The sequence below is a fragment of the Paenibacillus sp. MZ04-78.2 genome, assembly GCF_024213375.1.
GTDB lineage: Bacteria > Bacillota > Bacilli > Paenibacillales > NBRC-103111 > Paenibacillus_G.
This window is the reverse complement of sequence record NZ_JANAVJ010000002.1, coordinates 114862-170542: the sequence shown is the minus strand read 5'-3', so window position 1 is coordinate 170542 and position 55681 is coordinate 114862. Positions and strand designations below refer to the sequence as shown.

The following is a 55681-nucleotide window of genomic DNA, read 5'->3' as shown; positions in this document are numbered from 1 at the left end:
TGCTTGCGGTATGTGTATTGTTGGGAACACTTGCGTTCAAGCCGATTCCCGAAGTGGGAGAGCAAATGAAGCATGAGGCAGCTGCACTAACCGGGCATCCTACGAAAACGATATAACAGCAGCTCAATGATCCGATTCCCTGGCGCAGTGAACCAGGCTCGGATCATTTTGTTATGCAGCGCGCCCAGAGAAGCTCATTTTGCGGATTGACACTGGCGGGTATGGGAATTATAATGGTCATAGCAACTATAATCATATCAACTATAATGGAGGCTGTCATTGGAGTTAGAAAAGTATATCGGCGTCGTCGTGCACCGGGCGGATTTGAAGCTTAACAATTATTATCAAAAGGTCGTTAACCCTTTCGATATTACCGTGGACCAATGGGAGATATTGGTCATTCTCTGGGAAAAGGAGGGGATCACCCAGAAAGAGCTTGCGGAACGGCTGTATAAAGATCAGACGAACATCGCCCGGATGCTGTTCAAGCTGGAAAAGAAGGGCTTCGTTCATCGCGTAACCCACGAGACGGACCGCAGATCGCTGCGGGTATATTTAACGCCGAAAGGCAGGGAAATCAAGGAGGACATCCTTGCTCCGTCCATTGAAGCTTATAAGAAAACGATCGAAGGGTTGTCCGAGGAAGAAGTCGAAACCTTTAGAAGAATACTTGCCGTTATGTATAATAACGTGAAGGATTTGTAGAGAGTTGCCCGTGTACCTGTTTTGTTTTTTTTACTCATATAGTTGCTATAGCAACTAATGTTCTAGCAAGTAGATGGAGGGATAAGGGAATGGAACAAGGCGAAAGCAAGGCAAGCATTTTTGACGCACGGTATCGGGCATTGACCATCGGTATCATTTTGACTGTGACTACCGTAGCGTTCGAGGGCTTGGCGATTACGACCATCGCGCCGGATATGGCGCAGCATTTGAACGGCATTTCGTTATACGGCTGGATTTTCAGCGCATTTCTGTTGACGCAAATATTGGGCACGATGGTCATCGGTCAGCAAATCGGCAAAATCGGCGTGTATCGCTCTTTTTCTTTGTCTATCGTTATTTTTGTGGCCGGTATTTTGATCGCGGCCACCTCCGTGAATATGCCGATGTTAATCGCGGGGAGAGCGTTTCAAGGCTTCGGCGCAGGCGCTATTGTCACATGCGTGTACTACTGCATTACCTTAAGCTATCCCGATGCGCTCCGGACGAAAATTTTGGCCGCATTTTCCAGCGCTTATATTTTGCCGGCGTTGATCGGTCCTTATATTGCCGGGCTGCTAGCCGAATATGTCTCGTGGAGATTCGTATTCTGGCTTGTACTGCCCTTGATCGTCTTGGCCGTCTTGCTGACGCTTCCTTCCTTTCGCAAGCTTCAAACGGAAAGCGCTCCAGCCAAGAAAAGCGGCCGCAAGGAAGGATACGCTGTGCTGCTGACGGTAGGGACGGGGCTGCTGCTGAGCGGGTTGGGCTTTGTCTCCGATTGGAAGGGCATTGCGCTTGCGCTTATCGGGTTGATCGTCATGGTCCGGCCTCTGCAGCAACTGCTCCCTGCGGGAACGTTCTCCGTCAAAAAAGGGCTGCCGGCCACCATTGTTTCAAGAGGGCTGTATGTTGCGTGCTATGTTGCAACCGAGAGCTATGTCGTCTTGGCGTTGACGAAGGTCAAAGGCTTGCCCGCAGACCTTGCCGGGCTGATCGTCGCCGCAGGCGCGTTAAGCTGGTCCACCGCGGCTTGGCTGCAATCCAAACTGGACGAAAAGGATAGCGGCCGCGGCAGAAAAAAACGGATCATAACCGGGATCGGTTTCATGATCGTCGGCGTATCGCTGGTCATCGCGGCTGTAGGGCTGGAGAGCGGGGGAATTGGGCTTGCCGTCATCTCACAAATCTTTACGGGCTTCGGCATTGGCTTGGCCAATCCGACGACGGGGGCCATTGCGCTGCAGCATGCCCGCTCGGGCGAGGAAGGCGAAATTTCCGCGTATCTTCAATTCGTCGACGCTTTTTGCCCGGGAGTGAGCATCGGAATCGGAGGAGCTTTAATCGCTGTAAGCGAGCATTTTAGCCAAGGTATCTTTATGGGGATCATGCTGGCCTTATTGACTCAACTGCTCTTCATCGTGCTGAGCTTTTTCGTATCTTTCCGAATTGCCAAGAGAGCGGATTAACTTTTGAATTTTTTCCATCCTTTCGATATACTGAATTCTAGTAAGGGAGAGGAAAGCTTTGGAAAGATGGATTTTTGCGAACGACATGGTGAATTCAATATGATAAATAAAAATCTACCAAGATCCATAGGGAGCGCAATCCTGGCTCTCGTCATCGTTTCGATGATCGGATGCGGCGCTAATACTCCATCTTCAGCATTAAACGATAACGTTCAGCATGTGCCTTTGGTAAATAAGCCGGAAGAAGTGAAAACGGCCATAGCTTCTTCACCATTGGAATCGTGGGTCGGGGAGTATGAATTTTCGGAATACGCCCCTCCGAATCAAAATATGTTTTATCAAATTTCAATATATAAAGAGGGTAAAAGCTACTACGCGAAAATAGATATCGATGGCTTTCAAACGATGGAAAGACTTCAGGCACAAGTGGAGGGGGATGGCAAAGCGATAAAAATAATTTTTGACAAGTATTTGCCGGATAACTTATGGGAGCCTTATCAACCGGGAGATATCTTATTGCGTTTGGAAAAAACAGATTCGGCTTTGAACACATTTTGGGAGAAAATTCAACCCATGCTCAAGGATCAAGGCGAATCCGGCAAGACTTACTTTGAAGCGGCGGCTCGCTCAAGCTGAGCCGTTGCTTTCGGATGCGCGGACATGCACACCGATGCCGCTTCGATGCCGGGAGAGACTTGTCTATTGTGCGGCATCGCCCCCGGATTGACGAATGATCCGTACGAGATTTGCAGCAGCGGCGGACAAAAGATGGGTTCGTCTTAGGAATCGTTAACGGATAATTCGGCGACAGCAAGCGGTGCAGAATAGGTTTGACAAATCGATCCGAGTACCCTATAATGACCAATAATTCCATATTCAAATGTGAGGATTAGAAATAGTAGAAGTGCAATGACTTTTCAGAGAGCCGTTGGTCGGTGCGAAACGGTAACGTCGTTCATTTCGAACTCGTCTATGAACAGCTGCCTGACATGTAGGGTAAGCCGGAGTTCCACCGTTACAGGGATAGATGGTGATGGCCATCGAATTGAGATCATTTCTTCAGGAAATGAATTAGAGTGGTACCGCGGGTTCAACCTCGTCTCTATACATAGAGACGGGGTTTTTTTGATTAAATCCCAGGTTTAATCAGCCCCGCTTCACATATAGATATTGTAGATATCGAAAAATGCGATTTTGGGAGGAATAGAGGATGAAACGCAAAATTATGGTGTTCGATACTACGCTGCGCGACGGCGAGCAAGTTCCGGGGGCGAAGCTGAATCTTCATCAAAAAATAGAGATCGCCCAGCAGTTAAAGAGGCTGAATGTAGATATTATCGAAGCAGGCTTTCCCGCCTCGTCCGCAGGAGATTTCCAAGCGGTCCAAGAAATTGCCCGCAGCGTAGGCAACAGTGTCTCGATTACGGCCTTGGCCCGGGCGGTCAAAAGCGACATCGACGCGGTCTACGAAAGCATCAAGCTGGCGCAGAACCCGCTCATTCATATTGTGCTCGGCACCTCGAACATCCATGTGGAGAAGAAGTTCAACCGTTCCAAGGAATCGGTCCTGCAAATGGGAATAGACGCAGTCAAATATGCCAAGACGCTGCTTCCGCAAGTGCAGTATTCCACGGAAGACGCATCGAGGTCGGATTTTGAATACTTGTGGGAAACGATCGAGGCCGTCGTGAAAGCCGGAGCGACCATTATTAACGTGCCCGATACGGTGGGCTATGCCGTTCCGGAGGAATTCGGCGAGCTGATCCGCAAAATCAACGAACGGCTCAAAAATTTGGACGACCGCGTGATCCTTAGCGTCCATTGCCACAACGACCTCGGGCTGGCAACGGCCAACACGCTGAGCGCGATCAAGAATGGAGCGGAAAAAGTCGAGTGCACCATTAACGGATTAGGCGAGCGGGCGGGCAACGCTTCGCTGGAGGAAGTCGTGATGGGGCTTAAGGTCAGGGAGAACTACTTCAACGGCTACACCAATATCAATACGGCGGAGCTGCACAGGACCTCCAGACTGGTTAGCTATTTGACCGGGCTCGACGTACAGGTCAACAAAGCGATTACCGGCGAGAACGCCTTCGCACACTCCTCCGGTATCCATCAGGACGGCCTGCTGAAAGACAAGCAGGTATATGAAATCATGTCGCCCGAAGAGGTCGGTGCGGACAGCATGGAGCTGATCCTGACCGCCCGTTCCGGACGGCACGCCTTCAAGAACGCCATCGAGAAAATGGGCTTCGATACGAGCGATGCCAAAGATTTCGAGGAGCTGTTCGCGGAGTTCCTTATCTTGGCCGACGCCAAGAAAGAAGTTTACGATCACGACGTATTCTATCTCGTCACGAATCACCGGACCGTCGAGCAGAGCAGCAAGCAATTATATGAGCTGGAATCCTTCCAGGTGGTGAGCAACGATTTGCACCCGACGGCTACTATCAAATTGAATAAGGGCTCCGAGTCGATGAAAGGGAGCGCCGTGGGCGACGGTCCGATCGATGCCTTGTACAGCGCGATCAAAACCTTGGTCGGTCTGGAGATCCAGTTAAAGGATTATAAGATCAACAGCTTGTCCCGAGGCATGGAGGCCGTCGGCCGGGTCAACATCCGTGTCGAGCATCAAGGCAAAATCTACTCCGGACGGGCGATGGACATGGACATTATCAAGGCCAGCGCGAATGCCTTCCTGAACGGGGTTAACGGTATCCTGCTGGACCTTGCCAGAGACTAAAAATAGGCCGGACAGCCAGTATCCAGTCCGGATCTATCGGAGGGAAACGTTTTGAACAGTCAGTTAAAGGAAAGCGCGCAGCGCGTGCAGGATAAATTGTAAAAGGAATTAGTATGCTAGACGCTTGGGCTTCCGAGCGTTTTTTCTTTTGGGTTGACATTAAAATGGAGGAATGTTATAAAAAATAGGGAGTGGCACTCAAAGATATAGAGTGCTAACAACAAGGTCGTTTGCAACCATAGCCACCTCTTATTGTCAAAAAGGAGAGATTTCGAATGGAAAAGAAGCAGTTTCAAGCCGAATCCAAGCGACTATTGGAAATGATGATCAATTCGATTTACACGCAAAAAGAAATCTTCCTTCGAGAATTGATATCGAACGCCAGCGATGCCATCGACAAGATCTACTACAAAGCGTTAACCGACGATAAGCTGGTTTTCGACAAAGACAGCTACTATATTAAAGTGATTCCGGACAAAGACAGCAGAACGCTGACGCTCCTCGATACCGGGATCGGGATGACGAAGGAAGAACTGGAGACGAACCTCGGCGTTATTGCCAAGAGCGGCTCGCTCGCTTTCAAGAAGGAAAATGAACTCAAGGACGGCCACGATATCATCGGCCAATTCGGCGTAGGCTTTTATTCGGCCTTTATGGTCGCCGATGTGGTGACGGTCGTCAGCAAAGCTTTGGGCAGCGACAGCGCGTACAAGTGGGAATCGACAGGCGCGGAAGGCTATACCATTGAACCTTGCGACAAAGAAACGGTCGGCACGGAAATCGTATTGAAGATCAAAGCGAACACCGAGGACGAGAGCTACGACGAGTTTTTGGAAGTATACCGTCTGAAAGCGATCATCAAGAAATATTCCGACTTCATTCGTTATCCGATTAAGATGGACCTTCCCGGCAAACGCTTGAAGGAAGACAGCGACAATGAATTTGAGGACTATGTGGAAGAAGAGCGTATTAACAGCATGGTCCCGATCTGGAGAAAAAACAAAAGTGAGCTGACTGCCGAGGATTACGAGAAGTTCTACGTAGAGAAGCATTACGGCTTCGACAAGCCGATCAAGCATATCCATATCAGCGCCGACGGGGCCGTAGTTTACCAGGCGATCTTGTTTATCCCGGAAAATATTCCTTTCGACTACTACACGAAGGAATACGAGAAGGGGCTGGAGCTGTATTCCAACGGCGTGCTGATCATGAACAAATGCTCCGATCTGCTGCCGGACTATTTCAGCTTCGTCAAAGGGATGGTCGATTCGGAAAGCCTGTCGCTCAACATTTCCAGAGAAATGCTGCAGCACGACCGCCAATTGAAGCTGATCGCCAAAAATATCGAAAGCAAAATCAAAAGCCAACTGCTAAGCTTGCTTAAGGATGAAAGAGAGAAGTACGAGCAGTTCTACAAATCGTTCGGCAGACAGCTGAAATTCGGGGTCTACAGCGATTACGGCAGCCATAAAGAGGTGCTGCAGGATCTGGTCATGTTCTACTCCTCCAAGGAGAAGAAGCTGGTTACGCTGGAGGAGTACGTATCGAGAATGCCGGAGGACCAAAAGTATGTTTACTATGCTTCCGGACCGTCGAACGAACGAATCGAGAAGCTTCCACAGACCGAGCTTGTCGCCGAGAAGGGCTACGAAATCTTGTACTTCACCGACGATATCGACGAGTTCGCTGTCAAGATGCTGATGAACTACAAGGACAAAGCGTTCAAATCCGTCTCCAGCGGCGATCTGGGCTTTGAAGCGGAGGACAATAAGGACAACGACGATGCCGACAAAAACGATCACAAAGAGCTGTTCGACCACATGAAGGGACTGCTGGAAGGCAAAGTAACCAGTGTCAGAGCCTCGAAGCGGTTGAAGTCTCACCCCGTATGTCTGACTACGGAGGGTGATGTCAGTATCGAGATGGAGAAAATATTGAACGCCATGCCGAATAACCCGAGCGTCAAGGCGGAAAAGGTGCTGGAGATCAATATCCATCATGAGGTATTCCAATCGCTGCAGACGGCGTACGAGCAGGATAAAGAAAAGCTGAATCTGTATACGGCACTCTTGTACAACCAAGCGCTGTTGATCGAAGGCCTGCCGATTCAAGATCCGGTCGAATTTACGAACGATATTTGCAAAATTATGGTGTAGTACGAACTGACATACGACCCTGTAAGGGGTCATAAAAACGGCGTAAAGGGCTGTCGGGGAATCATCCCGACAGCCCTTTTTCATCTACGTTTGCAAGCTTGCCGGGAAGCCTTCGCGCCAAGTCGGATAAAGCGGCTTCCAGCCGTAGTCTTTACGCGCCTTGGCATTGGCTGCCCCGCGTTCGCCGCGGCTGCTGCCTTCTTGAACCTCAGGTGCGGGCGCGCCGATTGCTGCGGCATAGAAAGGCAGCCACTCCGTTCCAGGAGCCGGTTCGTCGTCAACGACGTTCACCGGCCCGGTCGGCCATTCCAGCGCAGCAACCGCTGTCTGCGCCGCATCTTCGACATGCAGAAAGGAAGTGACTCCTTCCGTCGCCTTCAGCTCCTTGTGCCGCACCTTCTCGGCCATCAGCCCGTTGCGGTCGAACCAAGTTCCTGGCCCGTAGAGCATACCGTATCGCAGAATGACGTATTCCGGCATTTCGGCGGCCGCTTGCTCCAGAGCAAGCACGCCGTCAACCGTCGTTTTTCGCGGCTGTGGTGCTTCCAGATCCAAAGGTTCCTCTTCCTTGGCAGGATGATCTCCCGGTTCGTAGGTCCACGATATGCTTTGCGCGATCATGCGCCTTACCCCGACCGCTTGCGAGGCGTCAACCAGATTGCGGGTTCCGATGGTTCGGATTCGGTTATTGTCCTCAAAGTTGAAATTGCTTAAAGAAGTGAGTTGATGGATGACAACTTCCGGACGAGCCTCCCGAAGAGCGTGAGTCATGGACTCCCGCTCTAAAGCATCCGCAACCAGAGGGGACGCCCCCAGTTTCGAAATGAGGCTTTTCGAGGCTTCATTACGCGTCATGCCTATTACTTCATGGCCTTCCCGTACCAGAATCGGCAGCAGCGAACGTCCAATGACACCGGTTGCTCCGGCAACCAAAATTTTCATACTCCTTTGCCTCCCATTGAACGGCATTTCAAAGATGCCTTATATTTTTGACTCATTATACAAGACAGAGACGGGGGGGATTTTGTGACACTGAAGGCTTATTGATCCTTTTTATGCTCCATGATATCGTTAGGCTGGACGCCGAAATGCGTACAAATCTTATCGATAACTTCCAGTGAGACATACTCGTTCTTCCCTAATTTTGCAAGAGTTGCGGTAGATAAGCCCAAGCTTTCCCGAAATTCGGTTTTCGTTAAGTCTTGATCAACAAGCAATTTCCATAATGGTTTATAGGAAAAAGGCATATTTGTACCCCTTAAATGGTTTATCTGATATATAAAATTAAATGTTTAATAAAACAAATATAATGTTTGACTTATTGTTCTAAAAGACATATGATATATTTGCGAAGTAAAACAAAAGATGGAGCTGGATAGAACTAAATACAATGTAATTTAGCAGAGAATTTTCCCTAATCTTAACACAAAATGTTTACAAAATCACGAGAGTGCCAATGAGTTAAAGCATAAGGGGGTATGGGTGTTGATCGAAGAATTAAATAAGCTGCTTGAAGATTTTCGGAAGCTCGAACATATTTGGAGTAACGAAGAAAAAAATCGAATAGATGAGTCTGGAAAAAAGTATGCTTTGGGAGTAAGTAACGGATTTAGGCATGCTGCCATAGCTTTAAATTCGATTGTTAAAAGTTACGGTAATATTCAATTAAACAGATGATGATAAGCGGCTTATGTACATGGTCTTGGGATATTATTTAAATGGTCCCCAATTGGATGTACGAAGCGAAAGTAAATCCGTTTGTGGCTGCGGGCCGACTAATCTGATTCGCCGGGAGACGCCTCAAGATGGGACAAATCTCCCGGAGCGACGAGTGCGGGGATGTGGAGAACCGGGATGCCCCCGTCCTTGGGAAACGGCGATCCTGGCTGGTGGGGAAAGTGCTGGTTCTTAAAGGGGGAACATGATTAGCTTGTGGCTTCTTGGGGAGTAAACAACCTCAATCAAATTTCGGAAGACGGGCTCAGTGAAGCTTCAAAATAATCGGCCGTCCCGTTCATGGCTATGCCATGGATTTCTTCGTTCATATGTTTAAGCTGCTCTTTTTTCCACGCTTCGAATTTTTCCAGCGGGATCTCTAATTGTTCGATGAGAAGTTGACAATCTATCGGCTGCTTCATTTAGGATACCCCCTAGTTTAGAAAAGGATTATAAAACAAAAACCACCTTTCCTAGCGATCGCCAGGAAAGATGGTCCGGTTGCACTACTAGCTCCTTCGAATCCAAGTGCCCATATACAGATTCGAATTCATTGCCTACCTGACTATATAATACCAGCAAACAATAGAATATGTCTGTATCGTTTCATACGGAATTTTCTAAAGAAAATTTTAGAATTGCTCGTTCTTTGAAAATAAAAGCAAAAATCGATCCCCAGGCAAGGGGACCGATCCAATATCTGTATGAGAATAGAGGATTAGTTCGCGATAAACTCTTGAACCCATACGCCGTTGTAGTAAGCAACGCCGATTTTTGTAAAGTTCGGGCTAAGAATGTTTTTGCGGTGGCCGTCGCTGTTCATCCACGCATTCATTACCTCTTGCGGCGAACGCTGGCCTTTTGCGATATTTTCACCCGCATACGAATAACGGATGCCGTAAGATCTCATCATATCGAATGGAGACCCGTACGTCGGGGATGTGTGATCGAAGTATCCGTTGTTATACATGTCTTTTGCTTTGTCCAAGGCCATAGCTGACAAGGCGCTGTCGGAAGCAAGCGGCTGCAGGCCGGCTTTCGCACGCTCTTGGTTCACGAGATTCACCACTTGGCTGGCAAAAGCAGACTGGCTGGTCCCTTGCTTGGAACCTGCATCCGGTTGCGCAGGTGTCGTCGGCTGCGGCTTGGCTGGCGTTGTCGGCTGAGCTTTCACCGGTGTCGTTGGTTGTGGTTTAGCAGGAACCGGCTGCGGTTTCACCGGAGTCGTCGGCTGCCATCCGGTATCGCATCCCGGAAGGTTGATGACCATTCCTTTCCAAATGACATTCGGATTGGAAAGCTGCGGGTTCGAATTCAGCAGCGAGGACAGATCAACGCCGTATTTTTGAGAAATCGTCGACAACGTATCGTTATCGGTAACGGGGCATGGTGCAGCGGAAGCAGATGCCATCCCAGCTCCGAACACCGAAGTAAGGGCCAACATACTCACCAAAGCAGTTTTCTTCATGCGATTCAAAAAAGATCCTCTCCTTTTTCGGCCTGCGAGGTTAGCTGACGGGTTCGGGTCAAAGAGCAATCACCCGGCCATAGCATATGGTATGGCTTCACCCCAAAAAATGGGTTCCCCCGCGCTTCCAAAGAAGCTTCGGCCTTGAATGTAGTTGTCCTCTCGACAGAACCGGTGAAGCCGAACTTTTCGTCCCACCCGGTCTCTCAAGGGCCCTTACAGTCTATCACGAGGATCGCTAGATTTCACCCCACAATATCTTCCAGCGCAGCGCTGCTTACCTCCACTTCATCAGTACAAACCCGCCGATGATAATGAGAAGTCCGACCCAAGTTTTCCACGTAGGCATCTCCTGCATGAACATATACCCCATAAGCAGACATACCAGAAGCTCGACGATTTTAGCCGATACGAGAGCCGTTGTCAGCTGACCGAAGCTGTGCTGTACCCAGCGGACGCCGTACCCGATCAGCAGATTCGCGGGAAGAAACAAAGGGAGCATCTTCAATTGAAAAAGAAACGTCGCCCCGAAGGCGGGATCGATGTGCTTGCTTTGATAAGAGTAGACGGCATTGACGATTACCAGACCGATTAAAAGACACGTAAAGCCGAGAACAGCGGACATGTATCGAAGGACCTCCTCCATAGTAAAGGCCGAGTGAAGAGCCATTGGGCTCTCTTGAATGTTTCCCTGAAGTAACAAATTTTATTGACTATAAGAAAATTTCCTTATGTAATAAATATTGCATTAGGTAAAAATATTTTCACTTGGGAAAGTGTTTCTTTTGCATCCCACTGTCAAGCAGCTGAAATTCGTTGACAAACGATAGGCGCCTCCGTACAATAATTAATTAGTAATAATTACGTTTAAGGAAGGTTTGCTGACGATGGAACGCAATACGACGAAAATACCGGTAACGGTGCTGAGCGGTTATTTAGGCGCCGGGAAGACGACTATTTTAACTTCCCTCCGAAAGAAGTCTCAACGGCTCAACAAGAACAACTGCTAGCAAAAACCTTCGGTTGCGTTCGTTTTGTTTACAACAAAACAAATACTGCCCCCGGCTCAAAAAGGTTACCCTGCACCTTGAAACGCGGTAGGACGCGGAAAATATGGGGAGGAACATATTGACAATGCATCCTCCCCTCGGGTATCGTTAGGTTCATAACAACCGAATACTGGGAATTAGGTGCTTCGGGCCTCGTCCGAAGCTTAAAAGGGAAGACGAGTGCAAAGCCGTCGCGGTCCCGCCACTGTGAAGGGCGCTTGAATCAAGCTATCGTTCGGCAGCATGCCACTGGAGACACGTCTTCGGGAAGGCGCCGAGCGGGATGCCCTAAGCCAGGATACCTGCCTGATCCAATAACACGGCTGAGCCCTACGGAGCATAGGGGGTGTTAGGATACGAAGAACGGATATGCCGATGCACGGGCTGCTGTCTTACAGACAGAGCATTCGGGCATGCAGATACGGGTCTACAGGGAGTATTTCTAACCGACAGGGTTGAAATGCTCCTTTTCTTTTTTTTTGAAACGGAGGAGGCGGGAATAATGGCAACATGGAATTTGACCGGCACGCGCCACCATGTGCTTATCTGCAACGGCGGGAGCTGTATGAGGCAGCAAGGCGAGGAGGTAACTCAGGCGATCCGGGAGGAGATTGCCCGGCAGCAGGCCGATGCGATCGTTCACACGACAAGAACGCGGTGCAACGGACGTTGCGAAGACGCCTGTATCGTCATCGTCTATCCGGAGGGCGTCTGGTACAAAGAAATGACCCCCGAGCTGGGCCGGGAGCTGGTGAAGGAGCATTTGCTCGGCGGACGTCCGATACGGGAACAAATTCTCTATACATATCAGGAAGAATTCGGCGGGACAACGCGCGGAGCTGAAGGAACGAACAAACCGCAGCCTTCGGCTGGCAGATAAGCAGCGGCTTTGCAACCTTCCGGATTTCGTGCTATAATGATCGGATGTTATTTTTTTTGAGCGTGGTGATGATTATGATTCTGCACAGGACTGATTTTTATCATGAAAAAAGCTTTTCCAACCCTTGGCCGGACGGTCGGGGTTTTTTTGTTTCCTATGGGAAAAAGTTCTGGCGGGGGTCATAAATGATGAGTAAAGGGAACAATGCTTCCATCGTGGCGGTGTGGATCAGTTTGATCAGCAATATCGTTCTGACGCTGCTCAAGCTGACCGTCGGCTTTCTATCCGGCAGCCAAGTGCTGCTTGCGGACGGCGTACACAATGCTGGCGACGTGATTGCGACGGCCGCGGCATTAAGCTCGATGCGGATTTCCAAACGTCCGGCGGACGAGGACCATCCGTACGGACACGGCAAAGCCGAGGTGCTCGGCTCCGCCTTCGTAGCCGTCGTACTGGCGATCGCCGCCTTGTACATCGGCTATCATGCCGTTGCCGCGCTGTTCCAGGAACCGGCGGAAGCCAGCGTACTGGCGCTGGCCACGGCCTTGGTTTCTTTGGCCTGGAAGCAGGCCTTATATATGTACACGATCCGGATCGGCAGACGGACGAACAGCAAAGGGCTGCTCGCTACGGCTTACGACCATCTGGCTGACGTGTACGCATCGCTCGCGGCCGTCGTAGGCATCGCGCTTGCGATGCTTGGCGAGGCTTGGAGCATCCCGTACTTGGCCTACGGCGACCCGCTCGCGGGTATTATCGTTTCGATTCTCGTGCTGAAGCTGGCTTACTCAATGGGGCAGGAAGCGTTTGACGTGCTGATGGAAAAAGCGGTGAAGCCGGAGAAGCTGGACGAATACGCGGCGCTCATCCAAACGATTCCGCAGGTGAAGCGGATCGACCGGCTTCGGGCGCGGGAGCATGGGCATTACATTTTGGTCGATCTGCGGGTCAGCATTCCGGGCAATCTTACGGTTCAAGAAGGGCACGATATTTCCCGGCAAATCAAGCGGGCGATTATGGAGCGGCATGCCGATGTCGATGAGGTGCTTATCCATTTGAATCCGTGGTACGAATAAGCTTTTTGAAAAAGGGGGCGCTCGGCGATTGGCATCCGTATTATCGATGGAAAAGCTTGCGAAATACCGGCAACGTGGCGGTGAAGGAAGCTTTGCGTTATTCAGCGGCATGACGGCTGAGCTGGAGGAAGGCGGCATGGTCGCTCTGCTGGGCGCTTCCGGCCAGGGCAAGAGCACGCTGCTGCGCATCCTCGCGTGGCTGGACGCCGCAGACGAGGGGGAGCTGCGGCTGGGCGGCAAGCCGGCTTCCGCATGGAAGCCGCAGGAGTGGCGGACGAAGGTCGCTTACGTCGCTCAGCAGGCCGTCATGCTGCCGGGAACCGTGGAGGATAATCTGTGCACGGTCAGCCGCCTGCACCGCCGCCCGTTCGACCGTGCGCTCGCCGCCCGCTGCATGGAAGCGCTCGGCCTAGGCGGAATGGCTTGGAGCAAGCCGGCAGGCGAGCTGTCCGGCGGCGAAAAGCAGCGGCTCGCGCTGGTCCGCTCGCTGCTGCTTCGGCCGGACGTTCTGCTGCTCGACGAAGTTACCGCATCCTTGGACCCGCACAGCCGGACGGCAACCGAGCGGCTGCTGCGGGAATGGAACGAGCGGGAAGGGACCGCGCAGCTGTGGGTCACGCACGATCTGGAGCAGGCGCGCAGCGTCAGCCGGAGCGTATGGTTTATGGCTGAGGGGACGCTGCTGGAGAATCGGGAAACGCAGGACTTCTTTCGTGCTCCGGACACGGAACACGGCCGCCGGTTCATAGCGGGGTTATCCGTTGCGGCCGCTCCGGGGAAGGAGGGTGCGGAATGTCCAACCTGGCGCTAATCAGCACGCTGGTGTTCGTCGTCGTGACCATGCTCGTCTCCGTCTGGCAGAAGTTGGGGCTCGAAAAAGACGTAGCGATCGGCACCATCCGCTCCGCGGTGCAACTGCTGCTCGTCGGATATGTGCTCCAGTTCGTTTTTCGTACGGATAACCCCTGGTTCATAGTGTTGATCATCGGCGTGATGATTGCGGTCGCTTCGTGGAACGCCGGGCAGCGTGCCAAGGGTGTCGCCGGCATCCGGCTGCGCATCGCCGTCGCGATTACGACAACGGAAGTGATCACGATGACGCTGCTGCTCAGCTTCGGTATTATTCAGCCCACGCCGCAGTACATCATCCCGATCAGCGGCATTACGATCGGCAGCGCGATGATTGTCTCGGGCTTGCTGCTGAACCAGATGAAGAGAGAGCTAGAGTCCTCCCGCGGCGAGATCGAAGCCTTGCTGGCGCTCGGCGCGACGCTGCGGCAGGCGATTCAGCAGTCGCTCAAGCGCTCGATCAAGTCCAGCATGATTCCGACGATCGACGGGATGAAGACGGTCGGCCTCGTTCAGCTGCCGGGCATGATGACCGGGATGATCGTGGCGGGAGCCAATCCGGTCGAAGCGGTGCGGTACCAGATTTTGATCATGTTTGTGCTTTCCTCCTCGGCAGCGATTACGGGAATGCTGCTGGGGCTGATCAGCTACAAACTGTGGTTTACCCGTGACGGCCGCTTGCGGCCGGGCGGATAGGATGCGGACTTCCCCAAGAGTGTTCATATGGAAAGAGAGACTCCAAATATTGAAAAAAATGCCCTTCAAATCCACCCGCAAAGGAGGATGAAGGGTATTTTTATGCGTCAAATCGAGAATTTTAGGACAGTTCCTTGGACTTGTCAAGATTCTTGTTTTTGAACTTTAGACGGATTGTTGAGTTTATACGGCACGGGATGTCGTGTAAGCTTCTTGGCTATGATTTTTGCCTCAAAGGTAATCATGTCGCCGATATCGAGTTCCAGCTTCTTCATCGTGGCGCTGTTGCTGGACCAGGCTTCGCCGATTTCGGTCGCCGGCTCGGCGATGGAAACCGCCTCGTAAATAATCACTTCATCGTCATTGTCAGAGAAATTGTTCGGTACGGTTGTAAATTGTTTTACAGTGGCGGTCATTTTAACTTTTTCTCCCGGAAGCTGCAGCTTCGGCGATTTTTCTTTCTTGGTTTTCCCCTTTGTCGGCAGTTCTGCGGTCCCTGGCTCTTCGGCCGGAGGCTTCTTAGCCTCGGGGGCTTCAAGCTCCGGGGTTTCCTTCGCAGGAGTTTCGGTTGCCGTAACCGCTGGAACGGCGCTCGCCGGTTCCGCCGCATCCTCTGCCCCGACGGCAGACTTCTGCCCGTAAGTTGAAGCCTGCATCTCTTTTAGGTAAGACGGGTGGATGCAGTGCAGCTGCTTGTCTTCCAATTCGATGACAGCAGTCATTTTATCGACATAGCCGATCAACCGGCAGGCCAGGATTCGTCCGTTTCTCTTGTAGAAAAAGGTTTTGGATTTGGACGCTTTCTCCGAAAGCAAATTCCATTCTTTGCATTGCTCAATGAGTTCCGCCTCGTCGCTAAAAGCGGTATAAGCCGCAGGCTCGATAAGGATTGGTTGCACCTGATCTTCTCTCCATTTCGTTTATACTGCCGCGTTTATTTTATAGTGCCCCAAAGCATTACTTTCTTTTGTCGTTCCAACTAGAGTATACAGCATCTACAAGGGAATATAAATGTATGTCTAAACTGCTTGTTTTTGAGCGGAGCCGATCAATCGCTTGTTCATTATTACAGGGCTTTGTCGGATCTTGATCTATACATTTAATAAGCGCTGCGTTAGAATGGGAATCAATTTAGCGGATGTTTCGCGACGAATCCCAGAAGCGGAGGTTCGTCAGCCTATGAAAGCGCTGTTGATGGGTTTTGGGAGTCGGCGGGTTCAGCATGTACCAAAAGCTAAGGTAACACAGGGGGATGAAGGTAGCGGTCGTCGAGCCCAATCCGGCGTTGCACCGCATATCAAATGGAGACGAGAATAAGCGCGATGCACTGTAGGTAGATGGCGGCATGCTTAAGGAGGAACTAAGATGAGAATCGATGCGCACCAGCATTACTGGAAGCTGGAACGAGGAGATTATAGCTGGATTACGCCGGAGATGAGCGTGTTATATCAGGATTACGAGCCGCCTGATTTGGAGGCTCATTTGGCAGCGAACGGGATCGACCGGACGATTGTCATTCAAGCGGCGCCTACATTGTCGGACACGGACTATATGCTGGAGCTGGCGGGGCGATCCGAACGCATTGCAGGGGTTGTCGGCTGGATTGATCTGGAGCGCCCGGACTACCGGGAGCAGTACCGGAAGTTTAAGCGGCATCCGGCGTTCGTCGGTTTTCGTATCATGATTCAAGAGACGGAGCGGGCGGAAGACATACTCCGGTCGCATATCGTCGAGGCGATGCGATTTTTTGCTGAGGAAGATTTTCCTGTGGACCTGCTGTTGAAATCGCATCAACTGCCGGCGGTGCTCAAGCTGCTGGAACAGACCCCGAACCTGCGGGCGGTGATCGACCATATCGCGAAGCCGCAAATTGCCGCAGGCGAATGGGAGCCGTGGAGCGCTCAATTGGCGGAGGCTGCGGCGTCCAATCCGCGGCTGTACTGCAAACTGTCGGGGATGGTCACGGAGGCCGACCACCGGAATTGGAAGCAGGAGCAGATCGTCCGGTATGTGAGGCATGTGATGTCGGTTTTTGGCACCGACCGGGTCATGTTCGGCAGCGATTGGCCCGTCTGCCTGCTGGCGGCAAGCTACGATCAGGTTGTGAAGCTGCTGGACAGCGCGCTTCCCGACGGGCTTGGGGAATCGGAGAGGGAAGCCGTCTTTGGCGGCAACGCCCTTCGATTCTACAAGCTGGAGCATTTGTTGTTAAGCGGATCGTAAAAAACGCAAGTATAGCGTAGAAGAGACACGCGTCATGGGGCGCGGTCTCTTTTTTTTTGCAGGCGAGCTTCAGGATTGCGCATTCCAAACGGTTCGTTATTTCCCGGCAGTTCGGGGGATAGCGTTCTTGACGAAAGCTTCGGCAATGGGCTATGCTTCCTCGAAGATATTTTGATGCGGGAGGGACTACCCAGATGGCACAGTCTTTCGAGAACAAGCTGTATGTCGGCACGATTTTGCTGGAACGGAACCGATGGGCGGCGGAGCGCCAGCCGTCCTATGCGGTCAGCGATTGGCAGCGGCGGTTTCGAGAGGACGGCTTCGACGGGATGGAGCTGTGGGAAAATCATGCGCTTCAGGCGGACAAACGGGAGCGGTCGGCGCTGGAGGCTTCGAGTTTCGTAACGATCGTCAATTCGTATATCGGATTCGAGGATGGCGATGAGGCGGAGAGAAAGCGTGAGGAGGCTGCGACTCTGGTGAAACGGCTGCGTGCGCCTGCGGTCAAATTCAATCTCGGGGCCGACCCGGCCCAGCTTCCGGTTTACATAGCCAACGTCAAGCGCTGGGCGGAGATGCTGCCCGCAGACTGCCGAATATTGTGCGAGTGTCATCCGGGCACGGTCGCGGAGCATCCCGATGCCGCGGCGGAAATGCTGCGCCGGGTTCGGGGACGGGCCGTTCCAAGCGATCGTGCATCCGTTCTGCTGCTTGGGAGAACTCGAAGATTGGTTCAAAAGGCTGGGGTCTGCGATTACTCATGCACACGTGCAGCTTCGTGACGGGGATAACCAATTCATCCGGTTAAGCCGGCGGCCAGAGCTTGTTAAGGACCGACTGGCTTTGATGAGACGCATAGGCTTCCGCGGCTCGTTTACACTGGAATTCACTGAGGGAATTCGCGTGAATGAAGACCGGAAAGCATTGTATGAAGCGGCGCTCGAAGATTTGCAAATTTTGCGTAACATTTGGAGTGGAAATCCGTCTTAAAGATTGGAGGGAGGCGACAATCAGACTAATGGTAAAGGGACTGGAGATTTTTAAAGGGAGCATGCAGCTCATAGGGCTCGTTCTTGCCGTATTCTCTCTGTGGGCGCGGATGGTTCTTTTGCAACCAGTATTAGACATGTTGTTTCAATTAATTTCCATGTACATATACTTAAAGTTTGTTTATCGAATTCGTTGGTTCGATGCTTCGATTATGTTATGTTTCGGCTATTCGATGTACTTATTGCTTCAAAATCTAGTTATGCTTTTCTTTAAATTGGGGTATGGTTATTTTTTGGAAGATTATTACGATATAACAGGGGATCGAACGTTCATGCTGCAGATGGTGACGTTCTCTCTTGGACTAGGAATAGCATGGATTATCAAAAAGAAAAATGGAGGCTTCACTTTCATCTCCAGTTATATGCCGAGAAGTATGAAGTGGACTGCGATCAATCGAAATATTCTCGGAAGCCTTATCTGTAGTGGGGCGATTTTAATCATCGGATTTATTTCTACCGGATATGGTTATCAATTTACTTATTTTACATTTTTAACTTTCCTCTTCATTTTTTTTGTTTATTTGGTCTTACTGTTTTATCGGAAAGACTATTTGGAATAAAGCGGGCGCGCTTTGTCGTTGTATGAGAAGGCGCGCTTATCCTTCAATCGATCTCCTCTACATGCAACTGCTCCGACCAAAACTTGACCAATCCGTGCTCTGTATCCTTGGGAATATTCCCGCACCATGCTCCGGCCAAATTCTTTTGCTGAAGGTAATCAATTTTGGCTTACAAAGCTTCCTTATCCTCGTACGAAATGTACTGCATCTCCACTCCCTCTACTTTCTTTTTTATCTATGTTTTGCGGTGAAACGGCTGCCTTGCTTGGTTTAGGATCAGGTTTATCCTTTAAGACTTAGTCCTTTTAGCTATCATAGTGGACGATCCATTTTGCATGCATCTTTGTTTGGCCCACCATGCATAGCCGCCATCCTTCGGACGGATACTTTACCTAGCGCTGCCTGAAGCGAAGGAGGTGTGGCATGAAAAAGTTGTTGCTTTCGTTATGGATCTTACTTCTATGCGCATTGTCCGCTCCGGTGAGCGCGCAGGAGGGGAACCTGCCGATTCCTTATAGCCAGGAAGATATCGATATGCTTGGCGGACCCCAGGGCAGTTACCAGACGGAGGCTTACCGCTCGGGACGAGGGGGAGGGGGTTACTCCAGTGGCCGAAGGGGATATACGCCCGCGCCGGGCACAAGGACGCCCGCGGGCAATGTCCGCACAACCCCCGCGACTCCGGCACCCGGAACGGCTCCGCCTCCCGCCCGGGGCGGATTGGGCGGCTTCTTTGGAGGCTTTGCGGCCGGCGCGCTTCTCAGCAGCATCCTGAACCCGTTCGGCTTGTTTGGAGGAGGGGGTGCGCCAGTGCATGGAGGGTTCTCGATTCTCGGCATCCTTTTTTGGGGCGTGGTCTTGTTCTTGTTGTACCGCTTGTGGATAAGGTTCCGTAAATCCTCATAGCTCGAACGCAAAAGCGAGCTGCGCCAAGCTGCAGCCGTGCTGACAGCCTGCGGTAAGTTGATCGACCATCGAACGGCATGAACGGGGCATTCTCAGGATTCAGCAGTTGCTTGGCGCGGACAGGCTCGCATCGGGTTTGCAGCGGCAAAGGCGAACATTATGATCGTTCCCACAACTGGGAAACAAAGGAGGAATAACGATGGCAAGAAGACGCAGCCGCACGCCGGTCGTGCCCGGAGCGAATCAGGCGCTGGACCGGCTGAAGTCGGAGGTGATGCGCCGGGAAGGCTATACCGTCGATCCGAGCCGCCCGGATTTGGTGAAATATGAGGTGGCCAAGACACTCGGTATTCCGCTGAGCCCGGGAAATAACGGCCAGCTCTCGACCGAGCAGGCAGGCAAGATCGGCGGGCCGATCGGCGGAAGCATGGTGCGCGAGATGGTTCGGCTTGCCCAAGAACAGTTGGCTAAACGCTGACCCGCTAGAACAACCGCATGAAACCAAGTTCTATCCGTAAGGGCCGGTCTACAGACCGAGCTCTTTTTTGCCGTGTTTACCGGATTTCAAAAACGAAATCGCTCCGGGAGAATGTCGATTTTTGTTGTCGGATTATGTCTCTTTTGTGACTAGTGATTTTTTTCACAGTGTATATCTTCCATTGCGGTTACAATGAAGGCAATCCCAATACGAGGAGGATTGTATCAATGAGTACGATAACGGAAGCCAGCGTTCAAAGCGCGCGTCCGACCCGGTTTATGGACGCGGTGGACCGTCTCAAGGAAGAGCACGACGCCTTAAAAATCCGGCTGTCCGCGGTGCAAGCCAAGGCTCAATCCGTCGGAAAGATGAAAACTGTTCCGGAAGCGATGGCGCTTCTCCAGCAGCTGCGGGAGGAAATTGCGGATTTCCGCACCGAATTGGACCGGCATGCGACCTGGGAGGAGCGGGAACTGTTCCCTCTACTTTGCAATTATTTCAATAAATATTCCGGTCCGTCCATGATGCCGTCCTTCTGGGTGATGGAAAAAGATCATGAGCTTGCGGAAACGTTCATCGATTCTTTTATCGAATCGATGGACCGGCTGTCTTTGCCGACCCGGGAAGCCATCCGCGAAACGAGCTCGCATCTGATCCAGGCTTGCCTCATTCTGAATGAGCATCTGAATCTGGAGGAAGACATCGTCTATCCGATGGCTGAACAGATTCTTGACGATATCGATAGTTTATTTTCTTAACATATAGCATAGATTCAGGACAGAGGAAGGGGGATGCCGATGAATCTTATCACCTGTGAGCAATGCGGCAAGACGAAGGGCGAAGGCCCGAAAGGCACTTCATGGATTTGCATCGATTGCCGCGTTGTTCCGCAACCAAATTCTGGACGAATAAGCCCGAAATTGCCTATAATATTACCAAACGACACGACTGGAGGAAACATCGATGGCCGCTAAAGAAGTGAAAACGGACGCAAAAGCAGCCGCGCTCGAGGAAGTGAACAAGCTCGTAGCCCGGGCAAGAAAGGCGCAGGAAGCGTATCTGAAGCTGGATCAATCTCAAGTGGACAACATTGTGCAGCACATGGCACTTGCCGGGCTCGATCGGCATATGGTACTCGCGAAGATGGCGGTGGAAGAAACCGGACGCGGGGTATATGAGGACAAAATTACCAAAAACATTTTCGCTACCGAATATATCTACCACAGCATCAAGCATAACAAGACGGTTGGCGTGATTGATAGCAATCCTTACGAGAGTTACAAGACGGTAGCTGAGCCGGTCGGAATCATCGCCGGGGTCACGCCGGTCACGAACCCGACGTCCACGACGATGTTCAAGTCGCTGATCGCCGCCAAAACGCGGAACCCGATCATCTTCGCGTTCCATCCGTCGGCGCAGCGTTCCAGTGTCGCGGCTGCCTCTACGCTGCTGGAAGCGGCCGTGAAGCACGGAGCGCCGGAGCACGCGATTCAGTGGATCGAGAATCCGTCCGTTGAGGCGACCCAGCTTCTGATGAATCATCCGAATGTAGCGCTGGTGCTCGCGACAGGCGGCTCCTCCATGGTAAAAGCGGCATACAGCACAGGCAAGCCGGCGCTTGGCGTAGGGCCGGGCAACGTTCCTTGCTTTATCGAGAAGACGGCCGATCTGCCGCAGGCGGTAACGGACCTGATTCTGTCCAAGACGTTCGACAACGGGATGATTTGCGCCTCCGAGCAAACGGTCATTCTGGAAGAGCCGATTTACGAGCAGGCCAAAAAGCTGATGAAGGAACTCGGCTGCTACTTCCTGAACGCCGAGGAAACCGAAGCGGTATCGAAGCTGGTCATCAACTCCGACAAGTGCGCGGTCAATGCGGTTATCGTCGGCCAACCGGCCGTTAAGATCGCAGCCATGGCGGGGATCACGGTTCCAAGCGATACGAAGGTGCTCGTAGCCGAGCTGAAGGGCGTAGGCGAGGCTTACCCGCTGTCTGCGGAGAAGCTGAGCCCGGTGCTCGCTTGCTACAAAGTGAAGAACGCGGCGCAAGGCGTCGAGCGCGCGGCAGAAGTCGTCGCCTTCGGCGGCATGGGGCATTCCTCGGTCATCCATTCCAAGAACGAGGACGTCATTCAGGCTTTTGCGGCGAGACTGCAAACCGGACGCGTTATCGTCAATGCGCCGTCGACTCACGGGGCGATCGGAGACTTGTACAACACGAACCTGCCTTCGCTGACGCTCGGCTGCGGCTCCTACGGACATAACTCGACGACCGCCAATGTTTCGGCCGTCAACCTGCTCAACCTGAAGCGTGTCGCCGAAAGGACGGTCAATATGCAGTGGTTTAAGGTGCCGCCGAAAGTATATTTCGAGAAAGGCTCGACGCAATATCTGGAGAAAATGCCTGACATTTCACGAGTGATGATCGTTACCGACGCGATGATGGTGAAGCTCGGCTATGTGGAGCGCTTGGAGTACTATCTGCGCAAGCGGAAGCAGCCCGTAGCGATCGAGGTGTTCTCCGAGGTCGAGCCGGACCCTTCCGTCGATACGGTAGATCGCGGTACGGACCGCATGGCTGCATTCAAGCCGGACTGCATTATCGCGCTGGGCGGCGGATCGCCGATGGACGCGGCCAAAGCGATGTGGCTGTTCTACGAATATCCGGACACGAGCTTCGATTCGCTCAAGCAAAAGTTTCTCGACATCCGCAAGCGGGTGTACAAATATCCGCGCCTCGGTCAGAAGGCGAAGTTCGTTGCGATTCCGACGACTTCGGGCACCGGGTCGGAAGTAACATCCTTTGCAGTCATTACCGATAATCATAAAGGCAATACGAAGTACCCGCTCGCCGATTACGAGCTGACGCCGGACGTGGCGATTATCGATCCGGAATTCGTCTACAGCCTGCCGAAAACGGCAGTTGCGGATACGGGCATGGACGTGCTGACGCATGCGATTGAAGCGTACGTCTCGGTGATGGCGAACGATTATACGGACGGACTGGCGATGAAAGCCATTCAGCTCGTGTTCGAGCATTTGGAAAATTCGTTCCACACCGGCGACCCGCTGGCACGGGAAAAAATGCACAACGCTTCGACGATTGCCGGTATGGCCTTCGCCAATGCCTTCTTGGGCATCAACCACAGCTTGGCGCACAAATGGGGCGGCGAATACCATACGGCGCACGGCCGCACGAATGCGATTCTGATGCCGCACGTCATCCGGTACAATGCGCAGAAACCGACCAAGTTCGCATCGTTCCCGAAATACAATCATTTCATCGCGGACAAACGGTACGCTGAGATTGCCCGGGTGCTGGGCCTGCCGGCGAAGACGACGGAAGAAGGCGTGAACAGCCTGATCGCCGCGGTGCGCAAGCTGAATCAATCGCTTGGCATTCCGGAGAGATTCCAGGATCTCGGCTTCGATCCGGCAGACTTCGAAGCGAAGGTCGATGTGCTGGCGGACCGCGCGTTCGAGGACCAATGCACGACAGCCAATCCGCGGATGCCGCTCGTGACGGAGCTGGCGGACGTTTACCGCAATGCGTTCTACGGGAAATTCGAATAAAAAGAGACGACTTCTTGGAGAGGAGACCCAACTATGAGCATGAAAGAACCGGAAGTGAAACGGAATCCTGAACCATCGGAGGCATGGCGTCAGTTCGTGTCGGGCAAGTGGCAGCATCGGATCGACGTGAAGGATTTTATCGACAGAAATATTTCACCCTATACGGGAAACTCAGAGTTTCTGGCCGGACCGACGGAAGCGACGACGGATCTTTGGCAGCAACTGAGCGTATTGGTGCGCAAGGAACGGGAAAACGGAGGGGTGCTGGACATTGACCTCCACACCGTCTCGACCATTACTTCCCATGCGCCGGGGTATATTGATAAAGAGAAAGAGCGGATCGTCGGTCTCCAGACCGACGCCCCACTCAAGCGTTCCGTCCAGCCGTTCGGCGGCATCCGCATGGTGGTTGACGCTTGCAAAGCTTACGGCTTCGAGCTACCGCAAGAGCTGGTGCAGGTATTCACCGACATCCGGAAAACGCACAATCAGGGCGTATTCGACGCTTACACGACCGAGATGAAGACCGCTCGAAAGGCCGGGATCATCACGGGACTGCCGGACGCTTACGGCCGCGGCCGCATCATCGGCGACTACCGCCGTGTTGCGCTCTACGGCACGGACCGGTTGATCGCGGACAAGAAGAACGATCTGCTTCAGTTCGAAACCGATGCGATTACCGAAGACATCATCCGCGCCCGGGAAGAGCTGTCCGAGCAAATCCGCAGCTTGGACGAACTGAAACGAATGGCGCAATCGTACGGCTTCGACATTTCGTCCCCGGCATTGAATGCGCGGGAAGCGGTACAGTGGCTGTATTTTGCTTACCTCGGCGCGATTAAGGAACAGAACGGCGCCGCGATGAGCTTGGGTCGCGTCTCCAGCTTCCTTGACATCTACATCGAACGGGATTTGCAAAACGGCACGCTGACGGAAGAAGAAGCACAGGAGCTGATCGATCAGTTCGTCATGAAGCTGCGAATCGTGAAGTTTTTGCGCACACCGGACTACAACGAACTGTTCAGCGGCGACCCGACCTGGGTGACGGAATCGGTCGGCGGCATGGGAATGAACGGCGTGACGCGGGTAACGAAGAACTCCTTCCGCTTCCTGCACACGCTCTATAACCTCGGCCCGGCGCCCGAGCCGAACTTGACCGTGCTGTGGTCGGCCGATCTGCCGGACGGCTTTAAACAATATTGCGCCAAAGTATCGATCGAGACAAGCTCGATTCAATACGAGAACGATGACTTGATGCGGCTGCAGTTCGGCGACGACTACGGGATTGCCTGCTGCGTATCCGCCATGCGGATCGGCAAGCAGATGCAGTTCTTCGGAGCGCGCGCGAACCTCGCGAAGGCATTGCTGTACGCGGTCAACGGAGGCGTTGACGAGAAGCTCGGCATTCAGGTCGGGCCGGAGACGGTGCCGGTTACGTCGGATGAGCTTTCGTACGACGAAGTCATGAGCAAATACGATAAAGTGCTGGATTGGCTCGCGAAGCTCTATATGAACACGCTGAACGTCATTCATTACATGCACGACAAGTACAGCTACGAACGGCTGGAGATGGCGCTGCACGATCGGGAAATTTTGCGGACGATGGCTTGCGGCATCGCGGGCTTGTCCGTCGTGGCGGACAGCTTGAGCGCCATCCGTTACGCCAAGGTACGGCCGATTCGCAACGAGAAAGGGATCGCCGTCGATTTCGAGATTACGGGCGAATATCCGCAGTATGGCAACAACGACGAACGGGTCGACCGGATCGCCGTCGAGCTGACCGAGTCCTTTATGAACAAGCTGCGCAAGCACCAAACGTACCGCGGCGCACTGCCTACGATGTCCGTGCTGACGATCACCTCGAACGTCGTCTACGGCAAGAAGACCGGCAGCACGCCGGACGGCCGCAAAGCCGGCGAACCGTTCGCACCTGGTGCGAACCCGATGCACGGCCGCGACCGCAAAGGCGCGCTCGCTTCGCTGGCATCGGTAGCCAAGCTGCCTTACGAGCACTGCCTCGATGGCATCTCGAACACGTTCTCCATCGTGCCGAAGGCGCTCGGCCGGGAAACCGACGTGAGAGCGCAAAATCTCGTCGCGATGCTGGACGGCTATGCGACAAGCGGTGGGCACCATTTGAACGTGAACGTGTTCAACCGCGAGCAGTTGCTCGATGCGATGGAGCATCCTGAGGAATATCCGCAGCTGACGATTCGCGTATCGGGCTATGCCGTCAACTTCATCAAGCTGACCCGGGAGCAGCAGCTTGACGTCATCAACCGGACGTTCCACGGGTCGATTGGATGAAAGGACGCATCCATTCGCTTGATACGTTCGGCACGGTAGACGGGCCGGGCATCCGCTTCGTGCTCTTTATGCAGGGCTGCGCCCTGCAGTGCGGCTTCTGCCATAATCCCGATACGTGGGAGACGGCCACAGGCCGTCAGGTAGAGGTCGCGTCTGTGCTGGACGAGATCGAGCCGTTTCTTCCGTATTACCGCAGCTCGAACGGCGGATTGACCGTAACCGGCGGCGAACCAACGCTTCAGGCTCCCTTTGTGGCCGCGCTGTTTCGGGAAGCGAAGAAACGATGGAATTTGCATACCGCATTGGACTCGTCGGGCTTTTGCGAGCCGGAGCATGCTGGAGAACTAATGGACGTAACGGATCTGGTCCTGCTCGACCTGAAGCATATCCGCAGCGACAAGCATCGGGCGTTGACAAGCCAGCCGAATGAACGAATTCTCCGGTTCGCCCGCTGGTTGTCGGACCGCGGACAGCCGGTCTGGGTCCGTCATGTGCTTATCCCGGGCATCACCGATGATGCCGCGGACCTGCTGGAGCTTGGACGTTTCATCGGTTCGCTGGGCAACGTGCAGAAAGTGGAGTTGCTGCCTTACCACCGGATGGGTGTCTACAAATGGGAGCAGCTCGGAAAAGCCTATCCGCTGGAGCACGTGCCTACGCCAAGCGACCGGGAGCAGGAGCGGGCGAAACGTTTGATTGATCAGGGAAGAGAGCAAGCTTAGAAGGAAGACCCCACGGACATGCTGTCCGCGGGGTTTTTCCTGTGTTTAGCGGCCTGACTGCTGCGCGTCGTACTCGTCCGAATACGCAGCCAAGGACTTGATTTTACCGTGCGGCTGCTGGGTTTGCTTGCGGATTTTCCATTGGTTTTCCTTGCGGCGTTTCGAATGGCTCATCGCAATTCAGCTCCTTCGGGCATGGTAAAAACCGGCCTTGCCTCCTTAGGATGCCGGCAGAAAGGTTGTTTCATGTGTTGGGGTAATATGGTATATGCTTATGAGACTTTCGTCGTGTAACACTTTCGTTGACAAGGCCCATGCCGGGGTGTACGCTAAGGGTAATATAGGCCAAATTACCCTGTTTTGCCGATCCATACGACGGGAGGGAAGCGATAGTGAAGATGGAATGGATCAAATCCGAATCTGTGGCGGGTGCCATGGAGTCCGAAGAGCTCTGGCATACAAAGATTCGGTTCGGCGGCAACACGTATTTTTGTCCGGTATCACTGGGGAGGAGAATCAGCTACGGGCTGTGGCTGGTCATGTTCGTCAGCCTGCTCGCCGCGGTCTGGATCAATACGAATGTCCAGTCGCCGGCGCTGCTCGGGTTATATGCGGTTCCCGTGCTCATATTTGCTTTATTCGTAATTAATGTTTATTTGGTCGGCGCATTTTCGGCGGGGGTTACGGCACTGTGGGTGTATTTTACCGGGGCCGGATGGCCCGGTCTCGCCGGAGCGGGGGGATTGCTGCTGCTCGCTTTGCTCGTGCAGCGGGTCGTAATCGTGTCCCGGCGCAACTTCCGGCAGCGCGAAGAGTATGAGGAGCTGTTCATGAACACGATTCTCTCGTTCTCCAAGAGCATCGACGCGCGCGACCCATATACCGCGTTCCATTCGAAGAATGTGGCCGATTACGCCCGGGAAATCGCCGTAGAGCTAGGCTTGTCCAAGCGGGAGACGGAGGCCGTCCATTTGGCCGGACTCATTCATGATATCGGCAAAATCGGCACGCCGGAGTCGATCCTCAAGAAGGAAAGCCGGCTCACCGAAGAGGAATACAACATCATGAAGCGGCATGCGGAAGACGGCTACCAAATCATCAAAGGCATTAAACGGCTTCATCAGCTCGGCGTCACCGCGATGGTCCGGCACCACCACGAACGGATGGACGGCAAGGGTTATCCGATGGGTTTAAAAGGCGAGGATATCCCGCTCGGCGCACGCATACTTGCGGTCAGCGACGCCTTCGACGCGATGACGACGAACCGGTCCTACCGGGCGAAGCTGTCGACGGAGACGGCGGCCGAAGAGCTGCGGCGGCACAGCGGAACGCAGTTCGACCCGAACGTCGCCAATGCGCTGCTCAGGGTGCTTATCCGTCAAGGCAAGCTGCCGGCGGCGGAGCCGCAAACCGCAGGGCAAGTGCAGTCAACTTGGCTGAAATGAATATAGGGCGCTGTCGCCCGATACCGATCGTTCCCGGTCGTATCGGGCTTTTTAGCGCTCGCACACCGAGCGAATAACATGAAAAAACGCGAGAAGCCCTCCCCGGACTTCCGCGTTTTTGACGTACCTGCTCAGCGATTTCCCTTGGCAGCTTCGACTTCCTTGTCGGCTGCTGCCGTCACGTACCCGTATTTCCCGGCCTTTAGACCGACAAACAGCAGCCCGCTTCCGGCGACGAGAAGCAGGATCAGGGGAACGGTCCAGCCGCCTGTGGCGTCGTGAATGAAGCCGAAGAGCGTCGGGCCGACCGCAGCCAACAAATACCCGAACGATTGAGCCATGCCGGACAATTCTGCCGATTGTTGAACCGACTTCGTGCGCAGGGCGAAGAACATAATGGACAACCCGAAGCTGGACCCTGAGCCGATGCCGACGAGAATGACCCAGAGCGGAACCAGCCAGGGCACATCGGTTAACAGCAGTCCGAGGTACCCGGCTATAAATAAGGAGGCGACAGCGACGGCCAAGCCGCGCTGATCGGAACGCCGTCCGGCGAGGATTGGTATAAAGAAATTCGCCGGCAAGCTGGCGAACTGCATGATCGAAATCATCCAGCCGGCGGACACCGCGCTCATGCCGCGTTCCTGAAATATCGCAGGGAGCCAGGAAATATTGACATAGAAGAACAGTGATTGCAGTCCCATAAACAGCGTAATTTGCCAAGCCAGCGGAGAGCGCCAGAGCGAATCGCTTTTGGCGGCCGCATATGTCTGTGCCGCTTGCGGTCGTTGGCGCGAACGAAGCAGTGGCAGCCAAACAGCGAGGGAGACGATGGCCAGAAGCGCCCAACTGCCGAGCGCTCCCCGCCATCCCAAGCCCAGCCCCTGCGAAATCGGGATGCTGACCCCCGAAGCGACGGCGGCGCACAGATTCATGGATACGGAATAAATACCGGTCATCGTTCCGACGTTGTTCGGGAAATCCCGCTTGATCAAGGCCGGCACCAGCACGTTGCTGAGGGCAATGGCGATACCGATGAGCGCCGTGCCTGCAAACAGCGTCGCGATCGAAGGCAGCGAGCGCATTAAAATGCCTGCCAGCAGGACGATCAGACCGGCGAACAGCGTATGCTCCATACCCATCCGACGGGCGATCCGCGGCGAGAGCGGCGAGAGGAGCGCGAAAGCAAGCAGCGGGAGCGTGGTCATCATACCCGCCCACGTATTGGATATCCCCGTTTCCCCGCGAATTTCTCCGACAATTGGCCCGACGGCCGTTAACGGAGCGCGCAGGTTGCCGGCGATCAAGATGATGCCGATAATAAGCAGGCTTAGACCGGTACGGGTCTGTGCTCGGGAGTTGACGGCATCTTGAGCCGGAATCATAGGGAACCCTCCTTGTGCACATCTTCTTGCAGAAGGTTCAGCGATTCCCGGATATAGCGGCGTACAGCTTCGGCGGCCGCAACGGGGTCTTGAGCGGCGATGGCGTCGACCATTTGGCAGTGCGAGCGAAAGGCTCCGTCAATGATGACCGACAGGTCCAGAGTCTGGTCGATGGACGATTCCAAGGCATCGGTCATATGCTCGTACAGGTCGATCAATACGCTGTTGCGGGTTGCCCGGACGATCGCGAGATGCAGCTTCAGGTCGGCCTCGATATAGCCTTCGAAGTCATGCGCCGCCGCGGCGGCATCGCATGCCGACAGCAGGGAGCGGAACGTCTCGATCTCTTCCGGTGTACGGCGCAGGGCAGCCAGCCTTGCCGCCTCCTGTTCGAGCGCGCAGCGCACCTCCAGCGTCTCCGTAGCGTTCGAGCGGCGAAGGCGGCGCACGAGCGCGGGGCCAAGGCTGCTCGAAGAGCGCACGTAAGTGCCGTCGCCTTGGCGTGCCGTCAGAAGTCCGGCGTGAATGAGAGCCCTGACTCCTTCGCGTACGGTGTTCCGGCTGACGCCCAACTGTTTGACCAGTTCGGGCTCGACCGGGATGCGAGATCCGACCGGCCATTGGCCGGATTCGATAAGCGACTCCATCTGGGAAACGACCTGCTCCACCAGCGTGGAGCGCGTGGTTTGTTTCAGTTCCATCTTGTAAACCTCCAAACATCCGATGATTGGGATATTGGATAATATAGCACGTATTTGTTCCTGGAGCAAGTAATAAAACAAGAGCTCCCGAGCGATATCGCCGCCCGGGAGCCTCCTATAACCGCCTGTCATTTTTCTTCTTTCCGTCCTTCCAGGTGCAAATCCTCCAGCGTATACTTATGATTCCATAAATATTCCATATCTTGAGCCTCCAACACGGTTAAAGCCGTGGGATTCTTAGCTAGTTAACGCACACAGGGCATGACTTCCATCGCAACAATAAGCCAATCGTTTTTCTGGCATAGCTCTTGCACAAGCTCTTTAAATCTCGCTTCTACTTAACTCACAAATACCTTTCTTCGGTATCTCGGGCAAAACACAAAATGATAGTTGATGAGTGATACCGTTGTAGTCGTTCTTCTATATTCTTGTCCCATATACCAATTGTATCAATTTTAATATACAACTGCAACAACATGAAGGAATGTAGGACAATGAAGCTGTCTAAAGACAGCCCTTGTCCTAAGCCGATTCATCCCATGCCTAAAGGCAAGGGATGAATCGGCTAAAATCGCGCAAAACGAACTCCAGCAGCGCAGCCATAAAAGCGACAACGATCATGCCAAGCAGCATCAGGCACATGAGAAACGAGATCGTATGGACCAATAGGATCGCATCCTTTCCTGCCATATGCTACCAGTTTATGAACGTTTCGCGAAAAAATGATCGGAAAGCAAAACGAAGGCTTCCCGACCGGGTTGCCTTCGCTGCCTACACTTTCACTTCTTGCTTTTCAGTCAATATCGTTTTGCAGATGCGGGTCAATTGTTTAATATCCTCGTCGGGCAGCTTTCCGAAATATTCCTCGACGACTCGCTGGCGGTGCAAGCGGAGCTTCTCGATAATTTCTCTTCCCTTCTCGGTAAGCTCCATATAGACCACTCTCCGGTCTTCTTCGGAGCGGGTTCTTTCGGCGAACCCGCCGGAAATCAGCTTATCGGAAAGCGATGTCACCGCGCCCGACGTGATCCAGAGCGCGTCGGCGATTTGTGAGACTTTCAGCGGACCTTCGTTTTGCAATTTTTCCAGAATAACCGCTTGGGAGGCGGAGACCCCATGCGCTTCAAAGCGGGTCCAACTGGCTTTCACTTTGCGAAACATTAAGCGGAACGCTTCCTCCAGCTCATATAAATCTTGTCGGTGTACCATAATAGCCCCCTTAAATTGTTACCGGTAAAACTAGAGTTCGACAAAATATTAAAATATTAAGTAATACGCAAGTTGCTCCCTTTGGTTTCAAAAAGTTTCCCCGCCCTGGTTTGCCGTATCCACGCTGGCTAAGCATGCAGACACCGATACAGGACCTTAGGAAAGGAGCTTCATCCGAATGAAGAAAAAAGATCATTGTGCTGTCCGTACTAGCTTTGGCGCGGGTGGGGGGAGGGACCGCGGCGCGTACTACTACAATATCGCGAGCAAGTACATAACGACGGAGGATGCGAAAGTGCAGGGCGATCTGCGCGCCATCGGCTCACATTCAGACGTGGCATAAAGTTCCGCTTGCAAGGTCTTGAGAAGACTTTGCGGGCGGGACTTTTTTCGTAGAAGCATGAGGCGGCGAGCGGGACCTTTTCAATTTACGCCTTGCGTGAAAAACGGTATGATGGAGATACTTGGGTCGCGCTATTTCCTGACGGATGATCAGGCGGAACGGGACTTTAGGGCTGATATGGAGGTTTGGCATGGAACAGATTGTCGTACTTGACGGCTATACGCTGAATCCCGGCGATCTGAGCTGGGAAGGGCTGGAGCGATTGGGATCGGTTGCTTTGTACGACCGGACGCCGGTCGAAGAGATTGTAGATCGGGCCAAAGACGCCGGTATCGTGCTGACGAACAAAACGCCGCTATCTGCGGATACAATTGCGCGGCTGCCGAATCTTCGCTACATCGGGGTGCTGGCGACGGGCTACAACATTATCGATACCGAAGCGGCGGCGGCGCGAGGCATTGTCGTAACCAACGTGCCGGCTTACGGCACGCATGGGGTGGCGCAGTTCGTGTTCGCCCTGCTGCTGGAGCTGTGCCAGCACGTCGGGCGGCACAACGAAGCGGTGAAATCCGGGGAATGGAGCGCCTCCCCGGATTTCAGCTTCACGAAGACGCCGCTCGTGGAGCTGGCGGGGAAAACGATGGGCCTGATCGGGCTCGGCCGCATCGGGCAGCAAACCGCGCGCATCGCCGAAGCGTTCGGCATGCGCGTCATCGCCGTCGGCAGCGGACGCACTCATTCCACCCCCGTGGAGGGGGTGGAATGGGTGACGCTGCCGGAGCTGCTGCGGCAGGCTGACGTCATCAGCCTGCACTGCCCGCTCACGCCCGCGACGCACGGGCTGATCAACCAAGACCGCATCGCCCTCATGAAGCCTTCGGCGATGCTGATCAACACCGCCCGCGGCCCGCTCGTCGTCGAGAGCGACCTGGCCGCGGCGCTGCGCGAAGGCCGCCTCGCGGGCGCGGGTCTGGACGTGCTGTCGGCGGAGCCGCCGCACACGGACAACCCGCTGCTCGCGGCCCCGAACTGCATCGTCACCCCGCATATCGCTTGGGCGACGAAGGAAGCGCGGGCCCGCCTGATGGACACGGCGTGCGCGAACGTCCGGGCTTTCCTCAAAGGAAAGCCCGTTCATACGGTGCCGCAATAGCCGGCCCTTCTTTCCGTTTGACTGAAGTTGATTGATATCGTCAAAAAAATGATTTATTATTTCATTAGATTGTCAAACGAGTTTGGCAAACGGATGGGAACGACGGGAGGGGATGCCATGAGCGGTAGGATGCTCAGCAAGGGCGACCGGCGGCGCGAGCAGATTATGAACTTGCTGAAACGCCAAGGGAAACTTACGATTCAAGAGATCATTGACAAGTTCGCATGCTCGGAAGCGACCGCCCGGCGCGACTTGGACCTGCTAGTGAAGCAGGGCGGGCTGATCCGCAGCCTGGGCGGCGCGCAGCTGGATACGCCGTCTCCGTCTGCCGGCAGGGAGGTCCCCTTCAATGAGAAGAAGGAATTGCTGTGGCTGGAAAAGGAAGCCATTGCGGCCAAGGCCGCTTCGCTGGTGGAGGAAGGCGACGTCATCGGGCTGAGCGGAGGCACGACCACGTTTCTAATCGCCCGGGAACTTAAGCTGCGCAGGGGCATTACCGTCGTGACCAACGCGGTGAACATCGCCATGGAGCTGTCCGAGAGCGACGGCATTCAGGTGGTATTGACCGGCGGAGTGATGCGGAGCAACAGCTTCGAGCTGTGCGGCCCGCTTGCGGAGAAAATTGTAGACAGCGTCAACATTGGCACGATGTTTCTGGGCGTGGACGGCGTTACCGAGGAGCAGGGCTTGACCACCTTCTCCGAGCAGGAAGCCGATATCGCCCGGCTGATGCTGAAGCGGTCGCGCCGGACGGTTGCCGTCTTCGACCATACGAAGGTCGGCCGGACTTCGCTATTCAGCATCGCGCCGCTGACGGCCGTGCAGGGCTGCATGACGAACCAGCCGGCCGACGAGAAGCTGAAGCGGTATTTGGAAGAGCAGGGGATCGCGCTGTACCTGGCGGAGCCCGCAGCTCCCGTCCTCTGATGGGGAGATTACTAGAGCGAAACGCATAGAAAAGAGGAGATCCGGTGAAACATTACGTAGGAATCGATATCGGCGGTACCAATATGGTTTGCGGTTTGACCGACGAGACGGGACGTACGCTGCGCATGAAGAAGGTGGCGACCGAGGCGCAGCGGGGAAGCGATGATGTGATTGAGCGACTGGGGAAAGCCGTGAGCGGATTGATCGCGGAAGCCGGCGTATCGCCGGAGGCGGTCGGCATCGGCATTCCCGGCTTTGTCGATCATGTGAACGGCGTGTCGCTGTTCGCCGCCAACCTTGGCTGGAAATGCGTCCCGGTCACGTCGGAGCTGAGCAAGCATCTCGGCGGAATGCCCGTTTACCTCAACCACGATGTGCGGATGTATGTGTACGGCGAGGCGGTAGCCGGGGCAGGACAAGGCTACAAGCACGTGTTCGGTCTTACGGTCGGGACGGGGCTTGCAGCGGCGATGATGAACGAAGGCAGGCTGTATTACGGCAACCGCGGACGCGCCGGCGAATTCGGACACATCCCGGCTCCGGGCCTTGACTATCGTTGCAATTGCGGGATGACCGGATGCCTGGAGACGGCCGTTTCGGCAACGGGCATTGCCCGCCAAGCGAGGGAAGCGGTGCAGCGGGGCGAATCGACGATCTTGGCCGAGCGTTTCTCCGGGGACAACCTTCAGAAGCTGACGGCCGCGGATGTATCCCGCGCATACGACGAAGGAGACCCTGCGGCGATTGCCGTGATGGAGCGCACGGGGACGCTGCTCGGCCGGGGTTTGGCTGCAGTGATTCCGATGTTCAGCCCGGAGGCGATCGTGATCGGCGGCGGCGGGTCGCTGGCGGGCGAGCGATTGTTCGCGCCGATGCGCAAGGAAATCGAACAATCCACGCTTTCGTTCTATCTGGACGATCTCGTCATCAAGCCTGCGGAACGGATTGAAGATGCGGGTATCGTCGGCAGCGCGCTGTATGCGAAGCAGCGTCTGAACGGAACCGATATGATATAAAGCCTGACGCCGAAGCAATCGGGTAACAATAAAAAATGGAACCGTCACTGTCCGGGGGCAGCGTGCGGTTCCATTTCTTTTTGTGCTTATCTATGAAACGTCTTTGTTTCTCGTGCAGCGTCGGGGTCGTGCGTTCGACGGGAACGACGCCGTGCCAGCTTCCGCGGTTCAGATCGGGATTGCGAGAGCCTTCGCGCTCCAGCTTCCGCCGTTTTTTCCATGCTTGACTTTTGGCCATGTCGGCACCTCCTGAATGGGTAATCCATTCTATTATACGCTTCTTGAAGGACGATGACCAGACGGCGGGAGTTTGACAGTTTTGCGGCGAACCGTGCAACTTGTTGTACCGCTCCTTCTTTCATGGTAACCTTGGAAGGGATAAACATGCGACTGAAACAGGAGTGAAACATGCCTTGACATACGATGCGATTTACTGGCTCATGTTGGGAGCCGGATTTGTATTAACGGGACTCGTTGGGGTTCTTATGATGTGGAAGACGGAAAAGCTTCTGCTTTCGTTTCTGGCGGGGACGGCGGTCAACGTTCTGCTGACGGCGGGTGCGTTCTGGTGGTGGTCGTCGGCTTTTGCGGGCTCCGAACAGCAGTTTTCCCGGATGTTCGGTCTGTTCGGACTAGGCGTTTCGTTTGCAAATAATGAGGTCCTGCTGTTTTTCACTCAACTGATCATGAAGAAAAAAATCGGCGGCGACCCGGCTCCAGACGCAGATGCCTAGTTACAGTAATTATTTAAGTGTAACAAAACTGTAATCTGAATTTCATCCTGCCTTAACGTTCCTTGTCTATAATAACAATCGACCCCCTTTTCAATATATACACTCCTTGACAGCCTGCAATCCCGAAGATTGCAGGCTCTTTGTTTTTGATATTTCGTTTAAATCCTTTGAACCATGCTTTCGTCGCAGCCACTTTCGGCCGTCAGCGGGTTTGAGGTCAGCTCCGGATTGTGGAAGCTGATCGACGGGTATCTCCGGCACACTTCGTTTGCGGAGATGGCGATCATTTTCGGCGTCAGCAGCGCGGTCTTCGTGTCCAGTCTCCGCTTGCCCTGCGGGTGGATGACGTACAGCAGCCATCGTAAGTAAAGCTTGGAACAAAATAAAAAAATGCCCTTGGGCAGATCGGAGACGGTAAATCCGAGCTGGGAAGCGCCGCGATGGATGATCGAGACGCCGTATAAGCCTTTCACGTCGCCGAGCGTCGGATCGCTTGCCAGCCGTTCGGATACGTGCGGCAAGCACCGCTCCATCGTGCGGATCAATTGCACGGCCAACTGCATCGTTGATCTGGTTTTCATCCCAATGCCGAGCAGCGTCGCATTGTCGAGGTGCAGTTCCATAACGCGATCGCCCGGTTCGATGAATTGTCCATCATTGAGCGGAATCCGTATGCCATGATACCGACACACCCGAAACTGGAGCAGCGCAGTAAACGGATCGATCGGTCGCACCTGAAGCAGCCATTGAAAGAACCGTTCCCACTGCAGCCAGACCGCGGCAATCCATCGTTTCCGCTTCGACCGGTCCGCGGGCAGGCGATCCTCCGGCTCGTTCAGGGGAAACCGTTCGTCGATCCGGACAAACGTAAAGCCGCGGCGCGCCGTTTCCGTCAAAAATTCGTCGAGCGCGGCGATCATGAGCTCCGGCGCATCCGGGTCCGCCCCGAGCGTATCGCCGCTGTCATGAAGCACGATTACCGAACCGCTCTGAAGCTGAGCGAACAACCGCTGCTTAATGGTCTCCTTGCCCGTCCGGTTGAGCCAATCCCCGACAATAAGCGACCAGAGCACAATGCGGAAACGCCGGGACAGGAAAAAGTCAAAGATGTTCACAATCCCCCAGGGCGGACGGTAAAATTGAGGGGACTTGCCGGTAATTTTCTCAATCGCCGCGGCGGTCCGGTTAATTTGCTTTCTGACCTTCCAAGGCATCATCAAGGCATTGGTGCGGTGGACATAGTTGTGAACCCCGATCAGGTGGCCCTCGTTGTGCATGCGTAGAATCAATTCGGGGTAACGCTCGGCCTTGGACCCGAGCACGAAGAAGGTTGCTTTGACGCCGTGCCGTGCCAATAGGTCGAGCAGAATCGGCGTATATTTCGGGTCCGGACCGTCATCGAAGGTGAGCGCAATGCCATGCTCGGTGTTTTCTTTCGGATACGCGCCCAACGAGAAGACGCGCATGAGAAATGTAGGGATTAGCGTATATAAAGTAAGGACAATAACGAGGGTCGTGATCGATTCAGTCATGTTCCATCACTCTTTCTACAGGAACGAAACCATAAAACAAAACAATCCCCCCTAACGGAGCTGCACTTGTCAACACGACGGACGGCCGGTTCATAAAACGCGTGGCGAGCTATCCGCCGATCACCGGACTAATGGCTAGACAACACGGCGGCGCCACAACGATCGGTAAAAAGGAGATCAGGCAGGCGCCCCGAACGAATTCGACCAAAAACAAAATGAGTGCAAATCCATTGTAATTTTTGACGAGCAAAACTCCGAGTTTCCGTTTTAGCCGAGAAGTCCGGTATTGGTCCGGGAGAGACCTTCGAGCACATCCGAGACGACCGCCTCCGCCGCATCTCCGCAGTACAAATTCTCCATGGCGGCCTTCATTCGTTCCGCTTGTTCGGGGAGAGAGACGATCCGTTTCACAAGCGAAATCAGCTCATCCGGAGACTGCGCAATTTCGACTGCGCCTTGCTCTGACAAGAAGCGGGCATTTTCCTTCTCCTGACCGGGGAGGGGACGGTAGACGATAACCGGCAGACGCAAGGCCAGAGCTTCCGAGAGCGTAATGCCTCCGGCTTTCGTAATCAAGCACGACGAGACCGCCATAAGCTCGTGAATGTCCTCCACATATCCGAGAATGCGGACGCGGGGATGACTGGCAAACGATGCTTCGATCTGTCCCTTGAGCGGTTTGTTTCTGCCGCATACAATTACAAGCTCGATTTCGTCCAACCGGAGCAGCGCGTGCCCCATCCGGCTGATGTGCTTCAGGACACCGTAGGCTCCGGCCATCAGGAGAACGACGGGCTTGGAAGGCTCGATGCCGTACTTTCGCAAGACGTCCTGCGGTCGGATCGGATCGCTGAACGGGCTGCGGAGCGGGATGCCGCTCACTGCAATACGGTGCTTGGGCACACCGGAAGCGGCAACCTGCTGCCTCAACTGCTCCGTGGCTACGTAATATTTATCAATATCCGGATGAATCCAGCGCTGATGAAGGACAAAGTCGGTTAATATCGTATACGTCCGGACGGGCGTGCCGTTGGGGGACATCATCCCGGAGACGACCGGCAGCGGAAACGTATAAACAATCGCATCGGGCCGTTCGGCCTGCAGCATTTGCTTGAATTTGCGCGCACCGAACCGGTTCAGCCATTTGGCAAATGCCGTATCGTGCTTTAAATGCTGGGTAAAATAAAAGCTCCAGCCGTATAAATCCGGCCCCAGGGTAGAGCTTTTCAGGTAAATGTATCGGGTAACGGCGTTTATACAGGGGTGGGCCTCCGCAAGCAGGTCCAAAAGCTTGACCCGGTCGATCCCCAAGCGGGCAAAACGCTGCTGCAGCGCCTTGGCTGCCTGAAGATGTCCCTCACCGTAGCTGGCATATAAAATCAAAATGTTTGGATTGGCTTCAGACATAGTTTTTTCATGCACCTTCGTTCTCATTCATATTTGCTAAACAATGTGAAGCTGTATAAGGAGGGGAAGCCCCAACATTATAATATACGAGTTTGCGAAAAGGTACAAAAAAAATGAGAAATATTCTGTTTTGTCCCAAAGGACACCCTATTCGTCCGGAGGGCAACTTAGGCTCAAAGCAAAAAAAATCGGCCCCTAAGGTAGGGGCCGACAATGGTTGGCAGCTATGAATTAAAATGTGGATGCGACTTGCTCGGCTTGACGAAGACCGGCTTCTACAATTTCTCCGGCACGATCCGGGAATTGGTTCTGGCCTTCAACAACGACCGTGGTCGGGTCTGTCACGCCGATGAAGCCCAAGACCGTTTTAACATAGTTCAACGACATTTCCAGCGAAGCCATCGGTCCTTCGGAATAAACGCTGCCGCGCGCGTTCAGCAGAGCGATCTTTTTGTCGCCTACAAGACCTTGCGGTCCTTTTTCCGTATATTTAAACGTTTTGCCAGCTTGGCAGAGGTAGTACAGGTAAGTCGTCAATTGAGGCGGAGCCGTAAAGTTCCAGAGCGGAAATGCGAACACGACTTTGTCCGCGGCCAAAAATTGATCCAGATAGGCGTTGGCGACATCAGCTGCCGCTTTTTCTTCCGCCGTCAGCTCCAGACCTTTACCTTGCTTAAACAGGCCGGTCATCATAACGGAATTGTAATAAGGCGGGTTGGCTGCAAACAGGTCGAGCTCGGTAATTTGGTCCTGCGGATGAGCTTCGCGGTACGATTTCAGGAATGTGTCATACAGCTTTACGCTCACAGCCTGATCGGCCGGGCGGTCGTTTGCTTTAATAAAAAGTACGTTGGACATAAGAATGAAGCCTCCTTTAAATGTGGCGAAACAAGGGATAGGATGAATCAAAATTAATAACTTACTTTATGTAAGTATAATAAAACATGTAACCTACTAGAGTCAAGTGTTTATTTGAATTTAATGGAGGAAGCGCGGATGCAGAAGGCTTAAGCCGTGAAATAAGCAAACAAAAAACAGACGTCTGCTCCTAAAGGCGGGGGCCGTCTGTTTCTTATTTTGCCGCAGCTCAGCGCTTCTTGCTCGTTGGACGAGGCGCGTATTTGCGCTCGTTTCCGTCCCAACGGAAGTTCGCGATAAAAAAGCCGATAATCCCGAACACGATGATGCGGAGCGTAAACCAGGACGGCGTAAGCGTTTGCTGCGTTAGCCATTCGATCGCCGTAAACAGCACCGCCAGCGATAACCCCCACATGGCAACGCCGTAGTACATGACATATTTCGCTTTACCAAGCTGGCGCGTTTTTTGCCACTTGGTGGCCTTGTCTTCATTTGCTGTACTCATGGACTGGTTGTTCCCCCCGATGGCTTCATGACCAAACCATTCGCGAAGCATTCGGTAAATTCCTGCCTGTTCGGGAAACGTTCACAACTCGATTTTTTGCTTCTTCGTGACCGTTTATGGCAATATGTGGTACAATCGGTGGGAAAATAAGCGAAAGGCTGGTATGCGAGGCGTGAGCAAAGTTTTAATCTTTTCATTTTTATGGTGGTTCATCGGAAATCCGTTTGTGGCCTTTCTCGTGCTGCTGATCATTCTGTACATGTTTGACCGCCGTTTTGTCGGTTTGACCCCGAGTATTTTTCAGCCGCTGAAGCGGGCGCGGCGATTGTCCCGCCTGAAGGATGAGCTACGGCTCAATCCGCATCATACGTCGACCAAGCTGGAAATCGCCCGAATTTATATGGAGCAAAAAAAATACGGCGCGGCGCTCGAACTGTTGGTCGAGGTGGCCGGGGTGATGGACGATTCCGCGGACGTGCTCAGCGAGCAGGGCATTTGCGAGTTGAAGCTGGGACGGACGGAAGAAGGCGAACGTCTCTTGCTGCGTGCTCTGGAGCTGAACCCGCGGGTAAAATACGGCGAGCCCTATTTGCGGCTGGGCGAAGCGTTCGCAGGAAGCGATGCGGAGAAGGCGATCCGGTATCTGGAACGGTTCGGGGAAGTCAACTCTTCGTCCTGCGAAGCGTACTACAAGCTCGGTCTGCTGTATCGGGGGCTTGGGCGAAACGAAGAAGCCCGCCGGGCGTTCCACGAAGCCGTGGAACTGTACCGGGGGCTTCCCAAATACAAGCGGCGCCATGAACGGCGCTGGGCGCTTCTTGCCCGTATGAAATCATAAGACGGCGGCTGTCCCGGCGGCAACCCGGGCGGGCGAATACGGCGTCAAGTCCGCCGAAGTCGGCCGGCCCTGCGCCAGCTCGGCGACGATCTGCGCAGTGGCCGGCGCGAGCAGAATGCCGTTGCGGTAATGGCCGGTAGCGAAAATCAAGCCGGGCGCATCGTCCCGCGTGCCGAGGAACGGAAGGGCGTCCCGCGTGCCGGGCCGCAGTCCCGCCCAAGTGGCGACGAATTCGGCCTCGGCCAGCCGCGGCAGCAGCGCTGCCGCTTTGGTATGCAGCTCGCCGATGACCTTGGCGGTCAACCGCTTGTCGAAGCCGGACTCTGTCTGGGTCGCGCCGACAATGTAGCTGCCGTCCCGTTTCGGCACGACGTAGCAGCCTTTGGTGAATACGGTGGAGCGGATAAGCGGCGCTTCGGTCTTGAGCGAAATGCATTGGCCTTTGACCGGGAATATAGGCAAGCTCAGCCCGAGCGGTTCGGTCAACGCCGTGCTCCAGGCGCCCGCAGCGAGGACGACGAGGTCCGCGTACAGCGGGCCTTCCGACGTCTGTACGCCGCGGATTCGGCCACTTCCGGGTTCTGTCAGCAGCCGGATAACCGGCGTCCACTCGCGGATGGCGCAGCCCTGCTTGGCTATCGCGGCTTGCAGCGTCTTGGCGAGCCAAACCGGGTGCACGTGATGATCGGCAGGCAAATACAGGCCGCCGCGCACGGTGGGGGTCAGCTCGGGCTCCAGCTTCAGCATTTCCGCAGGCTGAACCCACTCAGCGTCCCGAATCCACGACAAGCGGCCGCGCAGTTCAGCTTCATCTTCTTCCGTAAGGGCCGCGCGGACGATTCCCTCGGCGACATACTGCGCCGTAAGGCCGCTGACCTGCTCCAGCTCGTCCGTCCAAGCGCGGTACAGCTGCTGGCTCAGACGGCACAGCTCGTAGTAAGGGCCGGGCCGGTGCGTTTCGGACTGCGCCCCCAGCATCCCTGCGGCGGCCGTGGACGCCTCCTGATTCAGCGCTCCCTTCTCGATCAGCGTGCAGGCGAAGCCTGCCTTGCCGAGCTCATAGGCCGCGCTGCAGCCGATAATGCCGCCACCGACGATGATAACGGTCGGCTTGGTGGCCGTATGACTTGAATCCGTATTCATGACAATCCTCTCCTTGGGGTATGCTTCGTCCGATCAAGTGCTTCCCGGAATGCGGCGATTTGCCCCGCCGGGTCCGCATGCATCAGCACCGAGGACAGCACGGCGATGCCGGCCGCGCCGGTGGACAAGACATCGTCCACAAGATGCGGCTCGATGCCCCCGATCGCTAAGACGGGCAAGTCCGACGCTTGCACCGCTTCCGTCAGTCCGGCCAGACCGCGCGGCTTTAGGCCGGGCTTCGAACCGGTCGTGTACACATGGCCGAAGAGAGCGAAATCGGCTCCCTGCCGTCCGGCTTCGGCCGCTTCCTCCGCCGAATGCACGGAGCAGCCGAGTGCCATACCGCGCGGAACGATGGTCCGCGCCTCGGCCGGCGACAAGCTGCCGTCGGTAAGCTGCACGCCGTCCGCCCGGGCGACCAGCGCAGCATCCAGGCGGTCGTTCAGCAGGACCGCCGTGTGCGGCAGCAGCGGCTTCAGCCGTGCATGCCAGCGCACCAGTTCGCTGGCACTGCGGTGCTTTTCGCGGATGTGCAGCGCGTCGACCAGCTCGAACGGGCAGCGGGCCACGATAGCGGCTACCTCTTCCAGCTCCTGCCGGCCGGTCGTCATGACATGCAGCGCATGGGTTCTCCGGGACATACGGGATCGGACCTTCCTTTTCTCCATTGAAATGTATTTTCATCATAACGTGTTCGCTTCCGCGGCGTCAAAGCGTTTGTCTCACTTGTCATAAAATGATCACGAACCGGGGGCCGCGGCTTGCCGGGCTTCTTGACGGTCGGGAAGGAGAAGACTAAACTTATGGAAGGTATAGCGAATCGGGAGGATGGAGCAGCATGACGATTTTCAAAGCATTGACCATTGCAGGCTCGGACAGCGGAGGCGGAGCGGGGATTCAAGCGGATTTGAAAACGTTCCAAATGCTCGACGTGTACGGGATGTCCGCGATCACGTCGATCACCGCGCAGAACACGTTGGGCGTTCACGGCATTTACGATATCCCGCTGGAGGGAATCGAGAAGCAGATCGACGCCGTACTGTCCGACCTCGGGGCGGACGCGGCCAAAACCGGCATGCTGTCGCAGCCGGAAATTATCGAGCTGGTTGCGGAATGCATCCGCAAGCACGGGCAGAAGCGGCTTGTCGTGGACCCGGTGATGGTCGCCAAAGGAGGAGCCAGCCTGCTCGCCGCCAATGCGCAAAACGCGCTGCGCGAGAAGCTGCTGCCGTTGGCCGCGCTGGTGACGCCCAATATTCCCGAGGCGGAGGTTATTACGGGCCTTTCGGTCACTACGATAGAGGACATGAAGGAGGCGGCGCGGCGCATCGTTAAGGAATTCGGCGCAAGCGCCGCGATCGTCAAAGGCGGCCACCGCAGCGGCGAGCCGACAGACGTGCTGTATGACGGTGAGACGTTCCACCTGCTGACAGGCGAGCGGTACGAAACGCGTCATACGCATGGGACAGGCTGCACCTTCTCCGCGGCCGTCTGCGCGGAGCTTGCCAAGGGGAAGACGCTGCTGGAGGCCGCCCATACGGCCAAGCAATTTATTACGCTTGCCATCCGGCATACGCTCGGCATCGGCGCCGGTCATGGTCCGACGAACCATTGGGCGTACGTGCGCGAGCGCGCCGCGGCCGAATAGCAGACGAAGGAGCATCTGATACCATGAGCTATGAATACTTGATGCAGGCGATTTTGCTCATCGTCGTGCTCATTGCCTTTTTCCCCGCCATCGTGCTGTGGTCCAAGTGGAAAAAGAAGAAACGGAGATAAGCGATATGTATTATGTCAATCAGGAACAAATCGATGCCCGGCTGGCGTTCGTGCCGGATTTACTGCAAGCTTGCGCTGCCTTGGAGTCCGCTTGGGAAGCCCGGGGAAAGACGGCCCCCGCAGGCGGCGTAAAGGAAGCGGATTCGGAGCTGCTGCTGCATTTGGCGCAGGAGCGGACGTTTCATCTGGCGATTGAGACGGTGACCGACGTGGGCAGCTTACTGATCGACGCGTTCATGATGCGGGACGCCAGCAGCTATGAGGACATCGTCGAGATCCTCGCCGGCGAAGGCGTGTTCGGGGCCGACGTTGCGCTCGTTCTGACGGAGCTTGTGAAGCTGCGCCGTCCGCTGACGCAGGAGTACAACACGCTGCCGCGCAGCGGGCTGCATCCGATGATCGCGAAGCTGCCCGGGGCGCTGGGCGCTTTTGCCGAAGCCGTACCGGCATTTATCAGCAAAGAGATGCTATAGCGCCGCTGCTACAGACCAGGGACCGTCCGCATCAGGACAGGTCCCTTATTTTTCTCCATTGTATTCTCCGCCAGCCTTTTCCTCGGTTAGGATTTTACATACATAGTAGTATATTAATTTTACTTATCGTCTCATTTCGTATACAATGTTTTTATCGTTAAAGCTGAGAAGACTCTTTCTTCAATAAGGGGGAGATGAATCAGCATCTCTTGTATACGAATGCGAACATATGTGCTGTAATTGTCGTGGAATCACCAAAGGAGATAAGTCTCGCATGTTGTATCATAAAGCTTTTCGCTTTCGCATCTACCCTACAGAGGAGCAAACGACGCTGATCCATCAGATGTTTGGATGCGCTCGCTTTGTCTTTAACCACTTCCTTGCGAGATGGAACGATACCTTCCAAGAAACAGGCAGAGGCTTGTCTTACCAGACCTGTGCAAACGGGCTGCCAGCGTTGTCTCGTCGACTGAAAGGTGGATCTAACTATCGAAAAGCGAAGCAAAAAGTCGCTCGCATGCATGAGCAAATCGCTAACGCCCGGAAAGACTTTCTACATCAGCTCTCAACCAAGTGGGTCCGTGAAAACCAAACGATCTGCCTGGAAGATTTGCAGGTTCGAAATCTAATGAAAAATCACAAGTTAGCAAAGTCGATTGCTGAAGCAAGCTGGTCAACCCTTCGCACGATGCTGGAATATAAAGCAACGTGGCATGGTCGCACGATCAGCATGGTCGCCAAAAACTATCCAAGCAGTCAACTTTGTCATGTATGCCAATCGCGCAACCCCGAAGTGAAAAATCTAAACTTGCGAGTGTGGATCTGTTCAGGATGCGGGACGCACCATGACCGCGACCACAATGCCAGCATGAACATCTTGCAAGAAGGACTGCGTTTGTTGGCAAAGACCAACTGAACTGCGGGAACCGCAGGGATCGCTTGCTCAAGAAGAGAAGGATGCTTCTCTGTTCGCAAGAATCCCCCACCTCAGCGCCATTAGCGCAGGTGGTGGGAGTGTTCAATCATGCGGTACAGCATAGCTTCGCCAGAATAAAACAGGCGGCCTGCATACAAGAAGGACGGTGAGACCGGATGAACCAGGAAACGGACGTATCGACGCGGCGCGTCATCCTCACGATGCTCAAGACCAAAGGGGCGCTCAGCGTCGGGGACATGTCGAAGCAGCTAGGCATCACGGAAATGGCGGTGCGGCGGCACTTGAACACGCTGGAGCGGGATAATTTGATCGAATCGAAGCTGGTGCGGCAGGCGATGGGACGACCTTCGCATCTGTATTCGCTGACAACGAATGCCGACGACTTATTTCCTAAAAAGTATCAGCATCTCGCGTTGGACTTGTTGGAGGAGCTCGAAGCTTCCCTGGGGGAAAGCAACGTGAACCTGCTGTTCGAGCGGCGCAAGGAGAGGCTGATCGACCGCTACGGGGAGCGTATGAAAGACAAGCCGTTCGACGGACGCGTCCAAGAGCTGGCTGAGATTCAGAATGCGAACGGCTACATGGTCGAATTGGAGCCGACGGTGGACGGCGGTTACCTGCTGAAGGAATACAATTGCCCGATTTCTCAGGTAGCCAATCAATACAACCATGCTTGCCAATGCGAGCTCGCGATGTTTCAGCGTCTGCTCGGCCCGGAAGCCGAGGTGGAACGGACGGAGTGTCTTGCCAAAGGCGGCGGCAAATGCACGTATGCCATTCGGCCCAACCCATAAAAAAACCATCTCTTCTGCCGGAATCTTCCGCAAGAGATGGTTTTTTGCCGTTTCAGCAAGGGGGAGCCGCGTCGTTTTCGAGCTTGGGGCGTTTGTTTTGGGCCGCTCGCAGGTTCGTCGTATAAGTAATGCCGACAGACAGCAGCCCGAACAGGAAAAATGCGATCACCTTGTCCAGCGCCGGACTCCCGGATAAATCGAACAGTATCGTTTTGACAGCGAGACAGATCAGCGTCAAGGAGCCCAAGGCTTGAAGCGGCTTCCGCATCCGGTAAGCGCCCCACAGCAGCAGTGCAAGCGCGTACAAGCCCCAGACGGCTGACAAGATAAGCTGCAGATTCATTCGCGGGGGTAGCCCATAATAGGCGAAGAAGCTGTACGTACCGCAGGCAAGCCCTCCGCCGACCGCCAGATGGCTGAGAAAGGTAAACCCGTTGGACAACATCCGGTTGTCGTCTTCCCGCAATCGTTCGAAGCGGCCTTTGGCCGACAAATAAAACCCGACGGCGGCCAGCAGCGCCCAAACCGGCATATTCCCGTGGCCGAACGGGGAGGAATGGCCGAACGGGTCCGCCTCAGCCGCATTCCATGTGCTAAATAGCCAGTAGCCGAAGACGCCCAGCCAGACGACGGCCGCTCCCCCGCGAAGCGCATCCCATCGTTTTACGGTGCCGAGTCCTAGCATGGCGATGGCGGCGGGAAGCCACAAAAATACATGGATGACAGGTTCCAAGTTCCGTTCCTTGAGAAAGTGGAGCGATGCGAAGAGGATGAGCATCATCCCGCCGAACAGCTTCATCAGGACGATCGTAGATAATTCAGGCAACCAGCGTCGAATAAGGCAGGCCAGGATGACATACAGCATTCCCATGAACAGCATCGGGTAGGCGATCGGCACGACCCGCTCCCACAAGACGAACGCCCAGAAGCCGAAGACGGCGGCATTCGCGATACCCAAGAACAGGTCGGCAACGTCGTCTGTCCGTTTTTTCCATATCGAGACGGACAAGGCGCCAATGTAAAAAATATAAAGCAGAAGCGCATAACGGTACGCAAGGCTCCAACCTTCGGCGGCGTCCGGCTGGAGCTTCAAGTAAAATAGGAAATACAACAGCCAAGTGCCTGCAAATGCGGTGAATTTTAGCTCGTTCCAATCGAGCCGAAGACTGAGGGTAAAATAGACGACATTCAATGCCAATAACCCGGCCCAGAACATCCAGCCTTCATCCGGGCCCGGGCTTACAATCAGGAGCGCCGGCCATCCTCCGAGCAGCGATACGTTCAAGAGGAGCCTGGACCGCCATTTGAAGGCGATCCAGCTTGCCCCTGCCGCAGTGGCAAGCATGCCTGCACCTGACGGAGGCCCTTTCCCTAGCGTAAAGCAGAGCCCATATAACAAAACGCCCAGAACCACCAAGGCTCCGGGCCAAAATGACGGCAACCTGCGCAGCCGCTCTCTCATGCCTAACGTTCCTCCTTCGATCCGTTATCCGTACTTAGTTACAATAATTGTAAGGGAGCAAGGGAAGAGGGTTAAGTACTAATTTCGTCTAGTACCGGAACACATATTCGAATTTTCAGGTGGTTACTTGTTCAACGGAACGCTGTCCGAACTGAGCTGCTGAAGGTTTTAAAATAAAAAAACAACAGGTCTGCCGCGGTTAGCGGGACCTGCTGTTTTTGGTCATTGTGCTGGTTTCTTTTTCCTTGATTTTCACGGGAGCCGGATCGATTCCGAAGCGCTTGCTGTACAAGCTGTAGGTTGAACCGGTCACGGTAGTCCTCGGGATTTCGGCCGAAAGGCCCCGCTGTGTCCGCAAAGAGGCGATCGCTGCGGTAAGCTCTTCTTCTTTGACGACAATGAAAGGGCTGTCCCACCGTCCGTTCAGGTGGATGAACTCGATATGGTCAGGCTTCAGCTTCTGGAAGGAAAGCAGAAACCGGCGTAGCTCATCGGCAGGGATATCTGTTTTTACGCTTTCTCCGGCAATTTTCAGCAATCCGCTCCATTGGGTAATCCCGCTGAACGAAGTCATCTTTTTCAGTAGCTTATCGAGCACATCCTGCTGGCGCTGGTTGCGGGCGAGATCCGTGGACTCGTCGGTGCCCCGGTTGGATTTGCGGTAGCGCAAGAAATCAAGCGTTTGCTTGCCGTTTAATGTCTGAAGCCCTTTTTTCAGATTGATATTCGTACCGTCTTCTTCGTCAATGTAACGCATATCCATATCAACGTCTATTTCGATGCCGTCGAGCTCGTCGACGACATTGCGGAAGCCGTCGAAATTGATCGCCGCCATATAATCGATCGGCACGTTGAACATGTTGCTGTACAGCTCTTTCGTTTTCTGAATCGCGGTGTCTTTGTTCTGTATGTAATAGTATGCGAAATAGTAGTTCGCTTTTTGGCTGGAAAGGCCGAACTCCTTCGGCTTCATCTCCAGATCGCGGGGGATGGAAACGACGGTGGCGGAGCGGGTCTCCGGATTCAGCGAAACAAGCATGAGCACATCGGTGTTCAGCGTGCCGCCGCTGCCATTGCGGCTGTCGATCCCTGTCAGCAAGAAAGTCATCGGTTTGAAGTTCTCCGCAGGAGCAATCAGGCTGCCTAATCCTTGCGGAGTCGTCTTGACCGGGGGGGCCACGGACATACTTTTGAGCGCTTTATCGGCTTGATGCAGCAAAAATCCGGCATAGGCAACGGCGCCTACGCCTAGCAGAGCAAGACCTATAATAACATTCCGCAAGGTTTTGCGGGGTTTGATCGTTAGATTTTGTCGGGAAGGAACCATCATTCAACCTCCTGTTAATGCACTTTCAAAAACACTGTCTATCATAATAACGCAAAACATGGGGCAAAAGGTTACAAAAATATTAAAAATTCGCCAATTGTTTTGTCATCGTTTTGTTACCTTCTTCTTTCGACAAACGATTACAATAAATAAGAGGTACTCTTATTTACCCTAACATGAGCCGGATCACACTTATCCTGGCTCAGTCGATTGATTTTTGCAAGAGGAAAGGCTATCATGTGAAAAATACGAAACCCGGACGTTTGGACCACCGCTTGGGGAGTGACATATGACGATGATGAGAAAAGCGGCGGCTTGGCTGGCGCTGGTTTTAGGCTGTACGGGCTGCGACTTCATGGGGCAGCCGGGGGCGTACATGCGGCTGCCCAAGCTCCCGGCCGAGCAGGAGGCGCTCAAGCTGACGATTGAACGGTCGCTGCCGGAAGGCGCGGCGTTGATCCGCCCTCGCAAGGCGGAGCAGAAGGGAGCGTTTTCGCTGATCGATTTGGACGGTGACGGCAACAAGGAAGCAGTGTTCTTTTACAAGATCAAAAACAAGGAACAGCTGCATGGCGAAATGTGGAAAATGGAGAACGACTCGTGGCAGCGTCTTGACCGGTTCGAGGGCGCCGGCTTCGAGCTGGATTCGCTGACATTTGACGATGTGGTGCAGAAGGGCCGGAAGGACGTTATCGCGGGCTATTCGACGGGAGCGGAATCTGCCAAAGGCTTGGCGGTCTATTCCTGGGAGGCCGGACGGATGATGAAGAAGCTGGAGCTGCCGTATACGGATTATGTCATTGACGATCTGAACGGAGACGGCAAGAAAGATGTAACGGTCATTGTCCACGACAGGGGAGTATCGTCCAACGCAACCCTCTATCAATATGAAAACGAGCTTCGCAAGCTGGGAAGCGTCCGTTTGGATTCGAGCGTGAACGATTATTATAACGTCCTCGGAGGGCGGGTGTCGGCGGACAAGCGGGGCGTTGTGCTCGATGCTTCAGTGGGCGCTCATTCCTCGCATACCGAACTGCTTGTGTACGAGGGAGGGAAGCTCAAACGGGCGTTTAATCCTCAAACGACTTACAAAGCTTACTCGGGCAACAGCGAAGACGCCGACGGCGATGGCATCATCGAAATATCCGGCATGTACGAGCCGCCGGGCTACGAGAATGAGGCGATGGTCGACATCCCTTGGATCGAGACCTTTGCCAAATGGGACGGCGGACGAGGGCTTACGAAGGTGCTGGAACGTTACTTCAACGGGGAATACGGGTATACCTTTGACATTCCGCCGGAGTGGAAAGAGCGGTTTACGCTGAAGAAATCGGGGGCCTCCGTCCGCTTCTTGAATACCGGGGATGGGAAGCTGCTGGCCGAGATCCGGGTATTTCCGCAGGCGGAATGGACGGATGACCCTAAGTCGTGGGCCGTGTTGAGCCGGACGATGGATCAAGTGTACGCCATTGACGCGAACGGGGCGGTTTATCGAAGCTTTTTCCGCTTGTTATCGGAAGCAAGAGCCGAAGGGGGGAGCCAGACGCATGAGTAAAATACTTATTCTGGAAGACGAGGCTTCGATCCGCAGCTTTGTCGTCGTCAATCTGAAACGGCAGGGGTACGACATTACGGAGGCGGTTACCGGAGACGAGGCGCTGGCGCTGCTGAAGCAGGACGACAGCTTCGATATTGCGCTTCTCGACGTCATGGTGCCGGGAATCGACGGCTTCGAGGTTTGTCGGCGGGTGCGGGAATTTAACGAGCGGATCGGCATCATCTTCCTGACCGCCAAGGTGCAGGAACAGGACAAGGTGATGGGACTGTCGCTCGGAGCGGACGATCATATCGGCAAGCCGTTCAGTCCGGGGGAGCTGATGGCGCGCATCGGATCGCTGCTGCGTCGTGTTCGCAGCCAGCCGGTGAGCGGAGAGGACAGAGGCGCGCTGCGCTCCGGCCCGTTCGATATTCATCTGGAGAAAGTCGAGCTCCGCAAAAACGGAGAACGGATCGACCTGACCCCGACCGAGTTTGCTTTGATCCGGCGCTTGATCGAAAAAGAAGGCTCGCCGCTGAGCCGAAACGATCTGCTCGATGAGATCTGGGGCGTCCAATATATCGGAGATCCGAAAATCGTCGATGTCAATATTCGCAGGCTCCGTCAAAAGGTAGAGGAGGACCCGTCCGCTCCGAAATTTATCGAGACGGTATGGGGCTTCGGCTACCGCTGGCAGGGGCGGGACACCTCGACATGAAGCTGAGGAGAAGTCTGAGGCTGCAGGTTGTCATACGCTTTTTGGGGATTGTTCTGCTGACGCTCCTTCTGATGGAAGGCGTCTTCTTCTTTGCCGTCCGCCAGTTTTATTATAACGGCATCGCCAATGTGCTGACCAACCATGCCGTCGTCTCGAGGAACTTTTACGCCAATTTTACGGGGGACTTGTTTTACAATAACTTGAGCCAGCATTTGAACCGGATGGTGCAGTATTTCGCTTATGAAACGGCGGAGCTGGAAATTGTAGACCGTAACGGCACGGTGCTGGCAGCGTCCAGCGGCTTTGCCGTACGGGAGCGCATTCGGACAAGCGATGTAAAGGAGGCTTGGGCAGGCCGGACGGGGGTGTGGACCGGGAATCAAGAAGTGACCAACGAGCGCGTGATGGCCGTCTCCAACCCACTCGTCTATAAAGGACAGACGCTGGCGGTGATCCGGTATGTCACTTCCTTGACGGAGGTTGACCGGGTACTGCGTACAATCTACGCGGTATCGGCCGGCGTCGGCGGTGTCGTGCTGCTGCTGGTGCTGTTGGTCAGCCTTCCCTTCGCCAATTCGATCGTCCGGCCGATCAAACGGATGACGGCCGCATCCGCAGAGATGGCCAAAGGCCGGTTCGATGTGCGGGTGAACGAAGCGTACGACAACGAGATCGGCGAGCTGGCGGGGACGCTGAATTATATGGCTCGGGAGATTGAGCGCAGCGAGTCGCTTAAGAACGATTTTATTTCTTCCATTTCACACGAGATTCGGACGCCGCTGAGCAGCATTAAGGGGTGGAGCGAAACGATTCTGACAGGCGGTATGGAGGACAAGGAGGAGACGCGGCTCGGGCTCGGCATAATCGCGAAGGAAACCGACCGCTTGATCGGCCTCGTCGAGGAGTTGCTTGACTTCTCCAGACTGCATCAGAAAAGCATTACCCTCGATCTCGCCCGGGTACTGATGAACGAACTGCTGGGGGAGGTGGTGCTGCAAATGCGCTCCAAGACGGAGCAAAAGCGGATCGACCTCCGCTTAAGCGTACCTTCCGAGCCTGTGGCGGTCATCGGGGACGCGAATCGGCTGAAGCAGGTTTACCTCAATTTGATCGATAACGCGATCAAATTTACCGGACCGGGCGGACGCATAACGATTTCGCTGGAGCGGGAGGACCGGGACGCCGTCGTGCGGATTGCGGATAATGGTATCGGGATATCGGCCGAGCATCTGAGGAAGGTCGAAACGAAGTTCTATCAGGCGGACCCGAAAGCGGAAGGAACCGGCATCGGACTTGCCATCTGCCGGGAAATCGTCGACTTGCATCAAGGGGCGATTCGGCTGATTTCGGCCGAAGGAGAAGGGACGACGGTCACGGTCCGGTTGCCGTTGGAAGAAGCTGAAGCTCAAGGCGCGGAAGCCTCCGGCACATCATTTGACAAGTCCGAATCGAATGGACGATAATGGAAAAAGGTCGGCGAATACGCATCCATTCGTACGTTCGACTTTTTGACTTTCTGGAGAGGGAGGATGAATCATGTCTTACGATGTAGCGATTATCGGAGCAGGACCTGCAGGAGCAAGCGCTGCTCTTTTCACGGCGAAGGCGGGCAAGAAGACGCTGGTGATTGACAGCGATCAGAGCATTACGAAACGCGCTTGGGTGGAAAATCACTACGGTGTCACCGAGATTACCGGGCCGGACCTGGTGGAGATCGGGAAGAAACAGGCGGCCAAGTTCGGAGCCGAGCTGGTACAAGGCAAAGTCGTCGCCGTTGTGAAAGAAGGCGAAGGATTCCGCTTGGAGACGGAGAACGGGAGCTACGAAGCGAAGCATGTCATACTCGCCACGGGGCTGAACGCCGAGCTGGCGCAGCAGATCGGCGTGAATACGAAGCCGGGAACCGAGCCGCGGATCAAGACGGTCGTTGACGCCACCCCAGAGGGCAAGACGAACGTGCCGGGCATTTGGGCGGCCGGGACCGCGGCTGGCGTGAGCGTGCATACGATCATTACCGCAGGCGACGGGGCCAAGGTTGCGATCAATTTGATCAGCGAGCTGAACGGCGAACGTTATGTCGACCATGACGTGTTGAAAGCATAAATACGTAAACAGGCGGCCTCCATGATACGGAGAGCCGCCTTTTTTTAGAGTATGTAGCTCCTTTTTGGCTTCCTGCGTGATTCAGCCTCTGGACCGCTCTACGAGCCGGGCCGCTTTATCCCGCACCCAACCAAAGTTTCCGGCAGCGATTTCCTTCAGGTTCACGAGCGAGCCGCCGATGCCGACCCCGTAGCAGCCGATCTTCATAAACTCGGCGATGTTATCTTCGTTCACGCCGCCGACCGCCATCATGGGGATGTGATTCAGCGGGCCCATCAATTCCTTGATATAGCCGATTCCGAGGCTGGCGCCCGGAAATATTTTCACCGCCGTCGCCCCGGCTTTCCATGCTTTCACAACTTCCGTCGGCGTCATCGCCCCCGGAAAGATCGGAGCGCCGCGCTCCACGGCGTAACGGATCACCTGCTCGTCCGTGTTCGGGGTGACCAAGTACGACGCCCCGGCGTCCAGCGCTTTCTGCGCGTCGTTCACGTCTACGACGGTGCCTGCGCCGATGTACATCCGTTCCCCGAACCGGGCTTGAAGCCGTTCGATCATGCCAAGCGCTCCCGGCGTATTCAATGTTACTTCCATGACCGGCACCCCGCCGCTGTCCAGCGCATCCGCTAATCCCTCGATATGCCGTTCCTCCACGCCGCGCACAATGGCGACGATCTTCACTTTCTCGATCAACTGCAATCCTTGTTCCCGATTCATCCGCTGCATCCTCCCGTCATGACTTGCTTTTATCCCGTTGCGCAGGGATAAGCGGCCATTTCATTGACTTCATTATACCTGTAACTTCCCTCCGAAAGAAGTCTCCCACTTCTAAATCTTGCGAAGCTTGATGAAAGTGGGTGATGAATTTCGGTAGGCGAAGCCTAAAATCTTTTTTATTGCCACATTTTCTATGATGAGATATAACCAGTCTTTTATAAAAGAAAGGCTTTTATATCAATGAGATTAGACAACAATAATCACTCGGTGTTCTATTTGTATTATCATCTTGTTTTGGTTGTGAAAGGGCGGTGATGCCCAACTTTTTGGCGGAAGCCAAAACAAGCGGCATCCCGATCCGGATCGAGGTACCATTGGAAGAACGGATACGGCATATCGTGCAGGAATATCGGCCGCAGGAGCACGCAGACGCCTGCCTCGCCGCTTTTCGGCAAATTCGCCGTCGGCTTCATACGCCGGTTGCCGCGCAAATCGAGCGGCATCTGCTGGACCATGAATTCGAGGAAGCCGCGAGGCTGCTGCTCGAATATTACTACGATCCGCGCTACGAGCATGCGGAAGAACGTTATACCACGGAGCCGATCCGACTCCGCGTCCGTCATACGGACGAAGCCGTGCAGCGAATCGAGCAAGAGCTGAAGCGGCTGTTTTAAGCCGAACTTTAAAGCCTGGGCAACCGGGCTTTTTTTCTGCCTTTTTTGGCAAGCTCCTCGTTCTTTTTTTCGGAAGTTGTGTCAAAATGGGCGCCTCCGTCTTATACTGTACTATCTCATAGGCATTCGTCTAGAAGCGGCTGGGATGACGGAGGTGAAGGCCATGTGGTGGCAATGGGGAGCGGCAGTCTGCATTTTTGCTTTTCTGGTGCTCATCGGGTTGGCTATACGCTTTGCGTATTTGGCGATTCGTGCTCTGAGGCATACCGAGACCGCACTTGACACGATGCAGCAGCAAGTGCAGCAAACAGCGGAGAGCACGGAAAGCTTGCTTCGGGTGTCGACCGAGGTCATGCAGGACCTGCAAGGCAAAATGCAAGCGGTCGATGCTTGGTTTGCGGCGGCGGAGGAGACGGGAGAAGCGGTACAGCGGGTATCCCGGATCGTGAAATCCGTGTCGCTCTCCATCGAGAGCACGGCACTTGAGGCGCGCAAAGCGTTACATAGCCATCGGGATACCGCAAATGACCTGGTGGAGCTGACAGCCGCCGGCCTGCAGCTCTGGCATCGCCTGCAAGCTTCCAGACCCATGAAATCAAAGGAGTGAAGAACGATGGCAGCGGAAAAAAGAAATAAGGATTTGCTCGTCGGAGCCGTAATCGGCGGTGTGCTTGGCGCGGTGACAGCTCTACTGTTTGCGCCTAAATCCGGACGCGAGCTGCGCGCCGACTTGAAAGAGGGCTATCATCAGGTGAGTGAGAAGACGCAGCAAATCGCAGGCGATGTTGCGGAAAAATCGAAGCGGATCGTCTCCGCCGCATCGGATAAAGCGCAGACTGCGGCGGAAAGCATCGGACGCACGACGTCGGAGATGGCGGGGAAAGCGAAGCAGGCGGCTGTTCAAGTGAATCAGGAAATGAAATCGTGGCGCAGCGGCAAATCGGAAAACGGCACAGACGATGTAGCCGCAGCCGAAGCGTCTATCGCAGCTACGACGGTTGAACGCGAGGAGCACTGAAGCTTGACTTGCAAAAAAAACGGGATCTTCGGCGACATGGCCGAGATCCCGTTTAGTTTTTGGCGGTTGATTACCATTTGGATGGATCGATCTTGCTTGGATCGAGTCCTTCCCAAATGTTCTTGATATTCGCTTTGGCCGGGTCTTCGAACACCAGCCAGGCGGTGGGCAAAAACCGTTCGCCGAATTCGCTGGAAGGCTTGTTCAAGATCTGGTTGTCCTTGACCAGTATGGTCGAGGAGCCGCCGTCCAGATTGGCCGCTGTGACCGCGCCGTGCTCCAGAAAAATTTTCTGGATATCGTACAACGTCGCCCCAATGCTGT

The 55681-nt window shown here is 54.4% G+C and carries 60 protein-coding genes, 4 pseudogenes, 3 riboswitches and 1 other annotated feature (2 of these 68 running past the window's edge); of the genes and pseudogenes, 42 read left to right on the top strand and 22 right to left on the bottom strand.

Translation table 11 applies throughout. The annotated features are described in order from the left end of the window. The 7 genes from NLX71_RS02465 to htpG form a co-directional block, all read left to right on the top strand. Positions 1-116: the 3' end of an MFS transporter gene (locus NLX71_RS02465; protein WP_254361909.1), read on the top strand. Its footprint begins 1201 nt before the window's first position; the window shows 116 of its 1317 coding nt (coding positions 1202-1317); the start codon falls outside the window, past its left edge; the stop codon is at positions 114-116. Between the two features lie 163 nt (positions 117-279). Further along, positions 280-705 carry a MarR family winged helix-turn-helix transcriptional regulator gene (locus tag NLX71_RS02460; RefSeq protein WP_254361908.1) on the top strand — a complete coding sequence of 142 codons (426 nt, stop codon included), beginning with the start codon at positions 280-282 and terminating at the stop codon, positions 703-705. An 89-nt stretch (positions 706-794) separates the two neighbouring features. After that, positions 795-2171 carry an MFS transporter gene (locus tag NLX71_RS02455; RefSeq protein ID WP_254361907.1) on the top strand — a complete coding sequence of 459 codons (1377 nt, stop codon included), beginning with the start codon at positions 795-797 and terminating at the stop codon, positions 2169-2171. Between the two features lie 66 nt (positions 2172-2237). Next, positions 2238-2807 carry a DUF5991 domain-containing protein gene (locus NLX71_RS02450; protein WP_254361906.1) on the top strand — a complete coding sequence of 190 codons (570 nt, stop codon included), beginning with the start codon at positions 2238-2240 and terminating at the stop codon, positions 2805-2807. Positions 2808-2831: 24 nt separating this feature from the next. Beyond that, positions 2832-2954 carry a hypothetical protein gene (locus tag NLX71_RS26495; protein ID WP_302058042.1) on the top strand — a complete coding sequence of 41 codons (123 nt, stop codon included), beginning with the start codon at positions 2832-2834 and terminating at the stop codon, positions 2952-2954. Between the two features lie 93 nt (positions 2955-3047). Continuing rightward, positions 3048-3278: a binding site (T-box leader), on the top strand. Between the two features lie 103 nt (positions 3279-3381). Then, entirely contained in the window at positions 3382-4914 is a 1533-nt protein-coding gene (locus NLX71_RS02445; protein ID WP_254361905.1) for a 2-isopropylmalate synthase, read from the top strand. Between the two features lie 275 nt (positions 4915-5189). Continuing rightward, positions 5190-7070 (top strand): molecular chaperone HtpG, encoded by a 1881-nt coding sequence (htpG, locus tag NLX71_RS02440; protein ID WP_254361904.1) that lies wholly within the window; start codon positions 5190-5192, stop codon positions 7068-7070. 84 nt (positions 7071-7154) lie between these two features. On the opposite strand, the gene NLX71_RS02435 is transcribed toward htpG, so the two are convergent. Together NLX71_RS02435 and NLX71_RS02430 are read right to left on the bottom strand one after the other, a co-directional pair. Next, the gene (locus NLX71_RS02435) at positions 7155-8012 is read right to left on the bottom strand and encodes an NAD-dependent epimerase/dehydratase family protein (protein WP_254361903.1); all 858 of its coding nucleotides are present in this window, start codon (positions 8010-8012) and stop codon (positions 7155-7157) included. 98 nt (positions 8013-8110) lie between these two features. Next, positions 8111-8317 (bottom strand): helix-turn-helix domain-containing protein, encoded by a 207-nt coding sequence (locus NLX71_RS02430; RefSeq protein WP_254361902.1) that lies wholly within the window; start codon positions 8315-8317, stop codon positions 8111-8113. 238 nt (positions 8318-8555) lie between these two features. Here NLX71_RS02430 and NLX71_RS02425 point away from each other — a divergent pair, with 238 nt between their 5' ends. After that, positions 8556-8747: a hypothetical protein gene (locus NLX71_RS02425; RefSeq protein WP_254361901.1), complete on the top strand. Its 192-nt coding sequence runs from the start codon at positions 8556-8558 to the stop codon at positions 8745-8747. 284 nt (positions 8748-9031) lie between these two features. On the opposite strand, the gene NLX71_RS02420 is transcribed toward NLX71_RS02425, so the two are convergent. From NLX71_RS02420 to NLX71_RS02410, 3 genes are all read right to left on the bottom strand, one after another. After that, positions 9032-9208, bottom strand: a complete 177-nt coding sequence (locus NLX71_RS02420) for a hypothetical protein (RefSeq protein ID WP_254361900.1) — start codon at positions 9206-9208, stop codon at positions 9032-9034. 65 nt (positions 9209-9273) lie between these two features. Continuing rightward, a riboswitch (cyclic di-GMP riboswitch) is annotated at positions 9274-9356 on the bottom strand. 148 nt (positions 9357-9504) lie between these two features. Beyond that, positions 9505-10263 carry a CAP domain-containing protein gene (locus tag NLX71_RS02415; protein ID WP_254361899.1) on the bottom strand — a complete coding sequence of 253 codons (759 nt, stop codon included), beginning with the start codon at positions 10261-10263 and terminating at the stop codon, positions 9505-9507. Positions 10264-10268: 5 nt separating this feature from the next. After that, a riboswitch (cyclic di-AMP (ydaO/yuaA leader) is annotated at positions 10269-10408 on the bottom strand. 123 nt (positions 10409-10531) lie between these two features. Then, the gene (locus NLX71_RS02410; protein WP_254361898.1) at positions 10532-10879 is read right to left on the bottom strand and encodes a hypothetical protein; all 348 of its coding nucleotides are present in this window, start codon (positions 10877-10879) and stop codon (positions 10532-10534) included. 262 nt (positions 10880-11141) lie between these two features. Here NLX71_RS02410 and NLX71_RS26960 point away from each other — a divergent pair. The 6 genes and pseudogenes from NLX71_RS26960 to NLX71_RS02385 form a co-directional block, all read left to right on the top strand. Continuing rightward, a pseudogene (locus NLX71_RS26960) lies at positions 11142-11246 on the top strand (GTP-binding protein); the annotation flags it as partial. 22 nt (positions 11247-11268) lie between these two features. Continuing rightward, positions 11269-11355: pseudogene (locus NLX71_RS02405) on the top strand (50S ribosomal protein L33); the annotation flags it as partial. A gap of 70 nt (positions 11356-11425) precedes the next feature. After that, positions 11426-11627: riboswitch (cobalamin riboswitch) on the top strand. Positions 11628-11805: 178 nt separating this feature from the next. Beyond that, a complete protein-coding gene (locus NLX71_RS02400) occupies positions 11806-12183 on the top strand; it encodes a (2Fe-2S) ferredoxin domain-containing protein (RefSeq protein ID WP_254361897.1) in 378 nt (125 codons plus the stop codon). Positions 12184-12371: 188 nt separating this feature from the next. Next, positions 12372-13259: a cation diffusion facilitator family transporter gene (locus tag NLX71_RS02395; protein ID WP_254362025.1), complete on the top strand. Its 888-nt coding sequence runs from the start codon at positions 12372-12374 to the stop codon at positions 13257-13259. Positions 13260-13287: 28 nt separating this feature from the next. Beyond that, positions 13288-14070 carry an ABC transporter ATP-binding protein gene (locus NLX71_RS02390; RefSeq protein WP_254361896.1) on the top strand — a complete coding sequence of 261 codons (783 nt, stop codon included), beginning with the start codon at positions 13288-13290 and terminating at the stop codon, positions 14068-14070. Then, positions 14052-14804: an ABC transporter permease gene (locus NLX71_RS02385; RefSeq protein WP_254361895.1), complete on the top strand. Its 753-nt coding sequence runs from the start codon at positions 14052-14054 to the stop codon at positions 14802-14804. Before NLX71_RS02390 ends, NLX71_RS02385 begins: the two co-directional genes overlap by 19 nt. 143 nt (positions 14805-14947) lie before the next feature. Here NLX71_RS02385 and NLX71_RS02380 read toward each other — a convergent pair whose 3' ends face one another. Continuing rightward, positions 14948-15703: a hypothetical protein gene (locus NLX71_RS02380; RefSeq protein WP_254361894.1), complete on the bottom strand. Its 756-nt coding sequence runs from the start codon at positions 15701-15703 to the stop codon at positions 14948-14950. A gap of 466 nt (positions 15704-16169) precedes the next feature. On the opposite strand from NLX71_RS02380, the gene NLX71_RS02375 reads away from it, so the two are divergent. The 9 genes from NLX71_RS02375 to pflA all read left to right on the top strand — a co-directional run bounded on the left by NLX71_RS02375 (position 16170) and on the right by pflA (position 26622). Further along, positions 16170-17027, top strand: a complete 858-nt coding sequence (locus NLX71_RS02375; RefSeq protein WP_254361893.1) for an amidohydrolase family protein — start codon at positions 16170-16172, stop codon at positions 17025-17027. A gap of 194 nt (positions 17028-17221) precedes the next feature. After that, positions 17222-17809 (top strand): sugar phosphate isomerase/epimerase, encoded by a 588-nt coding sequence (locus NLX71_RS02370; RefSeq protein ID WP_254361892.1) that lies wholly within the window; start codon positions 17222-17224, stop codon positions 17807-17809. Positions 17810-18045: 236 nt separating this feature from the next. After that, positions 18046-18636 carry a hypothetical protein gene (locus tag NLX71_RS02365; RefSeq protein WP_254361891.1) on the top strand — a complete coding sequence of 197 codons (591 nt, stop codon included), beginning with the start codon at positions 18046-18048 and terminating at the stop codon, positions 18634-18636. 423 nt (positions 18637-19059) lie between these two features. Continuing rightward, on the top strand, positions 19060-19542 hold the full coding sequence (locus NLX71_RS02360; protein ID WP_254361890.1) for a hypothetical protein: 483 nt from the start codon (positions 19060-19062) through the stop codon (positions 19540-19542). Between the two features lie 199 nt (positions 19543-19741). After that, the gene (locus tag NLX71_RS02355; protein ID WP_254361889.1) at positions 19742-20020 is read left to right on the top strand and encodes an alpha/beta-type small acid-soluble spore protein; all 279 of its coding nucleotides are present in this window, start codon (positions 19742-19744) and stop codon (positions 20018-20020) included. Between the two features lie 227 nt (positions 20021-20247). Beyond that, the gene (locus NLX71_RS02350) at positions 20248-20778 is read left to right on the top strand and encodes a hemerythrin domain-containing protein (RefSeq protein ID WP_254361888.1); all 531 of its coding nucleotides are present in this window, start codon (positions 20248-20250) and stop codon (positions 20776-20778) included. A gap of 190 nt (positions 20779-20968) precedes the next feature. Then, a complete protein-coding gene (adhE, locus tag NLX71_RS02345; RefSeq protein WP_302058051.1) occupies positions 20969-23593 on the top strand; it encodes a bifunctional acetaldehyde-CoA/alcohol dehydrogenase in 2625 nt (874 codons plus the stop codon). A 33-nt stretch (positions 23594-23626) separates the two neighbouring features. Beyond that, a complete protein-coding gene (pflB, locus tag NLX71_RS02340) occupies positions 23627-25900 on the top strand; it encodes a formate C-acetyltransferase (RefSeq protein ID WP_254361886.1) in 2274 nt (757 codons plus the stop codon). After that, positions 25897-26622 (top strand): pyruvate formate-lyase-activating protein, encoded by a 726-nt coding sequence (gene pflA, locus NLX71_RS02335; RefSeq protein WP_254361885.1) that lies wholly within the window; start codon positions 25897-25899, stop codon positions 26620-26622. Before pflB ends, pflA begins: the two co-directional genes overlap by 4 nt. A 45-nt stretch (positions 26623-26667) precedes the next feature. On the opposite strand, the gene NLX71_RS02330 is transcribed toward pflA, so the two are convergent. After that, positions 26668-26796, bottom strand: a complete 129-nt coding sequence (locus NLX71_RS02330) for a DUF6254 family protein (protein WP_220389012.1) — start codon at positions 26794-26796, stop codon at positions 26668-26670. Positions 26797-27020: 224 nt separating this feature from the next. On the opposite strand from NLX71_RS02330, the gene NLX71_RS02325 reads away from it, so the two are divergent. Continuing rightward, positions 27021-28067 (top strand): HD-GYP domain-containing protein, encoded by a 1047-nt coding sequence (locus NLX71_RS02325; RefSeq protein ID WP_254362024.1) that lies wholly within the window; start codon positions 27021-27023, stop codon positions 28065-28067. 131 nt (positions 28068-28198) lie between these two features. Here the strand turns inward: NLX71_RS02325 and NLX71_RS02320 are convergent, their stop codons facing one another. The 5 genes and pseudogenes from NLX71_RS02320 to NLX71_RS02305 form a co-directional block, all read right to left on the bottom strand. Next, positions 28199-29452, bottom strand: a complete 1254-nt coding sequence (locus NLX71_RS02320; protein WP_254361884.1) for a CynX/NimT family MFS transporter — start codon at positions 29450-29452, stop codon at positions 28199-28201. Beyond that, complete coding sequence (locus tag NLX71_RS02315) at positions 29449-30153, bottom strand: FadR/GntR family transcriptional regulator (protein ID WP_254362023.1); 705 nt, start codon at positions 30151-30153, stop codon at positions 29449-29451. Before NLX71_RS02315 ends, NLX71_RS02320 begins: the two co-directional genes overlap by 4 nt. A gap of 266 nt (positions 30154-30419) precedes the next feature. After that, positions 30420-30590: pseudogene (locus NLX71_RS02310) on the bottom strand (transposase); the annotation flags it as partial. A 106-nt stretch (positions 30591-30696) separates the two neighbouring features. Then, positions 30697-30819 (bottom strand): hypothetical protein, encoded by a 123-nt coding sequence (locus tag NLX71_RS26490; protein WP_302058041.1) that lies wholly within the window; start codon positions 30817-30819, stop codon positions 30697-30699. 105 nt (positions 30820-30924) lie between these two features. Next, positions 30925-31362: a MarR family winged helix-turn-helix transcriptional regulator gene (locus NLX71_RS02305; protein ID WP_254361883.1), complete on the bottom strand. Its 438-nt coding sequence runs from the start codon at positions 31360-31362 to the stop codon at positions 30925-30927. Between the two features lie 178 nt (positions 31363-31540). Between NLX71_RS02305 and NLX71_RS02300 the strand changes: the two genes are divergently transcribed. From NLX71_RS02300 to NLX71_RS02280, 5 genes are all read left to right on the top strand, one after another. Next, a complete protein-coding gene (locus NLX71_RS02300) occupies positions 31541-31705 on the top strand; it encodes a hypothetical protein (protein WP_254361882.1) in 165 nt (54 codons plus the stop codon). 190 nt (positions 31706-31895) lie between these two features. After that, entirely contained in the window at positions 31896-32858 is a 963-nt protein-coding gene (locus tag NLX71_RS02295; protein ID WP_254361881.1) for a D-2-hydroxyacid dehydrogenase, read from the top strand. 117 nt (positions 32859-32975) lie between these two features. Then, positions 32976-33785, top strand: a complete 810-nt coding sequence (locus NLX71_RS02290) for a DeoR/GlpR family DNA-binding transcription regulator (RefSeq protein WP_254361880.1) — start codon at positions 32976-32978, stop codon at positions 33783-33785. A 44-nt stretch (positions 33786-33829) separates the two neighbouring features. Continuing rightward, on the top strand, positions 33830-34801 hold the full coding sequence (locus NLX71_RS02285; RefSeq protein ID WP_254361879.1) for an ROK family protein: 972 nt from the start codon (positions 33830-33832) through the stop codon (positions 34799-34801). A 413-nt stretch (positions 34802-35214) separates the two neighbouring features. Further along, positions 35215-35535 carry a hypothetical protein gene (locus tag NLX71_RS02280; protein WP_254361878.1) on the top strand — a complete coding sequence of 107 codons (321 nt, stop codon included), beginning with the start codon at positions 35215-35217 and terminating at the stop codon, positions 35533-35535. A 158-nt stretch (positions 35536-35693) separates the two neighbouring features. On the opposite strand, the gene NLX71_RS02275 is transcribed toward NLX71_RS02280, so the two are convergent. The 4 genes from NLX71_RS02275 to NLX71_RS02260 form a co-directional block, all read right to left on the bottom strand. After that, positions 35694-37067 (bottom strand): polysaccharide deacetylase family protein, encoded by a 1374-nt coding sequence (locus NLX71_RS02275; protein ID WP_254361877.1) that lies wholly within the window; start codon positions 37065-37067, stop codon positions 35694-35696. Positions 37068-37334: 267 nt separating this feature from the next. Further along, a complete protein-coding gene (locus NLX71_RS02270; RefSeq protein ID WP_254361876.1) occupies positions 37335-38474 on the bottom strand; it encodes an MGDG synthase family glycosyltransferase in 1140 nt (379 codons plus the stop codon). A gap of 231 nt (positions 38475-38705) precedes the next feature. Further along, a complete protein-coding gene (locus NLX71_RS02265; RefSeq protein ID WP_254361875.1) occupies positions 38706-39332 on the bottom strand; it encodes an FMN-dependent NADH-azoreductase in 627 nt (208 codons plus the stop codon). A 229-nt stretch (positions 39333-39561) separates the two neighbouring features. Beyond that, positions 39562-39837 carry a hypothetical protein gene (locus NLX71_RS02260; RefSeq protein ID WP_254361874.1) on the bottom strand — a complete coding sequence of 92 codons (276 nt, stop codon included), beginning with the start codon at positions 39835-39837 and terminating at the stop codon, positions 39562-39564. Between the two features lie 172 nt (positions 39838-40009). On the opposite strand from NLX71_RS02260, the gene NLX71_RS02255 reads away from it, so the two are divergent. Then, a complete protein-coding gene (locus NLX71_RS02255; protein ID WP_254361873.1) occupies positions 40010-40675 on the top strand; it encodes a tetratricopeptide repeat protein in 666 nt (221 codons plus the stop codon). Here the strand turns inward: NLX71_RS02255 and thiO are convergent. Continuing rightward, on the bottom strand, positions 40670-41818 hold the full coding sequence (thiO, locus tag NLX71_RS02250; RefSeq protein ID WP_254361872.1) for a glycine oxidase ThiO: 1149 nt from the start codon (positions 41816-41818) through the stop codon (positions 40670-40672). The genes NLX71_RS02255 and thiO overlap by 6 nt on opposite strands. Next, positions 41815-42459: a thiamine phosphate synthase gene (locus NLX71_RS02245; protein WP_254361871.1), complete on the bottom strand. Its 645-nt coding sequence runs from the start codon at positions 42457-42459 to the stop codon at positions 41815-41817. The genes thiO and NLX71_RS02245 overlap by 4 nt, the downstream gene beginning before the upstream one ends. Before the next feature lie 197 nt (positions 42460-42656). Here NLX71_RS02245 and thiD point away from each other — a divergent pair, with 197 nt between their 5' ends. The 4 genes from thiD to NLX71_RS02225 all read left to right on the top strand — a co-directional run bounded on the left by thiD (position 42657) and on the right by NLX71_RS02225 (position 45801). Next, positions 42657-43466 carry a bifunctional hydroxymethylpyrimidine kinase/phosphomethylpyrimidine kinase gene (gene thiD / locus NLX71_RS02240; protein WP_254361870.1) on the top strand — a complete coding sequence of 270 codons (810 nt, stop codon included), beginning with the start codon at positions 42657-42659 and terminating at the stop codon, positions 43464-43466. Between the two features lie 136 nt (positions 43467-43602). After that, complete coding sequence (locus NLX71_RS02235) at positions 43603-44070, top strand: DUF86 domain-containing protein (protein WP_254361869.1); 468 nt, start codon at positions 43603-43605, stop codon at positions 44068-44070. A 274-nt stretch (positions 44071-44344) separates the two neighbouring features. Next, positions 44345-44986: a transposase gene (locus NLX71_RS02230; RefSeq protein WP_254361868.1), complete on the top strand. Its 642-nt coding sequence runs from the start codon at positions 44345-44347 to the stop codon at positions 44984-44986. A 176-nt stretch (positions 44987-45162) separates the two neighbouring features. Further along, complete coding sequence (locus NLX71_RS02225; RefSeq protein ID WP_254361867.1) at positions 45163-45801, top strand: helix-turn-helix transcriptional regulator; 639 nt, start codon at positions 45163-45165, stop codon at positions 45799-45801. Positions 45802-45853: 52 nt separating this feature from the next. Here NLX71_RS02225 and NLX71_RS02220 read toward each other — a convergent pair whose 3' ends face one another. Continuing rightward, positions 45854-47263 carry a DUF2339 domain-containing protein gene (locus NLX71_RS02220; RefSeq protein WP_254361866.1) on the bottom strand — a complete coding sequence of 470 codons (1410 nt, stop codon included), beginning with the start codon at positions 47261-47263 and terminating at the stop codon, positions 45854-45856. A gap of 199 nt (positions 47264-47462) precedes the next feature. Beyond that, a complete protein-coding gene (locus NLX71_RS02215) occupies positions 47463-48590 on the bottom strand; it encodes an LCP family protein (protein WP_254361865.1) in 1128 nt (375 codons plus the stop codon). 295 nt (positions 48591-48885) lie between these two features. Here NLX71_RS02215 and NLX71_RS02210 point away from each other — a divergent pair, with 295 nt between their 5' ends. The 4 genes from NLX71_RS02210 (at position 48886) to NLX71_RS02195 (ending at position 52948) form a co-directional block, all read left to right on the top strand. Next, complete coding sequence (locus tag NLX71_RS02210) at positions 48886-50145, top strand: hypothetical protein (RefSeq protein WP_254361864.1); 1260 nt, start codon at positions 48886-48888, stop codon at positions 50143-50145. After that, positions 50138-50845, top strand: coding sequence for a response regulator transcription factor (locus NLX71_RS02205; RefSeq protein ID WP_254361863.1), 708 nt, complete (start codon positions 50138-50140; stop codon positions 50843-50845). The genes NLX71_RS02210 and NLX71_RS02205 overlap by 8 nt, the downstream gene beginning before the upstream one ends. Further along, positions 50842-52308, top strand: a complete 1467-nt coding sequence (locus NLX71_RS02200; protein ID WP_254361862.1) for a sensor histidine kinase — start codon at positions 50842-50844, stop codon at positions 52306-52308. Before NLX71_RS02205 ends, NLX71_RS02200 begins: the two co-directional genes overlap by 4 nt. A 73-nt stretch (positions 52309-52381) precedes the next feature. Beyond that, entirely contained in the window at positions 52382-52948 is a 567-nt protein-coding gene (locus tag NLX71_RS02195; RefSeq protein WP_254361861.1) for an FAD-dependent oxidoreductase, read from the top strand. Between the two features lie 81 nt (positions 52949-53029). Here the strand turns inward: NLX71_RS02195 and NLX71_RS02190 are convergent, their stop codons facing one another. Further along, positions 53030-53665 (bottom strand): bifunctional 4-hydroxy-2-oxoglutarate aldolase/2-dehydro-3-deoxy-phosphogluconate aldolase, encoded by a 636-nt coding sequence (locus tag NLX71_RS02190; RefSeq protein ID WP_254361860.1) that lies wholly within the window; start codon positions 53663-53665, stop codon positions 53030-53032. A 240-nt stretch (positions 53666-53905) separates the two neighbouring features. Between NLX71_RS02190 and NLX71_RS27265 the strand changes: the two are divergent. The 4 genes and pseudogenes from NLX71_RS27265 to NLX71_RS02170 form a co-directional block, all read left to right on the top strand. Then, a pseudogene (locus NLX71_RS27265) lies at positions 53906-53977 on the top strand (IS200/IS605 family transposase); the annotation flags it as partial. A 2-nt stretch (positions 53978-53979) separates the two neighbouring features. Further along, on the top strand, positions 53980-54339 hold the full coding sequence (locus NLX71_RS02180) for a tRNA 2-selenouridine(34) synthase MnmH (protein WP_254361859.1): 360 nt from the start codon (positions 53980-53982) through the stop codon (positions 54337-54339). A 163-nt stretch (positions 54340-54502) separates the two neighbouring features. Then, positions 54503-54946 carry a DUF948 domain-containing protein gene (locus tag NLX71_RS02175; protein ID WP_254361858.1) on the top strand — a complete coding sequence of 148 codons (444 nt, stop codon included), beginning with the start codon at positions 54503-54505 and terminating at the stop codon, positions 54944-54946. Positions 54947-54952: 6 nt separating this feature from the next. Then, on the top strand, positions 54953-55357 hold the full coding sequence (locus tag NLX71_RS02170) for a YtxH domain-containing protein (protein WP_254361857.1): 405 nt from the start codon (positions 54953-54955) through the stop codon (positions 55355-55357). Between the two features lie 70 nt (positions 55358-55427). On the opposite strand, the gene NLX71_RS02165 is transcribed toward NLX71_RS02170, so the two are convergent. After that, positions 55428-55681: the final stretch of a phosphodiester glycosidase family protein gene (locus NLX71_RS02165; protein ID WP_254361856.1), read on the bottom strand. Its footprint extends 898 nt past the window's final position; 254 of the gene's 1152 nt are visible here — the last part of the coding sequence; its start codon lies beyond the right edge, outside the window; the stop codon is at positions 55428-55430.

What these genes read in the sequence shown, in the direction of transcription:
- NLX71_RS02455 (WP_254361907.1), top strand. Translation starts at nt 795, where the DNA reads ATGGAACAAGGCGAAAGCAAGGCAAGCATTTTTGACGCACGGTATCGG.
- NLX71_RS02450 (WP_254361906.1), top strand. Translation starts at nt 2,238, where the DNA reads ATGGATTTTTGCGAACGACATGGTGAATTCAATATGATAAATAAAAAT.
- NLX71_RS26495 (WP_302058042.1), top strand. Translation starts at nt 2,832, where the DNA reads ATGCACACCGATGCCGCTTCGATGCCGGGAGAGACTTGTCTATTGTGC.
- NLX71_RS02445 (WP_254361905.1), top strand. Translation starts at nt 3,382, where the DNA reads ATGAAACGCAAAATTATGGTGTTCGATACTACGCTGCGCGACGGCGAG.
- htpG (WP_254361904.1), top strand. Translation starts at nt 5,190, where the DNA reads ATGGAAAAGAAGCAGTTTCAAGCCGAATCCAAGCGACTATTGGAAATG.
- NLX71_RS02435 (WP_254361903.1), bottom strand. Translation starts at nt 8,012, where the DNA reads ATGAAAATTTTGGTTGCCGGAGCAACCGGTGTCATTGGACGTTCGCTG.
- NLX71_RS02430 (WP_254361902.1), bottom strand. Translation starts at nt 8,317, where the DNA reads ATGCCTTTTTCCTATAAACCATTATGGAAATTGCTTGTTGATCAAGAC.
- NLX71_RS02420 (WP_254361900.1), bottom strand. Translation starts at nt 9,208, where the DNA reads ATGAAGCAGCCGATAGATTGTCAACTTCTCATCGAACAATTAGAGATC.
- NLX71_RS02410 (WP_254361898.1), bottom strand. Translation starts at nt 10,879, where the DNA reads ATGTCCGCTGTTCTCGGCTTTACGTGTCTTTTAATCGGTCTGGTAATC.
- NLX71_RS02400 (WP_254361897.1), top strand. Translation starts at nt 11,806, where the DNA reads ATGGCAACATGGAATTTGACCGGCACGCGCCACCATGTGCTTATCTGC.
- NLX71_RS02395 (WP_254362025.1), top strand. Translation starts at nt 12,372, where the DNA reads ATGAGTAAAGGGAACAATGCTTCCATCGTGGCGGTGTGGATCAGTTTG.
- NLX71_RS02385 (WP_254361895.1), top strand. Translation starts at nt 14,052, where the DNA reads ATGTCCAACCTGGCGCTAATCAGCACGCTGGTGTTCGTCGTCGTGACC.
- NLX71_RS02375 (WP_254361893.1), top strand. Translation starts at nt 16,170, where the DNA reads ATGAGAATCGATGCGCACCAGCATTACTGGAAGCTGGAACGAGGAGAT.
- NLX71_RS02370 (WP_254361892.1), top strand. Translation starts at nt 17,222, where the DNA reads ATGGCACAGTCTTTCGAGAACAAGCTGTATGTCGGCACGATTTTGCTG.
- NLX71_RS02365 (WP_254361891.1), top strand. Translation starts at nt 18,046, where the DNA reads ATGGTAAAGGGACTGGAGATTTTTAAAGGGAGCATGCAGCTCATAGGG.
- NLX71_RS02360 (WP_254361890.1), top strand. Translation starts at nt 19,060, where the DNA reads ATGAAAAAGTTGTTGCTTTCGTTATGGATCTTACTTCTATGCGCATTG.
- NLX71_RS02355 (WP_254361889.1), top strand. Translation starts at nt 19,742, where the DNA reads ATGGCAAGAAGACGCAGCCGCACGCCGGTCGTGCCCGGAGCGAATCAG.
- NLX71_RS02350 (WP_254361888.1), top strand. Translation starts at nt 20,248, where the DNA reads ATGAGTACGATAACGGAAGCCAGCGTTCAAAGCGCGCGTCCGACCCGG.
- pflB (WP_254361886.1), top strand. Translation starts at nt 23,627, where the DNA reads ATGAGCATGAAAGAACCGGAAGTGAAACGGAATCCTGAACCATCGGAG.
- pflA (WP_254361885.1), top strand. Translation starts at nt 25,897, where the DNA reads ATGAAAGGACGCATCCATTCGCTTGATACGTTCGGCACGGTAGACGGG.
- NLX71_RS02330 (WP_220389012.1), bottom strand. Translation starts at nt 26,796, where the DNA reads ATGAGCCATTCGAAACGCCGCAAGGAAAACCAATGGAAAATCCGCAAG.
- NLX71_RS02325 (WP_254362024.1), top strand. Translation starts at nt 27,021, where the DNA reads ATGGAATGGATCAAATCCGAATCTGTGGCGGGTGCCATGGAGTCCGAA.
- NLX71_RS02320 (WP_254361884.1), bottom strand. Translation starts at nt 29,452, where the DNA reads ATGATTCCGGCTCAAGATGCCGTCAACTCCCGAGCACAGACCCGTACC.
- NLX71_RS02315 (WP_254362023.1), bottom strand. Translation starts at nt 30,153, where the DNA reads ATGGAACTGAAACAAACCACGCGCTCCACGCTGGTGGAGCAGGTCGTT.
- NLX71_RS02305 (WP_254361883.1), bottom strand. Translation starts at nt 31,362, where the DNA reads ATGGTACACCGACAAGATTTATATGAGCTGGAGGAAGCGTTCCGCTTA.
- NLX71_RS02300 (WP_254361882.1), top strand. Translation starts at nt 31,541, where the DNA reads ATGAAGAAAAAAGATCATTGTGCTGTCCGTACTAGCTTTGGCGCGGGT.
- NLX71_RS02295 (WP_254361881.1), top strand. Translation starts at nt 31,896, where the DNA reads ATGGAACAGATTGTCGTACTTGACGGCTATACGCTGAATCCCGGCGAT.
- NLX71_RS02290 (WP_254361880.1), top strand. Translation starts at nt 32,976, where the DNA reads ATGAGCGGTAGGATGCTCAGCAAGGGCGACCGGCGGCGCGAGCAGATT.
- NLX71_RS02275 (WP_254361877.1), bottom strand. Translation starts at nt 37,067, where the DNA reads ATGACTGAATCGATCACGACCCTCGTTATTGTCCTTACTTTATATACG.
- NLX71_RS02270 (WP_254361876.1), bottom strand. Translation starts at nt 38,474, where the DNA reads ATGTCTGAAGCCAATCCAAACATTTTGATTTTATATGCCAGCTACGGT.
- NLX71_RS02265 (WP_254361875.1), bottom strand. Translation starts at nt 39,332, where the DNA reads ATGTCCAACGTACTTTTTATTAAAGCAAACGACCGCCCGGCCGATCAG.
- NLX71_RS02260 (WP_254361874.1), bottom strand. Translation starts at nt 39,837, where the DNA reads ATGAGTACAGCAAATGAAGACAAGGCCACCAAGTGGCAAAAAACGCGC.
- thiO (WP_254361872.1), bottom strand. Translation starts at nt 41,818, where the DNA reads ATGAATACGGATTCAAGTCATACGGCCACCAAGCCGACCGTTATCATC.
- NLX71_RS02245 (WP_254361871.1), bottom strand. Translation starts at nt 42,459, where the DNA reads ATGTCCCGGAGAACCCATGCGCTGCATGTCATGACGACCGGCCGGCAG.
- thiD (WP_254361870.1), top strand. Translation starts at nt 42,657, where the DNA reads ATGACGATTTTCAAAGCATTGACCATTGCAGGCTCGGACAGCGGAGGC.
- NLX71_RS02235 (WP_254361869.1), top strand. Translation starts at nt 43,603, where the DNA reads ATGTATTATGTCAATCAGGAACAAATCGATGCCCGGCTGGCGTTCGTG.
- NLX71_RS02230 (WP_254361868.1), top strand. Translation starts at nt 44,345, where the DNA reads ATGTTGTATCATAAAGCTTTTCGCTTTCGCATCTACCCTACAGAGGAG.
- NLX71_RS02225 (WP_254361867.1), top strand. Translation starts at nt 45,163, where the DNA reads ATGAACCAGGAAACGGACGTATCGACGCGGCGCGTCATCCTCACGATG.
- NLX71_RS02220 (WP_254361866.1), bottom strand. Translation starts at nt 47,263, where the DNA reads ATGAGAGAGCGGCTGCGCAGGTTGCCGTCATTTTGGCCCGGAGCCTTG.
- NLX71_RS02215 (WP_254361865.1), bottom strand. Translation starts at nt 48,590, where the DNA reads ATGGTTCCTTCCCGACAAAATCTAACGATCAAACCCCGCAAAACCTTG.
- NLX71_RS02210 (WP_254361864.1), top strand. Translation starts at nt 48,886, where the DNA reads ATGATGAGAAAAGCGGCGGCTTGGCTGGCGCTGGTTTTAGGCTGTACG.
- NLX71_RS02205 (WP_254361863.1), top strand. Translation starts at nt 50,138, where the DNA reads ATGAGTAAAATACTTATTCTGGAAGACGAGGCTTCGATCCGCAGCTTT.
- NLX71_RS02200 (WP_254361862.1), top strand. Translation starts at nt 50,842, where the DNA reads ATGAAGCTGAGGAGAAGTCTGAGGCTGCAGGTTGTCATACGCTTTTTG.
- NLX71_RS02195 (WP_254361861.1), top strand. Translation starts at nt 52,382, where the DNA reads ATGTCTTACGATGTAGCGATTATCGGAGCAGGACCTGCAGGAGCAAGC.
- NLX71_RS02190 (WP_254361860.1), bottom strand. Translation starts at nt 53,665, where the DNA reads ATGAATCGGGAACAAGGATTGCAGTTGATCGAGAAAGTGAAGATCGTC.
- NLX71_RS02180 (WP_254361859.1), top strand. Translation starts at nt 53,980, where the DNA reads ATGCCCAACTTTTTGGCGGAAGCCAAAACAAGCGGCATCCCGATCCGG.
- NLX71_RS02175 (WP_254361858.1), top strand. Translation starts at nt 54,503, where the DNA reads ATGTGGTGGCAATGGGGAGCGGCAGTCTGCATTTTTGCTTTTCTGGTG.
- NLX71_RS02170 (WP_254361857.1), top strand. Translation starts at nt 54,953, where the DNA reads ATGGCAGCGGAAAAAAGAAATAAGGATTTGCTCGTCGGAGCCGTAATC.